Here is a 57671-nt window from a genome sequence, read left to right as displayed (position 1 = left end):
GTTTTTCCGCGGATGTCGCCTCGCTATCGGGCCGTCTCGCGGCAGCCGAGGCACAAGGAGAACTCGGCTCGCTGCATATCTCCGAGGCATTGCTGGCCAAACGCGACGAACTCGTGCAAGTGGAGCGCGAACGTCCGGAGCAGTTGCGCAAGTTCTTCGCCGAAGCGATCGGCCGATTTGCCGGTCGCGACGTCTACATGGGCGCAGTCTGGACGATCCTGTACGACACCGCAGCCGAAGGTCTCGCCCGAGGTGCCCGTCAGGTATTCGCCAATGGCAGCGTCCTGCACACGGGCGGCGGCAAGAAAGGCAAGAACATGCCTGATAACTGGCGCGAGCAACTGGTCGAGTTTCTCGGCTTCGATAATTTCTACGAGTTTTACGGCTGCAGCGAACAGATGGGTTTTTGCATGCGCTGCGAGGTAGGCCACTATCACGTACCGCCCACCACCATCGCGTTCCTGCTCGATCCGGCGACCGGCAAACCGCTACCTCGCAAAGACGGCTTGACGGGGCGCTTCGCTTCACTCGATCTGCTGCCGGGCACGTACTGGGCGGGCCTCGTAACCGGCGACGAAATCACGCTGCATGGTTACGAGAAACCCTGCAAGTGCGGCCGTGGCGGCCCTTATCTGCTGGCCGCGATTCGCCGCTATAGCGAGAAGGAAGGTGGTGACGACAAGGTGATCTGCGCCGGCGCACCAGCGGCGCACGATGAAGCACTGAACTTCCTGACTGAACTTTCGGAGTAAGTCGCTCATGAGCACTTCCTACAACGTGCCGCTGATCATTCGCGGCAAGCTCATCGAAGGCGCCGCATTGACATTTGGCGGCCGTCGCGGCGGCGTTTCTTTTACAGCACCGGACCTGAGCCGCCACATCGACGAGCTGACTCTGCGTGCGCCGTCGCAGATGGCCGACCTGTACACGCTGAGTCTCGAGCAGATCGTCGACTATCTGGTCGAACTTGGCCAACACCTCAATTTTGCCGACAACCGTCATTTGCAGCAGGCCTTCGAACTGTCTTGCGCTACGTCCGGGCTCTCGGAAAGCATTCTGCGCTTTCACTACACACGCACGCCCCGTCTTTTTCAACGCGACGAGTTGTACAACATCGTCGCACGTTCAGTCGGTGCCGAGTATCTGGAAGGCTGGGTCGAGCAGCCGGGCAGTCTGCCGGGCGTCACAGCGCGCACCCGTGCATTCGGCGCGCGCTGTGTTCACGTGATTGCGGGCAATGCGCCGGTGGTCGCGGTGCTGACGCTGATTCGCAACGCGCTCACACGTTCCGACGCGATTATCAAGGCGCCGTCGAACGATCCGCTGACATCGATGGCGCTGGCTCGCACGATGATCGACATGGCACCCGATCATCCGTTGACGAAACATCTGAGCGTGGCTTACTGGAAAGGAGGCGATGAAGCAGTAGAGCGGCATATCTACGATCCACGCAAGGTCGAAAAGCTGATTGCATGGGGCGGCTTCGATTCGGTCAAGCATATCACGCGCTATCTGCAGCCTGGCCTCGACCTGATCACGCTCGATCCGAAACTGAGCGGCACCATCATCGGCCGCGAAGCTTTCGCCGACGAGACGACGCTGACTAGCGTGGCGACGCGCCTGGCGCTCGACGTCGGCGCGCAGAACCAGGAGGCCTGCGTAAGCGCGCGCGTGATCTACGTGCAGTCGGGCACTGATGACGCCGGTCTCGCGCGGTGCGCAAAGCTTGCCGAACTCACGTTTGCAGCACTGCAGAGCTTGCCCGAGAATCTTTCCACGCCCCATAAGGCGTTTGATCCGCTGCTGAAAGAAGAACTCGACGGCATTCGTATGATCGGGGACGACTACACGGTCTTCGGCGGCAGAAGCAATGAAGGCGCCTTGATTGTCTCGCGCGACGGCGCGCCGGTCAGCTTTTCGCGCATCCTTGGTTGCCGCGTGGGCAATCTGGTGCCGATCGACGAGATCGACACCGCCGTGCGTTCGGTCAACGCTTATACGCAGACCATCGGCATCTTTCCAGAAACGCTCAAACATACGTTGCGCGACCGGCTCGCATATCAGGGAGCGCAACGGCTGGTGTCGCTAGGGGCGGCCGCTACCTTGCAGCACAACCTCGACCGGCAGGATGCGATTGAACCGATTCGTCGCACCGTGAAATGGGTCACTGAAGAGACGGCCGATCCGAGGTTGGTGGAATCTCTAGCGGGCTAAGCGAGGTCGCGCCGCGACGGCGCGATCAAGTTCACACGAAGGAAGGAAATCCATGAATTCGATAGACGGCAAGATCATCATGATTACCGGGGCGAGCAGCGGCATCGGCGAAGCGACAGCCAGACGGCTGGCCCAGCAGGGTGCCAAACTTGTGTTGGCCGCTCGCCGCGCGGATCGCCTCAAGCATCTGGCGGAGCAACTTGGCGGCGAGGCCAACGTGCTGTGGGCCGCCACGGACGTCACGCAATCTGCCGACCTGCAACAACTCGCGGAGAGGGGGCGCGAGCGGTTTGGCCGCGTCGACGTGCTCGTCAACAATGCCGGGGTCATGCCCGTCTCGATGATCTCGCAAGGTTGCGTAGACGACTGGAACCGCATGATCGATGTGAATATCAAGGGCGTGCTGTATGGCATTCACGCGGTGCTTGGCGGCATGCTGGAGCGGGGCTCGGGGCACGTGATCAATATTTCGTCGGTGGCGGGATTGACGGTGGGGCCAGGTGGCGCTGTCTATTCGGCGACCAAATTCGCGGTTCGAGCGATCAGCGAGGGTTTGCGTCAGGAATGTGCGGGCAAAGTACGCGTGACCTCGATCTGCCCAGGCCTCGTTGCGAGCGAACTCACCGACAGCATCACGGTGCCGGCGTTTCGGGAGCGCGCGCAAAAACTGTTCGAGGGCGCGATGTCGCCTGACGTGATCGCCGACGCCATTGTCTATGCGATAGAGCAACCGGAACATGTTGCGGTCAATGAGATCGTCGTGCGGCCGCTGTCGCAAAGTTTTTGACGCGGTGAATGACTGGCGGCATGAGAACAAGGTACCTATGGCAGTCGATCAGCACTACAATGCATTAGCCGGACACCGCTGTGGATTGCGTCGATAAGGACGCGTTCAATCGAATCAGCAGTGCTTCGTTTTTCCGCATTATGTGCCGCTTAACCATGCCTTCGACACTTACCGATACTGCCGCGCCTTCCACGTGCGCGGCATCTTCCTCGCCCTCGCGCAAACGGGCCACGCTCGGCCGTCTGCTGAGAGAGGCACGTCGCGCATTTTCGGAAAAGGGTCTCGCGGGTGCTCGTGTGGACGATATCGCCCGGGCGGCGGGGGTGACCAAGCAGCTCGTTTATCACTATTTCAGCAGCAAGGAACAGTTGTTCGCCAGCGTGCTCGACGAATCCGCGCAAGACGTGCTCGCCGATCTGCTGGCGCTCGAACTCGATCACCTGCCGCCGGTAGAGGCATTGCGGGTTTTTCTGCAGCACGCGATCGATCAATACCGGCTCGATCCGACGCTCGGCGCATTGGCGCAGGAAAGCCTGCGCTTTCACGAACACAACACGCATTCCGTCGAACGCAACCGTTTCGTCGATCTGGCGCCCGCGCTGGTCGCGCAGATGGAGCGCATCCTTCAGCGTGGCGCGGCGAGCGGCGAATTCCGTGAAGGCGTGGATGCGCCCATGTTCTACGCCGCGTGCGCGCTGCTGACTACCGGCGGCTTTACCAATCACTACACCGTGTCCGCGGTCGCGGGCTTTGATACGACGTCTTCCGTGGGCGCAACGGCATGGCGTGAATTTTCGGTGGACTTCGTGCTTTCCACGTTGCTTGTGAGCGGCCGGCCACTGCTGAAGCGGCCGGCTTTGACGGCTTTAGCAGACCCCCCACGCGGCAAGAACCGCCATCACGAAGCCTGATTGGGTCGTGCCGCGCCGCTCGGCTTTGCCGAGGTAGCGTTGCACGCGTCGCGCGGCAATGCGGCCTGGCATGCCGTTCACGCCGCCGCCCGGATGAATGCCGGCGCCCCCGAAGTACAAACCGCGTACCGGCAGCGTCGCACCACCCAGCCCATATGCAGGCCGGAATTTATTCGAACGCATCGTGCTGGTGTCGATATGCACCACGCAGCCGTTGATGGTGTTCAGCCGCTGCGAGAAGTCTGGCGCAGCCTCCATGCGGCGGCCAATCTCAAACTCTTTCAGGCCGTCTACGTACTCGCTTGCCTGATCGATCACCTGCTGCGTCACGCGTTCGCGAATCGCCTCCCAGCCTTCGCGTGGCTGGGCCGGCATGGCAGGCGGGTAGAGATACACCGTGTCCTGTCCGGCAGGCGCCTGTGACGGGTCGACCGCGCTCGGCGCGGCGATTGTCAGGTAGGGCAAGGTGGGGACTTCTCCACGCGCCGAAGCACGGAAGTTTTCCAGCACGGCTTCCGTGGTGCCGATCAGCAAGCAGGTCTTGCGCAAATCGAGACCGTCGCCGCGTTTAACCTCGAAGCGCTTGAGCGATATCTGCCCGCGCAAAGCCATGTCGACCTTCAGCGGCGACGCGCCGTGCGCATTGGCCGGTGCATGGGCCATACGTGTCAACAGGCGCTTTTCGACCCGGCCGGGCGTCACGAGGTCGAGCGCGACTTTCGGATGGCAGCTTGCGATGACGGCGTGTGCATGGAACGTGCGGCCGTCAGCGAGGCGTACGCCTCGCGCCGCGTATTCGTCGGTGATGATCTCCGCGACGCTTGCCGAGGTCATCACCTCACCGCCGAGTTCCCGCAGGCGCGCGGCCATTGCGTTGGACAAAGTCTGCATGCCGCCCACCACGCGGCCCACGCCGAAGCGGTGCAAAAAGCCGAGCAACGCGTAATAGATGCCACTGCCGTCAGCCGTAATGGACCCGGCGAGGCCGGTCAGGCAACACATCGCGGAGATCGTCACCGGGTGTTCGAAATGTTCCTGTGCGGCCTGATAGGCCGAGCCGGTGAGCAGCGCCATCAGTTCGGGTTTGAGCTTGCGATTGCGAAGTGCCGCCTTGAAGGCCTCGAATTTCGCGCCGAGATTTTTATCCGCCGGATCGACGCGCATCATCGGAATTGCCATGTCGATGAAGGCGAACACGACTTTGATGAAGGAGAGAAATGCGTCGGCGTCTTTCGGGCTATAGCGGCGAATTTCGGCCGCGGTCTTCTCCGGATCCCGCCAGAACACCAGCGAGGTGCCGTCCGGATGCAAATAGACGTAACCCGGCGTCAGTTCGATCTGACGGAAGCCGTGCCGTTCGAGCTGTAACTCGGCGGGCACGCGTGGATGCACTCGCATCGACATCATGTCGAGTGCACACGGATGAACCATATGCTGTGGCGCACCTTCCAGCAGATAGCCCGATGAAGCCATGCCGCCCACCTTGTCGAGCGCTTCCAGCACCAGCACTTTCTTTCCGGCCGCGGCGAGATAACAGCCTGCGGATAGCCCGTTGTGGCCGCCGCCGACGATCAATGCGTCATAAGCCTCTTCTGTTGCCATGTGTCTCCATCCTTTTTGTTGTCAGGGTGCATGGGCGTTTGCGTCGATCGCAGTGCGCGCCTTTTGTCTTGCCTCTTCGCCTTAAGTGGATCACAATCTGCAAATCTGTTCAATATAATGCGCTGACCATGGGTCAAACGGTTATCAGGCTGATCCCTAAGTCCGCGTACCGAATATCAATGATGGAGACAGGCATGAGCACACCCGCCGCAGCAACTTCGCTCGAGAGCGCCTTCGCCGGCGTCGCGGACAACTACAAAGGCAGCGACGTCGATCTGCACGCAATTTATCGTGACATGCGCCGCAATTCGCCTGTCATCGCCGAAGACTTCATGGCGCGCCTCGGTGTCCCGAACATTGCCGGCCTCGACGCAAACCGGCCCACGTTTACGCTGTTCAAGTATAAGGATGTGATGTCGGTGTTGCGCAACGCCACTCAGTTTACGAGCGGCTTTATCGCTGAAGGACTCGGCGCGTTTTTCGACGGCCTGATCCTGACCGGCATGGACGGCGAAGCGCATCGCCGCGCGCGTTCGTTGTTGCAGCCGGTCTTCATGCCCGACGTGGTGAACCGTTGGCGCGACACGAAGATGGCGCCGATTGTGCGCAGCGAATATATCGAGCCAATGGTGCCGAAGCGCCGCGCTGATCTGATGGATTTCGGCCTACATTTTCCGATCCGTTTGATCTATTCGCTGATCGGTTTCCCGGATAACCGCCCTGAGCAGATCGAACAGTACGCGGCATGGGCGCTGGCGATTCTGGCCGGCCCGCAAGTCGATGCGGAAAAGGCTGCTCAGGCGCGCAAAGCTGCGATGGAGGCTGCCCAGGCGCTCTATGACGCGGTCAAGCTCGAAGTAGCCGAAGTGCGCAGGAACGGAGCGCAAGGCGACGACCTGATTTGCCGCCTGATTCGTGCGGAGTACGAAGGGCGCTCTCTGGATGACCACGAAGTGGCGACTTTCGTGCGCTCATTACTGCCGGCGGCTGGTGAGACCACCACGCGCACGTTCGGCTCGCTGATGGTGGCGCTGCTTGAGCGGCCCGAACTCCTCGAGCGGGTGCGTGCTGATCGCAGCCTCGTGCCGAAGGCGATCGACGAGGCAGTGCGCTTCGAGCCGGTCGCGACCTTCAAGGTGCGCCAGGCGGCGCAGGACACAGAGATCGGCGGCTTCAGCATTCCGAAGGGTGCGATGGTGCAATGTATCGTGTCGTCGGCGAATCGCGATGAGGACGTGTTCGAGAACAGCGAGAGCTTCGATATCGATCGCAAGCTCAAACCGTCGTTCGGGTTCGGTTTTGGTCCGCATATGTGCATCGGGCAGTTCATCGCCAAGGTCGAACTCGCGGTGGCGGTGAATACGATCCTCGACTTGCTGCCGAACCTGCGGCTTGACCCGGATATGCCGAAACCGCAAATCGTCGGTGCCCAATTGCGCGGGCCGCACGCGTTGCATGTGATCTGGGATTGAGAAACGGAGCCGGCGGTGGTTTGAAAAAAGGCGACCCGCAGTGTCGCCTTTTTAACCGCTGAAGCGATCCTCGCTCAGATCTGCGAGGCGGGAAGATGCACGACGAGACCGTCGAGTTCCTGAGTCATGGTCAGCATGCATGACAACCGGCTATTTGCCCGGCGCGGCTCGGCGGTGCTGTCGAGCATCGCGTCTTCCATATCGTCGATGGGTGGCAATCTGTCTTGCCACGCTTCTTCGACAAACACGTGGCAGGTGCAGCATTGGCATGCACCGCCACAGTCCCCGCTGATTCCCGCAATGTTGCGTTCGAGCGCGCTTTGCATCACCGTCGCACCAATGGCCGCGTCGACGTCGGTACGCGTGCCGTCGTGCATGATATATGAGAGTTTGGGCATGGCCGTTTCCTGTATGGCGCGATTGACGCGCCGGTTTTCGATTCGCGTGGGGTCTGCATGCAAGGGGAATGCAGACCTATAGCGACCGGCTGATGATTTCCTTCATGATTTCCGACGTGCCACCGTAAATTCGCGCCACCCGCGCATCCACCCATGCCTTGCCGATGCGGTACTCGCTCATATAGCCGTATCCGCCGTGCAATTGCAGCATTTCGTCGAGCAGCTTGCCTTGCAATTCGGAGCCGACCAGTTTGCACATTGCGCCGACTTCGGCGGTCAGTTCGCCGCGCATTGCGCGGCCGAGGCAGTCGTCGACGAATGCGCGCAGCATGGTGGCTTGCGCCTTGACTTCGGCCAGCTTGAAGCGTGTGTTCTGAAAGTCGAACACGGGTTTGCCGAATACGCGCCGGTCGCGGGTGTACTGGATGGTTTCCTCGAGCAACGCCTCGATCGAGGCCGCCGCGCGAATCCCGATAATGGTGCGTTCCCATGCGAGCTGATGGGTCAGATAGCCGAAACCTTTGTCTTCTTCACCGAGCCGGTTGCCGGCCGGCACGCGCACGTTGTCGAAAAAGAGTTCGGACGTATCCTGTCCTTTGAGGCCGATTTTCTCCAACAACTTGCCTTTGGAAAAACCCTCTGTATCTTCTTCGACGCAGATCAGCGTGAGATCGCGCGATTGCGGGTCGAGCTTGGTAGCCGTGACGATCAGGCCGGCGTTACCGCCGTTAGTGATAAACGTCTTCTGCCCGTTGATGACGTAATGATCGCTTTCACGCCGCGCGCCGGTACGCATCGAGCGCAGATCGCTGCCGATGCCAGGCTCGCTCATCGCGATCACGCCGATCAGTTCGCCGCTCGCCATGCGCGGCAGCCAGCGCTGTTTCTGTTCTTCGCTGCCATACGCGACGAGGTAGGGCGCGACGATCTCCGAGTGTGTCGTAAAGCCGATGGCTGTGGCATTGACACGTGCCAGTTCCTCGATCATCACCGCGGAATGGCCGAAGTCGCCGCCGCTGCCGCCATACTCTTCGGGCACGGTTGAACACAGCAGGCCAATCTCGCCGGCTTTGCGCCACAGCGATTTCGGCACGATGCCAGCCCGTTCCCACGCGTGCAGATTCGGCACGATCTCGGTTTCGATAAAGCGCCGGGCCTGCTCGCGAAATAGTTCGTGGTCTTCCCTGAAAACGGTCCGCATAGTCATGTCCTGCGATTGTCGCTCTGCATTTGGGTGGGGTGGATGGGTCTATATGCGTGGCTGATTCGCGCGGTCATCTGTCCATGTAGCGCGGCGGCCGTTTGTCAAGAAATGCGTTGACCGCTTCCAGATGATCTTCAGTGTGATGTGCGAGCGCCTGATAGGCGGCGGACAACTCCAGCAAGGAATCGAGCCGCATATGCTGGCCCTCGCGCAAGAGCCGTTTGGTCAGACGCAGTGCATGCGATGGGTTGGCTGCGATGCGCTGTGCCACGGCTTGGGAATGCGCGACCAGCGTTTCGGCGGCGACAACCTCGGCCACGAGGCCCCATTCGAGCGCTTTGACCGCATCGATCGTGTCGCCGGTGAACGACATCACGCTTGCACGCTGCATTCCGATCACGCGCGGCAGCAGCCATGCGCCGCCATCGCCCGGGACGATGCCGACTTTCACGAAGCTCTCGGCGAAGAGCGCCTTGTCCGAGGCGATGCGAATGTCGCACATGCAGGCAAGATCGAGCCCCGCACCGATCGCCGGACCATTGATTGCCGCGATCACCGGCACGTCGAGCTCGTACAGCGCGAGCGGGATGCGCTGGATCGTATTGCGGTAGCTGTCGCGCACTTCGTGCGGCGAACCAGCGAAGATGCCGCCGCGATCGCGCATGTCTTTCACGTTGCCGCCGGCGCAAAACGCACTGCCGGCGCCCGTCAATACGAGCGCTTTGATGGTGTGATCACGGCGTACCTGCTGGCATAGATCGACCAGCTCATCCATTTGCGCGGGGTCGGACAGAGCGTTGCGCGTTTCAGGACGGTTCAGCCACACGGTCAGTACGGCGCCGTCTCGTTCGACATCGAGAAAAGATTCGTTCATGCCGCGACTCCTCGCAGCGGTGCCGCCGCAATGGGCCGATCGAGCGGTGCGAGGCGCCCAGCGGTCAGCGCCGGCCACAATTCTGCGGAGCCGGCGGCACACACGGCGGCGCCCAGCCGTTGCGCCCACACGGTCGCGTTGCCAAATTCACTGCGCCATGACCACAGCCGCCGGGTCGAGTGATGCAGTGCATGTTCATGAGTGAAGCCGATTGCGCCATGGACGGTATGCGCCGCTGACGCCGCGAAGCTTGCCGCCTCGGCGCTGCACACTTTGGCTGCGGCGATTGGCAGCGTGGCGAAGCCGCACGCGCCGTCGAGCGATGCGCTGAATGCGCACTCCGCGGCCACCGCTGCCGCCGCGGCATGTTGGGAGAGGACGGCGATCTGTTGCTGCAGCGCCTGGAATGCGCCGATCGGTTTGCCGAACTGCACACGTTCGGTGGCGTAGAGAATCGTCAGGTCGAGCACCGCTTGTAAGGCGCCTGCAATCTGGGCGCTGCGCAACATCGCCGCGCCCAGCTGCAGCGCGTCGGCTTGCAGATCGGCAGGCAAGGGCACGCAGCTTACGCAGGCGGTGCGCTCGAAATGCAGATCGTCGCGTGGCTCGCCCGCGGTGTTCAGGCGCAATGTTGTTCGCGCATCAGCCGTGTCGAGCAGCACCAGGGTCGGTTCCTTGCCCGCGGTGATCGCAACAACGTGACTGGTGTGACGGCCCCAGGGCACGTCTGGTAACGTGCCGCTCACGCGCCCCTGTTGCAGTGTCACCGAGCCGCCCCCCGCGATGCCGAGCGGCGCGTTGATTGCTTCAAGCCCGCATTCGCCAAGCAGCGCATTGGCCAACAGCGTTTCGGCGAGCGGCAAGGGCAGGTTGTGACGACCTGCCGCGCGCACTACGACGAACAGGTCGGCCCAGCTCGCGCCGGCGCCCCCCTGAGCTTCTGCAGCGGCCGCTACGGCAAAACCAGATTCTTCAATGGCGCTCCATAAGGGGCCCGGCCAGGCGCCTGCTTCACTGTCGCGCAGCACCTCGGGAGTGACGGTGTCGCCGAGCAGACGCTCGATAGTGGATTCGAAAATTTCTCTCATGACGATTACCGCAGTCCAAGTCCGCGCGCGATGATGCCGCGCAGGATTTCACGCGTGCCGCCGCGCAGGGAAAAGGAGGGTGCCATCTGCATCAGATAGGCGAGTACTTGTGCATGGTCGCTGCCGCCGCCGGTGCTGGGCAGCGTATCGAGCAGCAATTGCGCGACTTCGGGAATCTCCTGCTCGAAGGTCGTGCCGAGATCCTTGACGCACGATGCGGCCCACGCGGGGTTTTGCCCGGCCGCAAGTTCCGCCGTGACCGACAGCGACATGTGCCGCAACGTGAAGAGCCGCGCTGTCAGCCTGCCGATCTCGCGTGCCTGCAAGGCATCGGGGCGGCGGCCGATCGCATCGATCAGCGTATGCAGCAACGCGATGCTGCTGAGAAAACGCTCGGGACCGCTGCGCTCGAAGGCGAGTTCAGCGGTGACCTGGTCCCACCCCTGGCCTTCGGTGCCAACCAGTGCATCGGCGTCGAGTTGGACGTCGTCGAAGAACACTTCATTGAAATGCTCGCCGCCGGCCAGGTCGCGGATCGGGCGGATCGTGACGCCTGGCGCTTTCAGGTCGATGATGAACTGCGACATACCTTCATGCCGTGCGCTGGATTTTTCACCGGTGCGCACAAGCGCGATCATGTAGTGCGAGTAATGCGCGTTGGTGGTCCACAGTTTGTGGCCGTTGAGCAGCCAGCCGTTGCCCTTGCGTTCGGCACGCGTGCGGATCGACGCGAGGTCCGAACCGGAATTCGGCTCGCTCATGCCGATGCAAAAATAGCTTTCGCCGCGGCAGATCGCCGGCAGATAGCGTTCGCGCTGTGCTTCGGTGCCGTAGCGCAGAAGCAGCGGGCCGCTCTGGCGATCGGCGATCCAGTGCGCCGAGACGGGCGCGCCCGCCGCGAGCAGTTCTTCGATCACGACATAGCGCGCAAACGGGCCGGCCTCGCTGCCGCCATAGCGTTTGGGCAACGCCATACCGAGCCAGCCACGTCGGCCGAGTTCGCGGCTGAACGCGGGATCGGCGCCCATCCACGATTCGGCACGCTTAAGCGGCGAGCGCGTTTGCAAGGTATCTGCGAGGAACGCGCGCACCTGCTCGCGCAGCGGCTCGGCGTCGGAGGGAAGGCTGTGATAGCGAAAAGCGGTAGCGGACATAGTTCGGGTGGGACCCAGGGAGCGGGCATTGGGTCGCGCCGTTCATGGCCGTGGATGTCGAGCGCGTTACGCAGGCCACATCGGCCTGCATAGCTCGCCTGAACCACGAGGCCGATATGTGCGGCGCGGTCCAGCCTGTGTTGCAGACGCCGCGGCGACGTGCTGCCGCGGCGTGAGTGGGCCGCTTTACAGCGCGGCCTGTGCGTCGGCGGCTGCGAACATCCGGTTGATGTCACCGGAGGTCACGGGCTTGTTCGGATCGCGCACCGGCGCGGCGCCGCCCATGCCGAGCGCGGGCTCGATGCTCACGTGCTTCGCTTGGGCACGCAGCGCACCGACCGTGCAGTTCTCACGGCCGAGGATCGGGAACGGGTCGTAGGAGAACTCGCGCATCGCATTCAGGTGAGTGATCTTGTTGATCACTTCGTCGGACACGCCTTGCGCCTGCGCCTGTTGCCAGAACACGTCGGCGGAATTCGGCCATGTGCAGTCGGAGTGCGGGTAGTCGCATTCCCAGGTGACCTTGTCGAGGTTGATCGAATCGAGGTTCTTCAGGCCGAACTGATCTTCGATGAAGCAGGTGATGATGTGCTGGTTGAAGATATCGCTCGGCATCTTGCCGCCGAAGTTCGACATGGTCCACGCGTGATGGTGACGGTGCGTGAAGTCTGCACGTTCCAGCAGATACGGAATCCAGCCGATGCCGCCTTCCGAGAGCGCCATGCGCAGCGTCGGGTATTTCTTCCACATCGGCCCCCAGATCCAGTCGGCCGCTGAATTGGCGATCGAGATCGGCATGGAGGTGATCCATGCGTCGATCGGCGATTCGTCGGAGGCGTGGTCGGCTTTCGCGCCGGTGCCGATATGGCAGCAGATCACCACGTTGTTGTCCGCACAGGCTTTGTAGACCGGATCCCAATGGTCGTTATGGATCGACGGGTAGCCGTGAAGCGAGGGGTTGTCCGAGAGCGAAAGGGCGTGCACGCCTTGTTTGGCCATCCGTTCGATTTCGGCCGCGGCGGCTTGCGGATCCCACCATGGCGCGATCATCAACGGCATGAAGCGGCCCGGTGCGGCATTGCACCAGTCGTGCAGATGCCAGTCGTTGTAGGCCTGGATGGCTGCGAGCGAGACGCCGCGATCTTCATAGGCCTGAAAGCGCTGACCCGCAAAGCCGGGGAAAGTCGGAAAGCACAGCGAGCCGAGCACGCCGTTGGCATTCATATCGTCGACGCGGGCTTTGATGTCCCAGGTGCCGCGGCGCATGTGTTCGTAGCCGAGCGGTTCCATGCCGTACTCTTCTTTCGGGCGGCCCACGACGGAATTGAGGCCCATGTAGCCGGTGGCCTTTTCTTCGAATTCCCAAACATCGCGGCCACTGCGTTGCACGACCTTAGGTTCGCGGCCCTTGTATTTGGCGGGCATGTGGCGTGTGAAAGCGTTAGGCGGCTCGATCGCGTGATCGTCTACGCTGACGAGAATGAGGTCTTCCAGTTTCATCGGGGGTCCCCGTAGTGAAGGGCTCACCTGCGATTCGGCGAGCTGGGTTTGGAGCGAGTTGGTACTGAGATAGTAGATAACAAGTTGAACACAATCAACGATAATGTTCATTTACATCCCCTCAATGAGGTGTTTTTAGGGTTTACAGGGAGAAGGGAGAGGGGATTTTTGCGCGCGGCCCACGCTCTCCACTCGCTACGCGGCGTAGCGCCTGGTTGAGTTTCCGTGCGGAGCGTGCCGTCCGGGACGAAGGCGGTCCAGGGGCGACGCGAACCCCTTCATTTCGTGCAAATGTGGATTGATATTTCGAAGGGGAATGCCGACGCGTCAAGCGAGTGCCGGCGACGCAGAGGCGGGCCGGCGTGCCGAACCAAATGCTGTGAGAAAACGCTAATGCTTCGGGCGTACAGAAAATGCGCCCGAATGAGCAGAAAAAATCAGAACAGGACTGACTCCAACCGATGAGCAAGGTCGCGGACAGCCTCGCCGAGCGCATCTACTTGCGCCTCTCCTCGATCACCCCGAATCATGACCGTAGAGACGGTAAACGCGATGTTATCGCTCTTGTCGCAGACAGCCGCGGCAATCGCCATCACGCCCGTCGCAAAGTATCCGTCATCGCTGGCCCAGCCACGTCGGCGCGCGCGATTCACCTCGCGCACATAGGTCTCGAGCGAGATGGGTCGCGCCCAGCGTAACTGTTCGAATTCATCCCGCAACTGCTCATCGGTAAGTCCGAGGCGCGCCGCAAACAGGCGTCCGCTGGCGCCCATCAGAATGGGCAATCGCTGGCCGGCCGGCATATCGATGTGCAAATCGGTCGGACTCGATTCGGAACTCACCAACACGATCCGGTCCGCGCCGAGCCGGCGCCACAAGGTCACGGTGACGCCGAACTCCGCTGCAAGATCCTGCATCAGCGGCGCAGCCAACTGCAGCCGCTGCCCCTGGGTCACTAGCTGCTCCACGAGCCGTGCCAGCCCGAGGCCTGCCGAATACGTCTTCGACAGGGCATTGAAATCGACCACGTCCTCCGCAACGAGCGTGCGCAGGATGTTAAAGCAGGTACTCGGATTGATCGACAGATGCCGCGCGATGTCCGCAGCTCGTTCCGGCGCACCTGTCTGCGTGAGGTAACGCAGGATACGGATTGCGTTCGCAACGGGCTTCACTGTTACCGCGCTCGTTGCGCCACGGCTTTTCGGCGCCTGATCAGCAGAGCGGCGCGCCACGTTCGCTCGGGTTCCTACGGACTCGCTTATAGCAGTGTTCTTCTTTGTCGTCATGGGTGGCGGTCTCTTGGTTGCCGTCCGGGCACGGGCAACGTGCCGTTCATTTTCTATCCTCGCCCGTAAGAAACGCGGTGCCAAAGCGTGTTCACGGTGTTCCAGAATCGTTCTACAGACAGAGATTGTATTCTGTAGTGAGAATAGTCCCGGTGCAAAGCCTTTGTTCATAGTGGCTTACCCGATCAAACCGGCGCGACCGCCGATTCGCTCATCTACGATCAAAAACCTTCGCAAGCACTTGCAGCCAGGGTCAACCCGAACCATAAAATAAACACATTTAAAAAATCTGTGCATATAATTTCTCGAAACGGCCTTGACTGGCCACGCGTCCAAAGGAGGAGACATGAGTTCGGAAATCAAGGCATCAGTGATGCTGCGGGTAAGCGCCGATCGGAGCCGCTGCTGCGGTTATGGCCTATGCGCGCAACTGTGTCCGCAGGTCTATAAGCTCGACGAGAACGGCCTCGTCTATCTCGAGGCGGAGACGATTCCCATCGAACTCGAGGCTGACGCGCGCGAAGGCGCGGCCGCCTGTCCCGCTGAGGCACTCAGCGTCGAAGCGATTGCCGGCTGAGCCAACGGGGGAACGCTTCATATGGGAAGGCTCGAAGGAAAGGTGGCGCTGATCAGCGGTACTGGCGGCGGCCAGGGCAGGGCAGCCGCACTGCGCTTCGCACGTGAAGGTGCCAGGGTATTCGGCTGTGATCTGAACGCGGCGGCACAGCAGGAAACCATCGCACTGCTGCGCGACGAGGGTCTCGATATGGCGGGCGCGGGTAGCGTCGATCTGGGCGATCCGCAAGGGGCCCAGGCGTGGATCGAAGACGCGGTCGCCACCTATGGCCGCATCGACATTCTGTACAACAACGCATCGGCGGCACGCTTTGGTCCGATCAGCGAGATGTCGGTGGACGACTGGCGTTACACGCTGCGCAATGAACTGGACATTGTGTTCTATCCGACGCGCTTTGCCTGGCGTCATCTCGCGGTGCACGGCGGCGTGATCGTCAATATCTCGTCGGTGGCGGCTTGGGGCGCTTCGGCGGCCACCGGCATTGGTGCGCATTCGGCTGCCAAGGCTGGCGTGATCGCTCTGACGCGGCAACTCGCGGTGGAAGGCGTCAAGCATCGGATTCGCGCCGTGAGCATCAGCCCGGGTGTGGTCGTCACACCCGGCACCAAACCGTTCCTCGATAACCCGGCCACGCGTTCCATGCTGCTCGCCGGCATCCCGATGGAACGCGCGGGCGAAGCGGAAGAAATCGTCGCCACAGCGTTGTTTGTGGCATCGGACGAGGCTTCGTACATCACCGGCACCGACATCGTCGTGGACGGCGGTATGCTCGCGCTCTAATGGCGCCGCGCATACCTGAAAGAGCACATTATCAGGAGACGTCGTGGATATTATCGGCATCGGCTACCTCGGCTTCGAGACGGCCAACATGGATGAGTGGCGCACCTACGGGCCTGAAGTATTGGGTTTGCAAATCGGCACATCACCAGAAGCGGATCGCGATTCGCTGTATTTCCGGATGGACGACCGGCGCCACCGCTTTGCGTTTCATCCCGGCAAGGTCGACCGGCTTGCATATATCGGTTGGGAAGCGCGCGGCAAGCTCGAATTTCAGGCGGCTGTCGCGCGGCTGCGCGAAGCAGGTGTCGAAGTGACTCAGGGCGACGCGGAACTGCGTGGCGTGCGCGACGTGGTGCGTTTTCGCGATCCGGTCGGCTATCAGCATGAACTGTTCTACTCGCAGAAATGGATGCCGCGCTCGTTCATTCCAGGCCGTCCGCACGGTGGCTTCAATGCCGGCGCGCGAGGTCTCGGTCACATCGTGGTGATCACGCCAGAGTTTCCGCCGGAACTCGAACACTTCCTGACCGTGGTGATGGGTTTTCACTACTACGGCGCGGGAGCGGGCAAGGGCAAGACCGCGTTCTATCGCTCGAAACTGAACACCAGTACGAGTCACGACATTGCATACGGGCTCGGGCCGAACAAGATGGGCATTCAGCACATCGGGCTCTTCGTGAACAATCTGCGCGACGTGGGCGAGACCTACGACATCGTCAAGCAGCGCAAGCTGCCGATGATGATGACGCTCGGCCAGCATACGCAAGACCCGCACGTGTCGTTCTATCACTTCTCGCCGGGCGGTTTCGCGTTCGAAATCATCACCGAACTCGAACCCTGGCACGGTGACGGCTTCGAGTTGAATCCGGAAAAACTGAGCACGTGGGGTCACGAGCTGGTCGGCCCGATGCTCGGGCCGAGCGTGCGCGCGCCCGAAGAAGTGATGGATGCCGAGGGTCTTGCGATTCTCGCCGCCAGACGTCGGTTGGCCTAGCCATGAAGCTAGCGAGAGTCCGCGACGCGGCGGGCGAGTGTTTCTGGGCTCAGGTCGATGAAAGCGCGCGCGAAGTGCAGCGCATTCGCGCGCCATTCGAAGTGTGGGCGCCGAGGGTCGCGAGCCAGGGCTGCGCGGCGCTCGAACTCGATGCGCGCCGCCTGCCGCTCGCCGAGTTGGAGCTGTGTCCACCGGTGAATCCCGGGGCGCGCGTGTTCGGCGTCGGTCTGAACTACCTGTCGCATCTGGTGCGGCTCGGCCGCAAGCAGGCGCCGCCGCATACGCTTGCTTATATCAAACCGGCGTCAGCGCTCGTTCCGCCTGGCGGTGAGATTCAGTATCCCGCCGTGACGAATCAGCTCGACTACGAAGTCGAACTGGTGGCGGTCGTCGCGCGTGCGTTCGGCGACGAACCGCAGGCAAGCGCCTGTCTGCTCGGCTATACGGTTGGCAACGACATCAGTGCGCGCGATGCGGGCAAGCAACTCGGTTCGCTTGATCTGTTCACGCAGAAGGCGCTGGATAACACCGCGCCAATCGGCCCCTGGATCACTACACTCGATGAGTTTGGCGGCCCGGGCCAGCCCTGCGTGACGTTGAGCTTGCGTATCAACGGCGAGGAGCGTCAGCACGATAACACCAGCCAGATGATTTTTCCGGTCGACGAATTGCTGAACTATGTCGATGCACGTATCGCGCTACGGCCGGGTGACCTGGTCTTTACCGGCTCGACATGCGGCGTAGGGCTCGAAGACGGCCGCTTCCTGCAGCCAGGGGACGTGATTGAAGCGCAGATCGAGCGTATCGGCGTGTTGCGTAACCGGATCGGGGCGAAGCGGGTGCTCTCGCCGATGCGTGCAATTGGCCGGTTGGGGCGCGGTGAATAGGCAAGCGCAGTTGCCAGGCGGATCAGCCAGGCGGATCACCACGAGCATGACCAGTACACGGCGACCAGGCGGTTACGCTTGGCCGTCGTTTTCATTTACCGCCGTTGTTGCGCAACGTGCAACGACGCCAGCGTTCTAGCGTAGGGCTTGATGCCCGAACCAATCAGCCACAATCCGAACAGTGCTGCGGGAGCCGCCGTGCACGCCACCGCATAGCGCAAAGCGCTGTCGCGATGAAATACGTGATCGGTGACGAGCGCGACGATGGTCGGCCCCAGTCCGATGCCCAGCAATCCGGCGAGCAGCAGATACACGGCGATGGCCTGGCCCCGCATGCGGTTGGGTACGGCCGCTTGAATCGCCGCAGGTGCCGCCGACTGCGCAATGCCGAGACCAAACACGCTGACGAACAGCAGCGCGAACGCCAGACGAGCGTCCGGCATTAGCGGCCACAGCATGCACGGCAGCGCGAACACCGCTGAGCCGAGCAGCGCGACGCGAAAGCGTGCCGCCGGCACGCCGCGCGCCGTCCACGCATCGCTGAGAAAGCCGCACACCAGAGTGCCTCCTGCGCCTGCAATGGCAATGATCAAGCCGAGCACCGGACCCGAACGCGTCGGCGGCATACCGAAGGTACGCTCGAATAATGCGGGTGCCCAGGCAAGCGCGCCATAGCCGATGATCGACAGCAATGCCGGGTAAGTCAGCACGCTGGCAAACGTGGCGGCGTGCAGGCGCAGATAACGCACGAAATCACCCACCGAGGCGTCCTCGGCCATATCGATTCCAGCGCTTGTCACCGCCACCTCCTGACGCGCCGGTTCGCGCACCGTCGCCAACAACAGCAGCGCCAAGGGCACGGCAGGCAGCGCAGCCGCGACAAATGCGAGGCGCCAGGCCGGCACGCGGCCGAAACCCGCAATCCCCAGACCGTGCGGCGGAATCGCCGCCAGCAACCAGCCGCCGAGCAGTAACGACGCGCCGGAACCGATCGCAATTGAAACGTAGTAGATCGCCATCGCACGGCCGCGTTGCGCCGGCGCAATGCAATCCGCGATCAACGAATAGGCAGCTGGCGCGAGCACCGCTTCGCCGATTCCAACCCCGACCCGCGCGAGCAGCAGGTGGGTATAACTCTGGCCGAACGCGAACAGCGCAGTGGCCGCACCCCAGAACAGCAGCGCTGCGAAAATCAGATTGCGGCGGTTGCCGCGATCCACGAGGCGGCCGAGCGGCAACCCGGCCAGTGTGTAAAAGATCGCGAACGCGTAGCCCTGCAATAGACTGAATGCCGTATCCGAGATGCCGAACTCTTTGCGCAAAGGATGTACCAGCAGTGCGGGCAATTGACGGTCGAGTTGAGACAGCAACGTGGCCGCGAATAGCACGGCGATGACGTACCAGGCGTAGCGGGCCGATGGATAGACGGGTGCTGTGCCGGCTGACGCGGCGGTCGCTGAGGTGGACGACGAGGTGGACACGCTTTGCTGCGTCCGGGGCGTGAAGGTGGTGGACAAAGCAGGACTCCCGAGGCAGATGGACGACCGCCCGCGCGAGGCGGGCGGTGTCGTTCGGCATGGCATACCGTGAGTTGTAAGAAGGGCGCTGCCGCAGCGCAATGGGTTTTGGCCCGCTTACCGCTCGAGCGCAGCCTCGCCGCGTGCCTTAACCGCTTCGTAGAAGTCGCGTTTGAGCGTCGGGTAGTAGGCAATCTGGCCGCCCATGCCGCCGGCGATATCGATCGATGCCGCGCTGATGAAACTCGCGTAGTCGCTGGACAGAAACAGCGCCATGCCCGCGACATCTTCTGGTTTGCCGAAACGGCCGATCGGCACGACCTTCAGCACCATGTTGTCGAACTCTTCACGCGTGCAGCCTGCCGGCATCTCGCGATAGTGGCGGTCCCATTGACCCGTGTCGATCCAGCCCATGTTCAGGGTGTTGACGAGGATGTTGTCTTTCGCGAGCGACATGCCAAGCGATTTCGACATTGCCACGCAGGCCGCGCGATTGACGACCGACGGAATGCCGTCGGGCGTCGGCACGACGCCCGCGAGCGCGTTGATCTCGATGATTCGGCCCCAGCGTTGCTTGCGCATATGCGGCACTACCGCTTGCACGAAGCGGAAATGCCCCATTTGCAGAATGTTGGCGTGCTCGAGGATCTGTTCGGGCGTCAGCGTTTCGAGGTTGCCGCCACGACCCTGGCCGGCATTGTTGATCAGCACGTCCACACCGCCCCAGCTTTGCACCACATGTCCCACGAACTGTTTGACGCCGTCGGTATCGGTCACGTCGACCGAGTGCGCGATCACGGCGGACGCGCCACGCACTTTCAGGTCTTCCGCAACGGCTTCAAGGTCGGCGCTGGTGCGCGCACAAATGGCGACGCGCGCACCTTCGGCTGCAAAGGCCCGCGCGATTGCGCGGCCGATGCCGCGTGATGCGCCGGTGACGATCACGCGCTTGCTGCTCAGGTCGATCTGCATATGTCTCCTCATGTCGGGGCCCAGCAATGGATCGCCCGCCGGGTGGTGTCTGGTTTTTATAATCTAAACAGAATTGTGATAAATGTACAGATAAACCGTGGCAAAGTTCTTCGCGTATGCGACTAGTCCATCGCCACATGTGCGTCGGCAGGCGCAACGCGCGAGTGACGGGCCGGGCGAATAATGGCCAGCAAAGGAATCACCAGCAGGGTGGCGATGAACATCAGCTTGAAGTCGTCGATATACGCGATCATCGAGGCCTGTTGGGTGAGCTGCATGTCCAGCAGCGCAATTGCGCTCGGCGAATGCAGATCGACTTGGTTCTGCACCACGGCGTCGTACACTGACACATGGGTGGCCAGCGATGCGTGCATCACCTGGGTGTTGCGCGTTATGAGGGTCTGGACCACCGAAATTCCGATGCTGCTGCCGATGTTGCGCATCAGGCTGTAGATCGCGGTGCCGTCGCTGCGCAGTTCGCCGGACAGCGTGGAGAAGGTGACTGAACTAAGCGGCACGAACACAAGGCCTAGGCCGAAACCCTGTACCACACCGGGCCAGACAATGTCCGACGGCGACAGCACCAGCGAATAGTGGGTCATCTGCCACAGCGCGAACGCCGAGATCAGAAAGCCCGTGACGAGTAGCACACGCACGTCGAACCGGCCGATCAGACGGCCCACGACCATCATGGCGATCATTGTGCCGACGCCGCTCGGCGCGCTGACGAGACCCGCGGTGGCGGCGTCGTAATTCATCAGCGATTGCAGCATTGGCGGCAGGAGTGCACGCGTAGCGTACATCACGGCGCCGACCACGAAGATGAAGAACACGCCCGTGACGAAATTGCGATCCTTCAACAACTGATAGCGGAAAAAAGAGCGCGGCCCCGCAGTCGCCGTATGGGCAATGAAGAAGGCGAAACTGATGACGGCTACCAGCGCTTCGGCGCGGATTTCCATCGAACTGAACCAGTCGAGCTGTTCGCCACGATCGAGTAGCGCCTGCAATGCGCCGACGGCCAGACTCAGGGTGGCGAAGCCGAAAAAATCGAACCGCTCGCCGAGCCTGTGGCGGTTTTCCGGCAAATAGGCGAGTGTGCCGAACAGCGCGAAGGCACCCACCGGCAGATTGATGAAGAACACCCAGCGCCAGTTATAGCTTTCGGTCAGCCAGCCGCCGAGCGTGGGCCCGAGAATCGGCCCGACCATCACGCCCATACCCCACACGGCCATCGCCTGGCCCTGCTTTTCGCGCGGATTGATATCGAGCAGGATGGATTGCGAGAGCGGCACCAGCGACGCGCCGAAGATCCCTTGCAACAGCCGCGCGATGATGATTTGCGGCAGCGAGTCCGCCAGACCGCAGAGGCCGGAAGCGATGGTAAAGCCCGTGATCGACGCCGCCAGCAGATGCTTGACGCCGAAGCGGGTGGCAAGCCATCCGGTGAGCGGCGTGGCGATGGCCGCAGACACGATATACGAGGTGAGAACCCACGTGATTTCGTCCTGCGACGCGGACAGCGCACCCTGCATATGCGGCAGTGCCACGTTGGCGATCGTGCTGTCGAGTGATTGCATCAGCGTGGCCAGCATGATCGACACGGTGATGAGCGGTCGGTTGAGCCCGGCGCCGGGATGCAGCGGCTGGGCGGGTGCCGTGGAATGTCCTGCCATAACGTAGGGGCCTCAGTTGCGTCACGCGCAAAATTAATAAGCGTGCTTATTGTAATTGAGACAGATATCGCAGTAATGTTCACATTTGGCTAAATTGACTCGTATAATCGCCGGCATGGAAAACGGCTACGACAATCGCCTGGGCTTTCTGATCACGGACGCGGGCCGGCTGTGCGGCCGTCTTTTCGATGAGCGCGCCAAGGCTCGCCTCGGTTTGACGCGTGCCCAGAGCCGAGTGCTGGCTTACCTGTCGTGGTATGGCGAGACGAATCAGGCGAGGCTTGCCGAGACGCTCGAGATTTCGCCGATTTCGTTGACGAGGCTGCTGGACAGAATGACCGAAGGCGGCTGGGTGATGCGGGTGGCGGATGCCAGCGATCGGCGGGCTTACTGCGTGAAAGCGACCCGGAAAGCACGCGCGGCGCTCGTTCAGGTGCTGGATGTCGGCGATCGGGTTGCGGACGAAGCTTTAGCCGGTTTCGATGCTCGCGAGCGTGAAGTGCTGATGGGGTTGTTGCATCGTATGAGGGCAAATCTGGCCTATGCGATCGCGAGTTGCGGCACGGCCGAGGTATGAGCGGGTGCTGTACCTGGCCAGCCTGCGCGCTATGCGCTATGTGCCTGAATCAGGAATTCCTGCAACTGCCGCGCCGCCGGCGCAATCTCTCCGCCAGGGCGCCATAGCAAGCCGACTTCCATCGGTGGGATCGGGTCGACGAGAGGCCGCGCATCGATCCGCGTTCCGTCGAGCGACCAGGCTCTAAACAGCATATCCGACAGAACGGTTACGCCGAAGCCGTTGGCTACCAGCCCTCGCACGGCTTCCATGGACCCGGTTCGAAACGCGATATTCGGCTCCAATCCGGCCGTGCGCCAATAGCGCATCATCGAAGCCTCGCCTTCGTCGACGGTGAGCACAATGCCCGGATGCGCAGCCACATCAGCCAGCGAAACACTCGGCAGCATGGCTAACGGATGCGAAGGCGCTGTCCACAACTGCCGCCGCGAACGAATCAGAATCTGGTGTCCCAACTCGCCGAGGCGTTCGACGTTCGACACGAGCGTGACGCCGAGATCGATGCCGCCTCGCAATACCGCTTCTTCAATAACGGGGCGGTCCATATCCCGCAGATCAAGTTCGATCGCAGGAAAACTTGCGCGAAATCGCGCCAGTAATTCCGGCAAAAAATAGCCCAGCACCGCATACGAGGCGGCAATTCGCACTGTGCCCGAACTGGCCCGGGCGCCCGACCGCGGCTTGTGCAGCGCGTCACGTACCGATTCCAGCACGTGCCGTGCGTGATTGTAGAAATCGTGACCGTCGGCGGTGAGTGTCACGCCGTGCGCGCCGCGGTCGAATAAGCGCGCACCGAGCGCCTGTTCCAGCGCGATTACGGCATTCGTGATCGCCGATTGCGACACATGCTCGCTCGCGGCAGCCATCGAAAACTGTCCCGCGCGGGCAGCGGCGACAAAGTAGCGGAGTTGTCTGAGGGTGATGTCTTTGGCCATGCGTTTTTCGGATGCGAGGCTTGCGTTTTTGTGGTTTTACCGCTGGAATCGGCCTGCCTATACTGACCCGAAACCAGTATCGGAGACAAGCCCATGAACGCGCCAGCATCGCCCGCTCAAGAAGCGGAGCTAGCCGCCGTCTCGCTCGACGACAAATACACCCTGAACCAAGGCCGTGTTTATATCAGCGGGACTCAGGCATTGGCGCGCTTGCCGATGTTACAGAAAGAACGCGACCGCCGCGCGGGTCTGAATACCGCCGGCTATATCTCGGGCTATCGCGGCTCGCCGCTCGGCGCGCTGGATATGGCGCTATGGAAGGCCAAAAGCCATCTGAAAGCGCATGACGTCGTGTTTCAGCCGGGCGTCAACGAAGACCTCGCGGCTACCGCCGTGTGGGGCTCGCAGCAGATCAATCTATGGCCCGGCGCGACCTGCGACGGCGTATTCGGCATGTGGTACGGCAAAGGGCCGGGCGTCGACCGCACCGGCGACGTGTTCCGTCACGCGAACTCCGCGGGCACCGACCGGCACGGCGGCGTGCTGGTGCTGGCAGGCGACGATCATGGCGCGAAGTCCTCCTCTGTGGCGCATGAATCGGAGCATGCGTTCATTGCAAGCGGGATTCCGGTGCTGTATCCGTCCAGCGTGCAGGAATATATCGACTACGGTTTGCACGGTTGGGCGATGAGCCGCTATTCGGGCCTGTGGGTCGCAATGAAATGCGTGACGGACGTGGTGGAGTCGACCGCATCGATCGAGATCGATCCCGAGCGCGTACAGATCACGCTGCCGGACGATTACCCGATGCCCGAGGGCGGCCTGAATATCCGCTGGCCGGATCCGCCGCTCGCGCAGGAAGCGCGGTTGCTCGACCACAAATGGTATGCGGCGCTTGCGTACGTGCGCGCCAACAAACTGAACCGCGTAGTGATCGATTCGCCCGCCCCGCGTTTTGGCATCATGACCGCGGGCAAGGCTTATCTCGACGTGCGTCAGGCGCTCCTCGACCTCGGCCTCGACGACGCTACATGCGCGCGAGTGGGCATCCGCGTGTTGAAAGTGGGTTGTGTCTGGCCGCTCGATGCGCAGGACGCGCGCCACTTCGCGACCGGCTTGCAGGAAATCCTGGTCGTCGAAGAAAAGCGCCAGATTCTCGAATACGCGCTGAAAGAAGAGCTGTACAACTGGCGCGACGACGTGCGTCCGAAAGTCTATGGCAAGTTCGACGAGCGCGACAACGAGGGCGGTGAGTGGTCGGTGCCGCGTGGCGACTGGCTGTTGCCGGCGCATCACGAACTGTCGCCGGCGTTGATCGCCAAGGCGATCGCGCGGCGTCTCGCGAAGGCCGATTTGCCCGCCGACGTTGCCGCAGGAATCGCCGGGCGCGTCGCCTTGATCGAAGCGAAGGAGCGCGAGGCGGCCAGGCCGCGCGTCACAGTGGAGCGCAAGCCGTGGTTCTGTTCGGGTTGCCCGCACAACACGTCGACGCGGGTTCCGGATGGTTCGCGAGCACTGGCGGGTATCGGTTGCCACTATATGGCGATGTGGATGGACCGCAATACCGACACCTTCAGCCAGATGGGCGGCGAGGGCGTGGCGTGGCTCGGCCAGATGCATTTCACGAGCGATAAGCACGTGTTCGTCAACCTTGGCGATGGCACCTATTTCCACTCCGGCCTGCTGGCGATCCGTGCGGCGATTGCTGCGAGCGCGAACGCCACCTACAAGATTCTCTATAACGACGCGGTTGCCATGACCGGTGGCCAGCCGGTCGACGGCGTGCTGACGGTCCCGCAGATCGCATTTCAGGTCGTCGCCGAAGGGGCGAAACGGGTAGTGATCGTCACCGACGAGCCAGAGAAATACTCGGCGGCCGTGCCATTGCCATCTGACGTTCAGGTCCATCATCGCGACCGGCTCGATGCGATCCAGCGCGAGTTACGCGACACGGCTGGTACCACCGTGCTGATTTACGACCAGACCTGCGCGACGGAGAAACGTCGGCGGCGCAAGCGCGGCACGTACCCGGATCCGGCCAGACGCGCCTTCATCAACGACGCGGTCTGCGAGGGCTGCGGCGATTGCTCGGTGCAGTCGAACTGTCTGTCGGTCGAACCGCTCGAGACGTCGCTCGGCACCAAACGTAAGATCAATCAGTCGTCGTGCAACAAGGATTTTTCGTGCGTGAAGGGCTTCTGTCCGAGCTTTGTCACAGCGGAAGGTGCGCAAGTGAAGAAGCCGGCCCGTGCCACACAAGGTAACAGTCGCATGCCGGATTTTGCGGCGCTGACACAGCCGCGGGCCGAACCGCTCGCGCAACGCTACGGCATTCTTGTGACCGGCGTCGGCGGTACAGGCGTCGTCACGATCGGCGGGCTGATCGGCATGGCCGCGCATCTGGAACGCAAGGGCGTCGTCGTGCTCGATATGGCTGGGCTAGCGCAGAAAGGTGGCGCGGTGCTGAGCCATATTCAGCTTGCGCCGACCCCCGACGCGCTGCACGCGACGCGCATCGGCACCGGCGAGGCGCGGCTCATCATCGGTTGCGATGCGATCGTGTCGGCGTTGCCGGAAGTGCTTTCGAAGATGCGTCTCGACGTCACGCGCGCGGCGATCAATAGCGGTGCAACACCCACGGCTGAGTTTGTGAAAAATCCGCATTGGGTATTTCCCGGCGCGCAGACGGAGCAGGATCTGCGCGCCAATATCGGCGAGCATTGCGCATTTGTCGATGCCAACCAGCTCGCGCTGACATTGCTGGGCGACACGATCTACGCGAACCCGTTGCTGCTGGGCTATGTGTGGCAGAAGGGCTGGCTGCCGCTTTCGCATGCAAGTCTGCTGCGCGCCATCGAACTGAATGGCGTGGCAGTCGAGAAGAACCGTCTCGCGTTCGACTGGGGGCGCTATATCGCCGAACACGGCGCGCAGGCAGCGGATCAGTGGGTGCCGCGGCCAACGCGTGACGTAGCGCAAACGCAGGCGGTCGTGCTGCCATTGCCGCAGTCGGTGGAGAAACTGATCGAACTGCGCGCGCAGGCGCTCGTCGGGTATCAGGACGAGCGCTATGCAGAGCGTTACCGACACGTGGTGGGACGACTACGTGCGAGGGAATCGCAAATCAGCGGCGATACGCAGATGCCCCTTACGCGCGCCATCGCGCAGAATCTCGCGAAGCTGATGAGCTACAAGGACGAATACGAAGTCGCGCGGCTCTATGCCGACCCGTCCTATCTCGACAAGCTGCGCGCCCAGTTCGAAGGCGAGCCGGGCAAAGACTACGCGCTCAGGTTCTATCTCGCCCCGCCTTTGCTCGCCAGGCGCGATGAGCATGGCCACCTGATCAAGCGCCGCTTTGGACCATGGGTGCTGCCCATGTTTCGCATGCTGGCTAAGTTCAAAGGTCTGCGCGGCGGCGCCTTCGATATCTTCGGCAAGACTGCGGAACGGCGCATGGAGCGGCAACTTATCGAGGACTACATCGCACTGGTGGAAACGTTTTGCGCTTCACTGAATGCGGACAATCTCGATGTGGCGATCCGGCTCGCGAAGTTGCCGGACGAGATTCGAGGATTTGGTCACGTCAAGGAACGCAATATCCACGCTGTGGAGAAAAAGCGCCAAGCGTTGATGACGGAGTATGCGCTGGCAGGGGGGCCGAACCAGCCGAAGCAGAAGGAGTCGCAAGACGAGCGGCTCGTAGTGTGACCTGATCAGACGGAAGGGCGCTTGCGTGAAGCAAGCGCCCCTCGTCATGCTCAGCACCGGCTCAACAGAATCTCCGCCAGCTTCACCGGCTCGCTGATCATCGCGTTGTGGCAGGTATCGAGTTCAATCACTTCGTCCACTCCGCCCAGGTTGCCGATGAACTCGCGTTGCGCCTTCGGCCGCAGCGCACGGTCGCGTTGAGTGAGCACCCAGCTCATCGGGACGCGCGGCAATGTCGAACGATCGACCGGTTCGGTCGTCACTCGGGTGCTTTCGGCGCACAGACCCGCCACGACGCGTTGCTTCTGTTCCCGCGTCATACCGTTGGCAAATACCCAACGCGCAATGAACGCGGGGAACGGTGCACTGACAGCGGTGCGCCGTGCGGCACGCGACGCGATCACGTTCATCGGCGCGTGCAGTGTGTCGAGCACGGTCTTACCGTCAGGCGGGATGCAGCAGGCGATGAAAACCATCCGTTGCACCAGCGCGGGTCCGAGCCGCGCGGCCACACCGGGCAGCGTGATCCCCGCCATCGAATGGCCGACCAGCATCACCCGTTCCGGCCGCGTCACAAGAATTTGCGCCGTCACGCTCTCGACGCATTGTTCGATGGTCAGCGTCGCCAGATTGCCTGGTTCATTGCCGTGGCCGGGCAGATCCACGGCGAGTACCCGCGCTGAAGGATCACGCGCGCGCAATGCGTCGACGGTGGGCTGCCAGCACGCACCGCTATGCTGGCCACCGTGCACCAGTACGATAGTGGACTTGCCGGCGGCCTTCGGTTTTGCAACTGAAACATCGAAGACCGGGCGCGCCTGAGACGATTGCTGCGCGCTCAATATGCTTCTCTGCCGCGCGCGGCGAACAACGCCCGCATCGGCGCTAGTGTCGGCGCATGGCTCGTGAAGCCGCCATCGACGGGGAGTGTCGCTCCGGTAATGAACGCAGCTTCGTCCGAAGCGAGAAAACACACGACATCCGCCACATGCTTCGGTTTGCCGAGATAGGGCGTCAGGTGGCCGTCGAGAATGACGGTCTTGATGTCGTCGGGCAGCGGATGCGCGCCACCGTTCTCCGCGACCACGAGACCGATCTGAATCGTGTTCGAGCGAATCCCTTGCTTGCCATACTGCGCGGCAATCGATTTGCTCAGAATCGTCAAGCCGGCTTTCGAAGCCGCATACGCGCTCAAAGTGAAATCGCCCTGCGCGCCGAAACCGGACGACGCATGAATGATCGAGCCGCCGCCCATCTTCAGCATTGCGGGAATCGCGTGCTTCGAACACAACATCGGGCCGCGCAGATTGACCGCCATCGCGCGATCCCATGCTTCGACTTCGACGTTGCACACATCGCGGTCACCGTTGCGTTGTGCGGCGTCGAGCACGGCCGCATTGTTGTGCAGGATGTCGATGCGTCCAAAGCGCTCCAGCACGGCTGCGATCATTGCCTTGACCTCGGTCTCGGACGAGACGTCGGTGCGCAGGCCCAACGCCCGTTCACCGATCGACGCGGCCACCGCCACCGCCGCATCGCCGTCGATGTCCACCACGGCTACGCGCGCGCCTTGCGCCGCGAGGCCGCGGGCGCAGGCCGCACCGAGTCCGCCACCCGCGCCGGTGACGATCGCAACCTTGCCTTCGAGCTTGCCGGCTGTCGCCTGCGTGGCGCCAGTATCGCCAGAACCGCCAATACCGCTAGTCATCTGCTCATTCTCCAGTGAAAACAGGGGTGCGCTTTTCCTTGAAGGCCAGCGCGGCTTCCTTCACATCGTCGCTCGGGGCGAGCAGCGCAAACAGATCGAGCTCGCGATCCAGGCCGCGGCGCAGATCGAGTTCGAGCGCGGCGCGCGCCGCCTGCTTGACGTAGATCGTGGCCGCAGGCGATTTCGCGGCGAGCCGGTCCGCCAGCGTTTGCACTTCGGCGATCAGACTGTCGGGCGTCGTCGAAATGCGCGTGACGAGGCCGATTTCCTTCGCTTGCTCTGCATTCATGCGATCGCCGGTCAGGAGCACGTCGAGCGCGCGGCCATGGCCGACCACTCGCGCGAGACGCTGCGTGCCGCCGCCGCCCGGAATCAGGCCGAGGCCGGTTTCCGGCAGCGCGAGCACGGTATCGGGCGAGGCGAAGCGGATATCGCAGGCGAGCGCGATCTCGAGGCCCCCGCCCATGCAGAAGCCGTGCAGCGCGGCGAGCACCGGCTTCTGAACCTGATCGAGCGCTTCGATCCAGCGCGAGCGTTCCATGCGCCGCCGCACTTGCAGCGACGATTCGGACCCGCGCTTTTCCTTGATATCCGCGCCTGCACAGAAGCCGCGCGGGCCTTCACCGCGCAGCACGATCACGTGAACGTCGGGATCGCTGTCGAGAAGATGCAGCGCTTGCGGCACGCCACGGCGAATTTCGTCGTTGATCGCGTTGATCTGCTCCGGCCGGTTCAGCACGATCCACGCAGTTTTGCCACTGCGCTCGATGCGCACGGTAGGGTTGATCGTCAGCCCATTCATGGTGGGAGTCCCCTCGTGGGTAGTCAGCATTTAACGGGGTGCCTGAAATTCTTCGAACTCGAACAACTGGCCGTCGAGTTCCGCGGGGTGGATGCGAATCAGCGAACGGCCGCCTACGGCTTCGGACGACTCGACCCAGTCGAAACCGATGCCGCGCGCCCTGAGTTCTTCGGCCTTGACTTGCAGGCCATTCACCGCGATCCGCACGAAATACGGACCCGGGCCCCAGCTGTTCAGGTAGCGGCCCGCCTCGCCGTCCCAGCGGGTCGCTTCGAGCACGTCGAGCGATGCGCTGTTGGGCAACGTGAAGCCCATTCGCGCGCGCCGATAGCCTTCGCTGACCAGTGTTTCCACCGCGCCGACCGGTTCCCAGTCGAGATTCGCCGAGCAGCGGCGCAGGGTGTCGTCGAGATCGCGCACGAGAAAGCCGCGTGCGGTGACACGCACCAGTTGGCCGGGCTGCAGATCGCGAGGTTGCGGTGCCGGCGTCGCGAAAGTTTCAGGCGGCAGTTGCAGCGGCTCCATCGGCATGATCTCGATGCACAGGCCACCGTCCACGGAAGGTTCGTACTCGGGACGCTCAGGCGTCACACCAACCCACAAACGGTCAAAGGGCATTTCCGGGGTGCGCTGCGCCATCCGGAACGGCAGGCGGCGGCGCATCAGGCGCTCGACGGTCTGCTCGAACTTCGGACCATGCGCGGCCACCACGATCGAATGCGTGAGAATCGGCCGATGCTTGCCCTGAAACGCTTCGAGGCTCTGCAGGAAATGATGGAACGACGGGTCGCCGGGATTCGGGCGATCCAGATGCACTTGCGGCTCGACGCGCGTCGGCGCCACCGCGAGCGACTTGTGGACGCGCAGAAAATGGGCGATGTACGGATGGTTGTCGAACGCCTGGCGCCAGTTCGGATGTTTGTGAATTCCCAGCTTGTTGACCAGCAATTCGGTCATCCCGTCCGGGTCCGGAACCATCATGTCGGCGGTCATCAGCAGATCGAACATATCGGTGAATCTCCAAAGAGTGTTGGATGAACAGCTTGTCAGGACTCCTGGCGGGCCACTGGCGCGGCGGTGTGCAGGCGGGTGGCCGAGGCGGCGTTCGCGGTTGGCGTGGCCTCGGCAGGCCCGGCGCCGGAGCCGCCGCGCAGCTGCTCGGCTTTTGGCCGCAGCAGGAAATAGGAGAGCGCTGGAATCAGCACCAGGGCGCCGACCATGTTCCACAGGAACATGAAGGTGAGCAGGATGCCCATGTCGGCCTGGAATTTGATCGGCGACCAGACCCACGTGACGACGCCGCCCGCGAGCGTGAAGCCGACCAGCATCACGACCTTGCCGGTGAACATCAGCGCGTCGCGATAGGCTTCGCGCAGCGTGGCGCCAGCGCGTTGCCGCGCGAGTTGCACGGAGAGCAGATACAGTGCGTAGTCGACGCCGATCCCGACGCCGAGTGCGATCACCGGCAGCGTGGCGACCTTCACGCCGATGCCGAGCAGCACCATCAATGCTTCGCACAACACCGAGGTGAGCATCAGTGGAATCAGCGCGACAACCACCGCGCGCCACGTACGGAAGGTAATGAAGCAGAGGATCGCCACCGACGCGTAGACCAGTAACAGCATCTCGCGATTGGCCTGCTCGACAACGATATTGGTCGCAGCGTCGATGCCCGCTGAACCAGCGGCAAGCAGGAAATGCCGCTCGGGTGTGTCGTGAGCCGCGGCGAAATCGTTCACCACGTGAACCACGCGCGTCAGCGTCTCGGCCTTGTGGTCGCTCAGGAAGACAAGTAGCGGGGCAACCGTGCGGTCGGCGTTGGTCAGCTCGGGCATGGCCACCACTACGTTGGAAAATGCGTCGCCGGAGACGAACGGATCACGGTTCACGGTCAGCCACTTGGGCGAGCCTTCGAAGTTGCCGGCCGTGTACTGCCGGACCACGCTGGCTGCCGACACCGTGCCGCGCACGCCTTCAGTCTCGCGCAGCTTTGCTTCGAGGCGGTCCATCTCGGTCAACGTCGGGAAGCTTTCCACACCACCGGCCGGCGTCTTGACGATCACTGCGAAGACATCGCTCGACAGGTTGTAGTGCTGGTTGACGAACGCGTTATCGCGGTTGTAGCGCGAATTCGTTTTCAGTTCGGGCGCGCCTGAATCCAGGTCGCCCACCTGCAGATGCGTGCTGATCGCAAAACCGCCGATGAACAGCACCAGCGCGCCGGCCATTGCACCAGTGGCCCAGCGGCGGGTGGAAAAGCGGTCGAAGGCCTGATAGCTGCGCACCACGAAGCCGCGTTTCGCTTGCGGATCGGCGCCCAGGCGCGCGCGGCGCACCGCGGACCGGCTCACGCCCGTGTATGACAGCAGCACGGGTAGCAGCACGAGGTTCGTGAAGATCAGTACCCCCACGCCGATGCTGGCGGCGAGCGCGAGATTACGAATCACCGGTACGTCGATGATCATCAGCACCGCGAAGCCGACCACGTCGGCGAGGAGGGCGGTCAGGCCGGCGAGAAACAGGCGCCGGAACGTATGGCGGGCGGCGGCATAGCGATGTACGCCGCGTGCGACGTCACGGGTAATACCGTTCATTTTCTGCGCGCCGTGCGAGACGCCGATCGCGAAGACAAGGAACGGCACGAGAATCGAATAGGGGTCGATCGATAAACCGAGCCACTGCACGATGCCGAGCTGCCAGATAACCGCGGCGGCGGAACACAGCACGACCAGCCCCGTGCTGCGCAGACAGCGCGTGTACGCATAGAGCGCGAGCGCGGCGATCAGTGCGGAAATGCCGAAGTAGATCAACACGCCGTCGAGACCATCGATCAGATCGCCCGCGAGCTTCGCGAAGCCGACGATGTGAATCCTGACGTTGGGGGTTTCAAGCGAACGGATCTGCTTTTCCAGATCGTGCGAGAGCTCGCGGTAATTCAGGGGTGCGCCGGTGGCGGGGTCCTTGTCGAGCAGCGGCACGAACACCACGCTGGAACGCTCGTTGTTGGCGACGACCGAGCCGCCGATGCCGGCGCGTGCCACGTTGCGGCGCAGTTCGTCGAGGCTTGTCGTGGAGCCGTCGTAGGCTTCGGGCATCACGGGACCGCCGCGAAAGCCGTCTTCGGTGATTTCGGTCCAGCGCACCGACGGCGTCCACAGCGACTTCATGTAGGCGCGGTCCACGCCGCGCATCAGGAACACTTTGTCGTTGATCTTCTGCAGCGTGCGCAGATAGTCGGCATCGTAGATCGAACCGTTGGTGTTCTCCACGGAAATCCGCAGCGAATTGCCGAGCGCGCGCAATGACGCGGCGTTGTCGAGATAGTTGCGCACGAACGGGTGCGACTGCGGAATCATGTTCAGGAAGTTCGCGTTGACTTCCAGATGCCCGGCGCGGGCGCCGAACAGCGCCGTCAACAGCACGCAGACAATCACGATGAGCGCGCGATGATTGAAAATCAGCCGCTCGACTGGACCGCCGGAACGGCGGTCGAAGGGTTGCGCCGGTTGCGGTTGATCTTTCGCTGCGGACTGATCGGATGGGTTATCCATGTTGAATACCTGTAGTGATGCAATTCAATGGCGTTTGTGCGCCCGCTGCACGCTTACTGCACTTGCCGTGCTGCGTGCGCCTGTCCGGCTCAGCGCCGTGCACCAATCGCCTCGACGCTCATGCCGCTCGAACCGCCGAGCGCGACGCGATCCGTGCCGTCCGCGGCGATGCCTGCGAATAGCATCGGCGTATCGGCCGAGACGCGCTGGAAAGCGCCACTAACCGGATCGGCGACCAGCAGCGTCGCGCGGCTGCCGCAGATCACGATGCGGCCATCCCCGAGCACGGTGGCGCCGTTAAGCGTCGAATCCGTACCGGTGTCGGCTTTTTGCCAGCTCGTGCCCTGGTCGGAGCTCTGATAAACGGTGCCGCGCAGGCCGAAGGCAAAGAGCCGCTGGTCGTTACCGACAATGCCGAAGAAGCTGCCGCTATAGCCCGATTGCAGCCGCTTGAACTGGCCGCTCGCGCGATCGAGCCGGAATACGGTGCCGCGTTCTCCCGCGATGTACACCTCGCCGCCAATTCCGCGAATCGCGTTCAGATTCAGGAAGTCCGGGTTGTCGATGTGTTCGAGGCCGGGCTGCCAGGTTTTGCCGCCATCGGTTGTCGTGGCGAACGAACCGAACGAGCCGACCGCATAGCCCTGCATGGCGTTGTCGAACCAGACATCGAGATAGGGTAGTGACGGCCCCGCTTTGGCGTTGTTTTCTTCCTGCTTCTGATATGCGGAGGCATTCGCGTCGCCGCGTGCCACGGCTTCCCGGTAATAGGCGACGAAGCGCTCGTTGGAGATGCGTCCGTCGAGCTGTTTGCTCCAACTCGTGCCGCCGTTCGAGGTATGTAGAATCACGCCGTCGTGGCCGACCGCCCAGCCTCGCGACGGTGTGGGGAAGGTCACCGCAGTCAGATCGCTTTGCACCGGACTGGGGACCTGGCGCCAGTTATGCCCGTGGTCGTCGGATACGACGATCACGCCCCGCTGGCCGACACCGATGAGGCGCTGACCCGCGCTCGCCACGGCGGTCATCGGCCGGGTGGCGGGTGACACGACGGTGTCGGCGGGCGCGTCGAGCGGATCGACAAAGTGCGCCGCGTGGGCCGCCGGCGGCTCCGCGCTGGCCGTCGCGGCGAGCGAGGCAGCACTCGCGAGCGCCGCGACAATGGTCGTCAGACATTGCACTGACCGGAAAGTCATGGGTAAGTCTCCGCACACAGGTTGCCAATGCATCAGCAACGTATTGACCATTCTTCGACCGTGCAGGCAGCGCGCTCGCCGGATCGGTGCCCGGTTCCGGCGAGCGCGCGCCGTGCCGTTTAGCGCACGCCCGCGCTTTGCAGCGCTTGCGGCGTGTAGTACGCCTGGTTCGGCAATTCGTCGTACGGGATCATGTGGGTGACCGGATCGCCCTGGTCCGCGATCACCGCATAGTTGCCCTTGGTCAGGTCGTAGACGACCTGAATCGGCTGGCCGACGCGCGGCTTGTCGTAGGGAATGATGTCCAGCGTATAGGCCGTGCGGTAGAGCGCGTTGCTCTGGTCGTACGCGTCGTACGCCACGATCAGCCACGTGTCTTCGTCGATGTAATACGTGCGATGGCTGTAGACATCACGCTGACCCGGCTTGAGAGTCGCCTCGACGACCCACACCCGGTGCTTCTCCCAGCGCACGACGTCCGGATTGGCGAACTTGTCGCCCACCAGATTCGGCGACTGATACGCGCGATAGTTGTTGTAGGGCACGATGATTTCCTTCTCGCCCGCCAGCTTCAAATCGAAGCGGTCCATCCGGCCCTGGAAGCCGCCGATTTCGTCGAACAGCAGAGTGCCGCCGATACCGGCCATCGGCGTGTCGTACTTGAGTTCGGGTGCCACGCGCACACGCCGCTGACCCGGCATATAAATCCAGGTGGTATCGTCCTGGTCGCCGTTATTGACGCTGTATTTCGCCAGATACAACTGGCCGACTTGCGAGGAGGGGCCGAAGAAATTCGTGTAGGTCAGGCGGAAAAATACGTCGTTCAACTTGGTCGCGTTGCGGTCGTAGAACGGATAGATGAACTTCGATTCCTGATCGCCCATCAGCGTCTTGTGGCCGGCTTCGTCCACGAAGATCGTGCGGAAGCGGAAATCGGTGCGCACGCCCTGATAGCGCATGTTCTGATTCCACATCACTTCATAGCCGTCTTTCGGGATCGGGAACGGGATGCAGCCGAATGCGCCTTCCACGCCGTCACCCTTGATCTTGCCGACGAGCTTCGCCGTGGTCGCGCAGTTCACCGTGTTCTTCAGCACCCAGTCCGGATAGGCCATCGTGCGCCGGGTCTTGTAGACGTCGACGCGAAAACCCGGAAAACGGTCGAGCAGCGCCTTGGTGCCAGGCGTCAATACATCGGCGAATTTGGCCTGATTGGCCTTGGTGATCGATTCGATCGGCTTGTCGTCCTTGAACGGATCGGGATAGCGGCCGCTGCCGGGTTTGAAGTCGGCGGGGATGGTCAGATCCTTCACGCCGCCAGTGTAGGCAGGAATCGAACCGTCCGCGTTGGCGGCTTTCTGTGCGCCGAATTCGGTGAGCTTGCCGCCCAGCTCTTTGGCTTCGTCGGCGCTGACCGCCGCGAGCACAGGCCCACTGGCGGCAACTGCCGTCGCCACCGTTGCCAGTACCATTGCGAGTTTCATGCTTGTCTCCAGAATGTGTGTCAGAAAAACCAGCTGGTGCGAGACGGCTTTTTATCCGGCGCCCGTGAGGGCGTCCGCGACAGAAAGCGGGCGCGACCGTCGCCCGTCAGAATGAAGAAGAAAACGTGAGTGAAACCCAATTCTTGTCGTTGTAGAAAACCGGACCGTTGCCTGTTGCGTAATACGAAGGCCCGCCACTCGGCAAACCGTTGGCGAGACCGAAGTTGGTCTGGCCGCCTGCGTGCGAGTGATAGCCGTTGTATTGCAGCGTGACGTTGTATTTGTTCTGGATCAATGCGTGCAGACCGAAGGTGTAGATCATCGAACCCTGATTGGTGCCACCCAGACTCGGCGTGTTGCCCCACAGGCCATATTGGATGAACATCGGCGCGTCGATGTCGACGCCCGGGAATACCTGCAGCCATTGCGGATCGAATTGCACGGCCAGCGCCACCGAATTGTTGGTCGAGCAGCCGGCCCATTTGCTGCCGCTCGGACATTCGGCCGAATTGCCCACGCCGTTGTAGAGCGCGCCGTTGCTGGTAGTCTTGACCTTCTGCGTGAAAGCGATTTCAGCTAGCGCGCTACCGGTGTTCCAGAACGGCGTGCGCGACAAGCCCGCCAACACGTTACCGATGACGTTGACGACGTCGCCGCGTGCGCCTTGCTGGCCGCTCAGGTCGCTCGCCAGCGGGCCGGTGCCGCTGTTCAACGCGGTGTTATGCCGGTATGACACTTCGAAGCCTGTGCTGAAGTCGCCAATCTGCCGGTCGAGACTGAAGCCGTACAGCTTCACGTCGGAGCCATAGGCCAGGTGATAGTTGGTCGCGCCGGTTGCCGGGTTCACGCCCAGCAGTACCCACGGCTGCGTTTCCGTCAGATTGCGGTAATAGAAGCCGAACGTGCCGCCTAGCCATTGCGGCGCCCATGTGACCTTGGCGCCGTAGTCGTTATGAAAACCGTTATTCGGCATCACGTCGGCACCGCGCGGCACAGCGCCCTCGAGCAGATTCGGCCCCTGGAAACCGAAGCCAACCGTGCCGAGATACGTGCCGCCTTCCGGCAGGCGGGTCGGCATGTATTCCGCGAAATACTGCGCGGCGAGTCCGACCGTCGGCGTGAGCTGGGTTTCGAAAAGGATCTGGGCACGTGGAATCGCCAGTTCCTTGGCCTGCGTGCCGGGTGAGGCTGCGCCCTTGATGTTGTCCGAGGCGTTCTGGCCGTAGTTGATGCCTTCGGTACCGAAGATCAGCGCATTGCCCCAATACTGGGTCAGACGGCCGACTTTAATGGCGCTTGGCTGGCCGTTGATCTCGAACTTGTAGAACACAAACGCATCCAGCAGATCCGCGCCTTGCTGGTAATAGCGCTCGGTATAGCTGCTGTAGTGGTTGCCGCTATACGAGTTCAGGCTCGAATAAGGCACGCCCGGGTAGGCCATGCCCGGGTTGTTGTTCACGCCGCCGCCGTACGCAAAGTCTTTCCAGAGTGAGGCGCTCACGCGGAAACCGAATTTATCCTGATAGATCGCATCCAGTTCGCTCAGGTCGGACACGCGATTGGTCACGATGTCACCTGCGTGCCTGAACTTGTAATCCGATTCGCTGTAGAGCGGGTTGTTGCCGATCGAGTCGTTGATGCCCTGCGCGCGCATGCCCAGGTTATAGCTGATCGTGTTGTCCCAATTGATGTTCAGATCGGGGTTCGAACTGAGTTGCACGGCGTTGGCCGATACGGCCCAGCATCCCAGAGCCATCGCGATACCGAGGCTCATCCGGTTTTTATTGAATCTGGCGCAGCTGCTCATTCCCTTCATCTCCTTGTCTCCGTAGCTCCCCGGCGGGGCTGGGTTTTTGTTTGACGCTGGTGACGGCACGGTGCTGCTGGCCTCGTGGGTTCCACGCTGCCGCCCAGGGAATTACACACAGTGTTCAACTCTGTGCAGTCTGCTCGTCGGGACTCGTTAGATTCGCCTGGATTCGGAATTGAATTCTATAGATAGAATTTCGACTCTGACTCTCTCGTTTTCCCTTATTCGATACAAATTCAACAAAGGTGTTCATATCCACTTGGGTAATGGGGATAATAACGCGGCGTGGCGTAGCGTCAGACGACGGAGAATCAAGTCATTTCCGCAGGTGAAAGGAGCGCCATCAGGCAAGGTCAAGGGTTTGGGACTTTTGATCGGATCCTTTTCTGACAAGGCATTCAGGGCAACGGTGAGCATCGGATACAAGCGCGCAGAGACCACATAGAGCGCAACTCGGCGCAAGGCATCGACAGGTCGACGCACGGAATAGGCAGCAGGACGGGTGATGAGGCGTGGGGATCGCATGCTCGACAGTGGGGAGGTAACGCTGGCCAGTCGGACTGTTCACTGGCGTTCTCTTAAGTTGATCACCAGAATCGAACCTGTTCAACTTGTCCGCCATCAGGAGTTACCCGGCCTCGCCGGGGCTCCGTGAGTCCAACCTTCAGAGGTACCCGGACGATTCCACAAAGTTCGATACACATTGGAGATATGTGTTCACAATGATTCTGAAATTGTCCGTGTGAGCGTGAAACGGCACGCCTGCCGGCAACAGACGAAACCGTGAACCTGTTACAGGAACCGTCGATGGTTTCCGTGAGCATTACGACTATGTCATTGCTGGAACACGGTCGGCGCCCCGTGTGCTGGCCGACCGTTTGTCGGCAGAGTCGGGTGTGTCCGTGCTGCTGTCCGAAAGCGGGCCGTCGGTCGTCGCGTGCTGATCCACATGTCGCGCGGCATCGGCAAAATCCTGATCCCGGGCGGTCCGTTGAAAGTGTCGATGCATCCGCCTGGCGATCCGCTTTGTGATGCAGTGATCGAAGCAGCGGGCTCCACGTAACCGGTCAATTTTCGACGCCCTGGCAGCGAGCGCATGATTCACCGATGCTACCTGTCCACGTGGACACGCAGCATCAGGGAGTCACGATCTGCATAGTCGGCTGCAATACCCTGTCAGGGGTCGACGTACTTCAATTCAGTTGAGTCTCCGAGGAGTAGCGACCGATTCGCATCCGCTGCTGCGCGCAGGTAGTCCCATAGCACGGTGATCCGTCGCAGCTTGCGGAGGTCTTCCCGACTGCTGAGCCAGAACTGTCGCGTGACCACCACTTCGTCGAGCAATATCGGAACAAGCGCAGGATTAGGGGCAGCCATGAAGCACGGCAGAATGGCCAGCGCGTTGCCTTGCAGCGTGGCGTAATACTGCGCGATGACACTGGTGCTGCACAAGCGCGCGGTCACATCTGGAATCGTCCTGTTCAGATAGAGCAGTTCGTGGCTGACGGCGAGATCCCCGACATAATCGATGAATGCATGGTGGCGCAGATCGGCGATGCAATGCACGGGTTCGTGGCGCAGGACGTAATCGCGTGTGCATATAGTCTGAGGTGGTAGTCGCAGAGTCGCGTGAAAACGTATTTGCCGCGATCGGGACGTTCGAGCGTAATGGCCATATCAGCTTCACGCTTGGAGAGGCTGACAAAGTGGGGCACCGGGAGGACGTCAATGGAGATGTCGCGATGCCTGGCAGTAAAGCGGGCAATTTGCGGGGATAGAAAAAACATCCGAATCCTTCGGTCGAACCAATCCGCACATGCCTGGGCCAGCATGGCTGGCACCACGATTGAGTGGTATGACTTTTTTCTGTACGGCACCGCTGCCGCGCTCGTTTTCAACAAGGTCTTCTTCCCCGCGCTGGAACCGATACTTGGCACGCGCGCAGCTTTTGCGACTTACGGCGTGGGCTTCGTGGGTCGGCCGATGGGCGGTATTGTGTTCGGCCACTTCGGCGACCGAATCGGCCGCAAGTCGATGTTGCTTACCACGCTGTTGCTAATGGGCATTCCGAGCATGGTGATTGGCCTGATACCTTCGTACCAGAGCATCGGGTACTGGGCGACGGTACTGCTCGTGGCGATGCGTTTCCTACAGGGTATGGCCGTGGGCGGGGAGTGGGGCGGCGCCGTATTGATGGCAGTTGAGCACTTGCCGCCGGGGCGCAAGGACTTCTTCGGTTCGCTGCCGCAAACGGGCGTTGGCTTCGGGTTAATTCTTTCTTCGATCGCGATGACAGCTGTCACTGCGCTGCCTGAGGTGGACCTACTCTCGTGGGGCTGGCGGATGCCTTTTCTCGCTAGTATTGCCCTGGTGCTGATCGGCTGGGTGATCCGCGTACGCGTGCCCGAGTCACCCGACTTCGAGCGCGTGAAGCGCCAGGGCCAACCCGTGAAAGCGCCAGTGCTCGAAGTGTTCCGTCGACAGCCGCGCGAACTGCTGACCATCATCGGTGCGCGCACTGCGGAAAATACCTGGTTTTACCTGGTAGTGGCATTCGCGCTGGCCTATGCGGCGAACCAGCTCAAGATTCCCAAGGTACAGATCCTGCACGCGATCACGGCAGGCGCAGTGCTTTCGCTCGTGACGATGCCTTTCTCGGGCTGGCTGTGAGCGACCGTATCGGGCAGAAGCGCCTGTTCCTTGCGGGTCTCGTCATCTTGGCGCTATTTGCTGCACCGTTCTTTTCGATGCTCGAAACGCTGCATCCCGCGACAGTCTGGTGGGTGATGGTTTTAGGTGTGGGCGTCGTGTTCCCGATTCTCTATGCACCCGAACCGCAGTTGTTCGCTGCGCAATTTCCCGCTGAGATCCGCTATAGCGGGATTTCCGTGTCGGTGCAGGTGGCAGGCGTACTTGGCAGTGGCGTAGCGATCGATGATCGCGACCATGTTGCTCGCATACGGTGGCGGCAAGCCGCATTACGCGGTGGTCTATATGGTCGCGCTGGCCGTGATCGCGTTTGTGTGCACGCTCATGATGCGTTCGCGCCACGACTGACGCGTGGTAATCAACCTTCCTGACGCATTCCTGTTTTTGTTTATCCGGCCGCCCGGCAGCCACCCTCAATACCTGTCAGAGAGAGTTCATGATGAACGCAGTCACCCAGGCATCGAATGCCCATGGCGCAACCGTCAAGTTGCTGATTGACGGTGAGTTTGTCGAATCGACGACCGCCGAATGGCGCGATGTCGTCAATCCGGCCACGCAGGAGGTGCTCGCGCGAGTGCCGTTCGCGACGGTTGCCGAAGTCGACGCGGTAATCAAGAGCGCGCATGCTGCGTTCGCGACGTGGAAGAACACGCCGATCGGCACGCGCCTGCGCATCATGCTCAGATTTCAGGCGTTGATCCGCGAACATATGCCACGTGTAGCAAAGACTCTGACTGCCGAGCAAGGCAAGACGCTGCCCGACGCCGAGGGTGACATCTTCCGCGGGCTGGAAGTGGTCGAGCATGCGTGCTCGATCGGTACGCTGCAACAGGGCGACTTCGCCGAGAACGTCGCCGGTGGCGTTGATACCTATACGCTGCGACAGCCGATCGGTGTTTGCACGGGCATTACGCCGTTCAACTTCCCCGCGATGATTCCGTTGTGGATGTTCCCGATGGCGATTGTCTGCGGCAATACGTTTGTGCTGAAGCCTTCGGAGCAGGACCCGCTGTCGACGACGCAGCTCGTCGAGCTCGCACTCGAAGCCGGTATTCCGAAGGGTGTGCTCAACGTAGTGCATGGTGGCAAGGAGGTGGTCGATGCGATCTGCACGCATCCGCTTGTGAAGGCAATTTCGTTCGTCGGCTCGACGGCGGTGGGCACACACGTCTATCGTCTCGGCAGCGAGCACGGCAAGCGGGTGCAGTCGATGATGGGCGCGAAAAACCGCGCGGTCGTGTTGCCCGATGCAAACCGCGAACGGACGATCAACGCGCTTGTTGGTGCCGCCTTCTGTGCTGCGGGGCAGCGGTGCATGGCGACTTCGGTTGCCATCGTGGTCGGCGCATCAAAGGGCTGGTTGCCTGATCTTGTCGAGAGGGCTAGGACGTTGAAGGTTAATGCGGGTCACGAGCCGAAGACCGACGTTGGGCCAGTCGTTTCGCGTACGGCGAAGGCGCGCGTTCTGGGCCTCATTGAGTCAGGAGTGAAGCAGGGCGCGACGCTGGCGCTCGATGGCCGCGACGTGAAGGTGCCCGGCTACGAGGACGGGAATTTCGTTGGTCCGACAATCTTTACCGACGTGACGCCTGACATGGACATCTATACGAATGAGATTTTTGGTCCGGTGCTCATAGTGTTGACTGCGCCGACCCTTGACGATGCGATTGCCATTGTTAACGCGAATCCGTTCGGCAATGGTGTCGGACTCTTTACGCAGAGCGGGGCAGCCGCGCGGAAGGTTCAGAGCGAGATCGATATTGGCCAGGTGGGGATCAACATCCCTATTCCGGTCCCGGTTCCGTACTTTAGCTTTACAGGCTCGCGCGGTTCGACGCTTGGTGATCTTGGTCCGTACGGCAAGCAGGTCGTGCAGTTCTACACACAGACGAAGACTGTGACGGCACGCTGGTTCGACGATGCCACCGTGAGCGACGGTGTGAACACGACGATCAGCCTGCGCTAGCCCGCTAACCAATGCGTACCCGCAGGTGAGGAAAACATATGAAAATTGGATTTATTGGCCTAGGCAACGTGGGTGCCATGGCGCTCAATCTGCTGAAGGCTGGCCATGCGCTGACGGTTTTTGACCTGAATGCCCGGGCGGTGCAACTGCTTGTCGACGCTGGCGCAAAAGGGGCCGCTTCCCCCAGGGCGTTGGCGAGCGACGTCGAGCTGGTGATCACCATGCTGCCCGCGGCGATGCATGTCCGGGGCGTGCTGACCGGAAGTGAAGTCGTATTTTCGGGTATCGGTGCATGAGTCACGATCGTGGACTCGAGCACGATTGATCCGGCGAGCGTCAGGGAATTTGCGGCGCTGGCCAAAGAGCACGAATGCATATTGGTAGACGCGCCCGTGTCCGGTGGTACCGGTGGGGCATCGGCGGGCGCACTGACCTTCATGGTTGGCGGCAGCGAGGCGGCTTACGTACAGGTGAAACCGGTACTTTCAACAATGGGCAGGAATATTGTCCATTGTGATGATACCGGAACGGGGCAGGTTGCCAAGATCTGCAATAACCTCGTATTGGGTATCACGATGGCAGGTGTTGCAGAAGCGATGGTACTGGGCGAGGCGCTCGGTATCGATGCGAATGTGCTTGGCGAAATCATGAATACGTCGACCGGACGTTCGTGGAGTTCAGACGCATATAACCCTTTCCCCGGCGTGATCGACACAGCGCCATCGTCGCGTGGCTATACAGGAGGATTCGGTACCGATCTAATGCTGAAAGATCTTGGTTTGGCCACAGAGGCAGCAAAAAAAGTGCAAGGCAGCCAGCGTTCATGGGAGCACTCGCGCAGCAACTCTATCAGGCAATGAGCAGCCGCGGGGACGGCAAACAGGACTTCTCTGCCGTAATCCGGCTGTACCGGCAGAAGTGAGACCGCTCAACACCGTTGACCCTCGCGATACTGCTTAAGGCACTCGTCTGACTGGCCAGTCGTTGTCAGTCGCGAGGCATGCCCAGATGCCGGTCGAGGAAATTCATTGCGCCCTTCAGTGATGCGCTGCGCAATGCACTGGACCTGTTTGTCGAGTATCCGTAGTCGCGAAATCGGGTCTCGAGGACTGTCGGTCGACACGACTGGCAACTGTTCGGCGAGTGCTGCAAACGACGCCCTGGCTGCATCGATTGCTGTGCGCCGACCTTCAAATGCAAAGCCAATGGTGCAACTCACGCTCCTGTTCGGCAAGCCGGATCGGCACGGCTTCTCGAAGGAACTCGACGAATGTTCTGATCTTCGCGTCGAGATATTGTCTTGACGCATAAAGGGCGTAGATGTTGTTGGGTTGTAATCGGTACCCATCCAACAAGCGCACGAGGCTTCCGTCACGAAAACCCTGCAGTGCGAGAGACAAGGGCAGCGGGCCAATGCCCATACCTTCTCGAATCGCTTCCGCTAGCGCTTCGGCGACATTTACTGTAAGCGGTGTCAATCGCGTATGACGGAACACCTGTGCGCCTGGACCATCAAAAACCCACTGTCCCGAAGGTACATCCGGGAGGACGAGTTGCAGGCATGTATGCGTACTCAGATCTTCCAGTGAGACAGGCGTACCTCGCCGCGATAGGTATTGAGGCGAAGCGCAGAGAACGGTGCACGTCGTGCCAATGCGTTGCGAAACCAGTGCCGAATCCGGCAGATCTCTTGCTACGACCACCGATACGTCAAACCCTTCCTCGATCATGTCCGGCACTCGTTGTGCGAGGACCAGATCAATGAGGACATCCGGGAATCGCTGGTTATAGCGCGCGATCAGCGGTGCCAGATAATGTTGCCCGAAACTGGTGGTGCCGTGAATCCGAAGTCTTCCGGACGGCAGCGCCGCCGCGCCAGCGGCTTCCGCTTCGGCCAGACCGACGTATTCGAGAATCTGTTCGCAACGTTGCAGGTAGCGTTCGCCCGCTTCAGTCAGCGACATGTGCCGCGTCGTCCGGTTAAGCAGACGAGTACGCAATCGCGACTCCAGTTCTGTTATCGCACGGGATACCTGAGGCGTTGTCACAGACAAAAGAGATGCGGCTTTCGTGAAACTGCCTGCTTCCACGACTCGAACGAACATCCGCATGTTCTCCAATGTGTCCATCGATACTCCGTAGTAAAGGAAGTGTCAAATAGTGAGTTTTTCTGCTTCTGGCGAGCGATTTGACTGGCACCTCGATTTGTAGCTGTTTTTCACGCTGTGCCGGAAGCGTTGCAGAAGGGAACACGGGCAGCGGCAAGAGCACTGTTGACGCGGTACCCGCAGCGTAAATTTGAAAGACCTGCACATGGTGAATGTTTCCTGAGGGTGTTTAGTGCGCGCCTGCGGCGGCATCGGCACCACCGCCGCCTTTCATCGGGCGCGTGATCCAGATCAGCGGGATGATGAGGATGAAGATGAAGGTGGAAATGTAGAAGAAGTCGTCCAACCCCATGATCGCCGCCTGACTGTTCACGGTGGCATCGAACAGCGCGTGGGCCGACTGCGTGTCAAGTTGCAGTAGCGATCGGGTCGAATCAATCTGCTGATTGAATAGCGGATTGTTGACGCTGGCCTGTTCCGTCAGACGCACGTGATGCAGGGCAGTCCGATTATTCCAGACCGTACTTGCGATGGACGTCCCCGCCGCCCCGCAGAATATCCGCACGAAATTGGACAGGCCGGCCGCAGCCGGAATGCGCTCCGGCGGCAATCCCGACAGGATGATCGCGGTCAGGGGTACGAACCACAGGACAGTCGGAATGCCCTGAAGCAGCGTGGGCAGTACGAGATGCCAGGTATCGATATACGTGACGTAGTTCGTGCGCATGTAGAACACGCCCGCAAATCCGATGAACGCGCACGTTGCTATCTTTCGCGCGTCTGTATAGGGCAGCATGCGGCCTATTATCGGGGAGAGGATGACCGCAAAGACGCCGACCGGTGCGGTCACGAGCCCTGCATCGAATGCGCGATAGCCAAGGTATTCCTGCATCCACTGTGGTAGCAGCACGAGATTGCCGAAGTACAGGGCGTAGGAGACCGAAACGGCGATTGTGCCGCCAAGGAAGTTGCGCTGCGTAAAAAGCCTCAGGTCGACAATCGGGTGCTCCTCGGTCAGTTCCCACACGAGAAAGAAGGCGAAGCTGATCAGTGCTGCAATGCCCAGTCCGACGATGACCGGTGACGAGAACCAGTCGAGATCCTTGCCTTTGTCCAGCATGATCTGCAACGAACCGACCCAGGCAATGAGCAGAGCCAGTCCGACGACGTCAATCGGCAGTTTCCTCGTTTGTGTTTCGCGATTACGGTAGATCATCCAGATGACGCTGGCGGCAATCAGGCCGACGGGGATGTTGACGTAGAATATCCACGACCAGCTGTAGTTGTCGGTGATCCAGCCACCGAGCAGCGGACCCGCAATTGGGCCGACGGTGGCAGTCGTCGCCCATAGCGCCAACGCCGTACCGGATTTTTCTTTCGGATAGGAGCCGAGCAGGACAGCCTGCGACAGCGGAATCAGCGGGCCCGCCACCACGCCTTGCAGAATTCGAGCGGCAAGCAGGAACGGCAGGGTGGGGGCGATCCCGCACAGCCACGATGCGAGCACGAACATCAGGATCGCGCCGACGAACAGTTTGATCTGGCCGATGCGTTGAGTCAGCCAGCCGGTCAGTGGAATCGACACTGCGTTGGCGGCGGCGAACATCGTGATGACCCAGGTGCCTTCGTCGACGGATACGCCCAGATTGCCTGAGAGGTTCGGAATAGCGACGTTGGCAATCGACGTGTCGAGCACTGTCATGAAGGTTGCCAGCGCAACGACAATGGTGGCGACAACCAGTTGGCCACCCTTGAGCGGTGGCTGATGGATGGGCGCTTCGGGGGCGGGTGCCGGAGGGGGCGGTGACTGAGCCATGAGAAGCCTTTTAGTCGTCTTGACGCTGCTTACTGTGGTGTTCGGCCGGATTCTGCTTCGTGTCCGGTTTTCTGCGAACCGCCGTTCGGACCTGCGTTTTCCGAAATGATGCGGGCGATTTCAGCGTCGGCCTGGTCGCCGTACTTGTCGAACACGTTGGTCTGATAGACCGTGTTCGGCGCCTGGCCGAGCTGGCCACCGTTGTCGTCCTTGATGCTCACGTCGGCTTGCATCGACAGGCCGATACGCAGCGGATGCTTTTCAAGTTCCTGCGGGTCGAGCGCGATCCGTACCGGCAGGCGTTGCACCACCTTGATCCAGTTGCCGGTTGCGTTCTGCGCGGGCAGCAGCGAGAACGCCGAACCCGTGCCCGCCGAGAAGCCGACCACCTTGCCGTGGTACACCACCGACGAACCGTACACGTCGGCCGTCAATTCGACCGGCTGACCGATGCGCATGTGCTTCAGTTGCACTTCCTTGAAGTTCGCATCGACCCACACACCGCCCAGCGGCACGATGGCCATCAGCGGGGTGCCCGGCGAGACGCGCTGGCCCACCTGCACCGAGCGCTTCGCGACGTAGCCCGTGACCGGCGCCGGCAGGTTGTTACGCGCGTTGTTCAGGTACGCGTCGCGCACCTTCGCGGCGGCAGCCTGCACGTTCGGGTGATTGGCGATCGTGGTGTTGGCGGTCAGTGCGCGGTTCGACGCCAGTTGCTGCTGGGCAGCGTCGACAGAGGCCTGCGCGCTCTTCACGGCGTCGCGAGCGTGCGAGATTTCTTCCGCTGACACGGCGCCGGTTTGCGCAACCGTCAGGCGGCGCTTCAGGTCGTCCTGGGCACGCGACAGATCGGACTGGCGCTGGGCAACTTGCGCCTGGTACTGATTGTCGTCGGCGAACAGACCGCGCACCTGGCGCACCGTCTGCGCGAGATTTGCTTCGGCCTGTTCGAGCGCGACGCGCGCGTCGGCCGGATCGAGCACGACGAGCGGGTCGCCGGCCTTCACGGTTTGCGTGTCGTCCGCGTTCACGGCGATCACCGTGCCGGTGACTTGCGGCGTGATCTGTACGACGTTGCCGTTCACGTACGCGTCGTCGGTGTCCTCGTGGAAGCGTGCGTCGAGGAAGTAGTAAAGGCCGTAGGCGACCGCGGCGATCAGGATCACGATGACGAGCAGCGTCATCATGCGCTTGCGTTTGCCGTTGTTCGCCGGCGGTTGGGCCGGTGGCGTCGGCTGCGGGGCCGATTGAGCCGGTTGTGTAGTAGCCGCGGGCTGTTGGGTGGTGCTCATTGATGTGCTCCGGGTTCTCTCAAGCGTCGTCGTTTATTCGGATGTTCGTGCGAGTGTGGCGCGCGTCGGTGTGGCTTCAGTTTGCAGCGGCGGTCGCAGTGGTGGCTGATGCCGCGGCGGCCGATGCCGGGGCATCGGTCGGCACCACAAGACCCGTTTGCGTTGCGTCGAAACCGCCGCCGAGCGCCTTGATGAGGCCGATCTGCATGTCGCGGCGGCGCATCTTCAGACCCGTTACCGTCTGTTCGGCGGCAAGGCGGTTCTGGTCGGCGGTCAGCACCTGCAATTGCGGCGACAAACCGGCCTTGTAGCGGATCACTGCCAGCTGATAGGCCTTGGTCGACGCGTCGAGCGCGCGTTGTGCGTCGCCCGATTGCTGGTCGATCGAACGGATCGACGACACTTGCGTCGCGACGTCCGACAGGGCGCTGATCAGCGTCTGGTTGTAGTTCGCCACATCGAGGTCGAAGTCTGCGTAGCGGCCCTTCAACTGCGAGCGCAGCGCGCCGGCGTCGAAGATCGGCAGGTGAATCGCCGGGCCGAACTGGATCTGGCGGCTTGCCGAGGTGAGGAAACGGCCCCAGCCGAACGCATCGAAACCGAAACCGGCGGCGAGGTTGATGTCCGGGAAGAACTCGGCCTTGGCTTCCTTCACGTCGTGCAGCGCGGCTTCGACCTGCCAGCGTGCGGCGACGATATCCGCGCGGCGCGCCACGAGGTCAGCCGGCAGATTGTTCGGCAGCACGACCGTGTCGCCGGTGGTCAGGGCCGGCTTGGCGATCTGCAGGCCACGATCCGGACCCTTGCCGAGCAGCGCGCCCAACTGATAACGCACCACAGTGATCTGGCCGTCGAGATCGGTCAGGTTCGCCTGGCTGGTCGCGATGTTGCCGTTAGCGGTTTGCCGTTCGACGTTGGTATCGAGGCCGGCGGTGACGCGGCCGTTGGTGATGCGGCCGATGTCCTGCCGGTTGGCGATTTCGCGCGCGGCGATGTCGCGATAAGCGTACAGCTGGGCAAGCTGGTTGTACGTGCTCGCCACGGAGGCGGCGAGCGTCACGCGCGCCTGTTGCATGTCGGCTTCCGCGGCCTTTTCCTGTGACACGGCCTGGCCCAGACGCTCGCGGTTCTTGCCCCACAGGTCCAGATCCCACGACGCGCTTGCCAGCACGTTGTTCTCGCTATACCAGGTGCCGCCGTACGGAGGCGGGTAGAGCGCATTTGCCGAGAACAGCTCGCGATTCCACGAGTAGCTGCCGTTGACCTTTGGATACAGCGCCGAGCGCGAGCTTTCAATGTACGAGGAAGCCTTGGCGAGGCGTGCCTGCGCCTGTGCGATCGACGGGCTGCCTTCCAGCGCTTCTGCGATCAGCTTCGGCAGTTGGGGGTCGCCGAACTGGTTGGCCCAGTCGAGCGACGGCCATTGACCGCCCTGGCCGGACAGGCTCTGGGTGGACTCGTACTGAGCCGGCGACGAGATCTGCTTGTCGCTCTTCATACCGAAGTAGTTCGCGCACCCCGTGAGGGCGAGCGCTGTCACCGCGGCGGCGACAGCGGCCCGGCTCGAAAGCGCGGGTCTGGACAGTGATTGAAGGTTCATTGCAGGTTGCTTGGCGGGAAAGTGGGTACAGTGGCCCTGAAACGGCAAAGGCGTCTTTTTGATATCATGGCTTGGGCAGTCGGATCTAGGACGCTTGCTGGTCCTGACTTTCAGTTGGTTCCGGCAGGACCTCCGCGCTCTGGAATATCTGCAATACGCGTAGTGTGGTTTCAAGTTCGGTCCGGGTGACCCCTTTCAGAACCCGTGCGCGCAGATTCACCAGTTCCTCCTCCATCTGGGCGGTAATGGCTCGCCCTGCGTCAGTCAGCGTGACGGTTTTGGCGCGCCGGTCATCCGGATCTTCGTGACGCTGCATCAGCCCAGCGTCGCACAACTGGTCGAGCAACCGCACAAGCGATGGTCCTTCGATGCCGACGTGTTCAGCCAGCGCCCCCTGCCGGACGCCTTCGCCCAGGCGTCCGGCGATCAACAGCGGAGTGGCGCACGCCTCGGAGACGCTGAACGCTGCCAGCACTTCATGACTGGTACGTCGCCATTTTCGTGAGGCTCCCACGAGCGTGCTACTGACCGCGAGACGCAGCATGTCGAGCCTTGACATATGCAGCATGGCATCTGCCTCCTTTAAATGTAGGTAGCCAACTATCTATTTGCGTGTGACTGCTGATCCGGGAGATGTGTCGCGCGGCGCCATCGTGATCTCACGCGAAGGTCAATGTTCCGGTGCGGCGAGAGCCGGGTTTCGCGCCCCAGGGGTCCTTAACAGCAACAGGAATGGCATAACGGCAAGCGCCAGCATGAACAGAAGTCTGAAATCATCGACGTAGGCAATCATCGATGCCTGCCGGGTGACTTCGGCATTCAATGAGGCGAGTCCAGCGGAAGAGTGGATGTCCCACATGGAGGGCAGGGCATCTGGTTGCGCGAGCGGGTTATAGGCGTTGATGTGTTCGACGAGCGACGAATGCGCGACCTGTGTGTTGCGCGTGAGCTCCGTCTGCACAAAGGAAATGCCAATACTGCTGCCAATATTGCGGCTCAGGCTGTAGATGGATGTGCCGTCACCGCGCAGGCGGGTGGTGAGGGTGGAGAAGGTGGCGGTCGTAAGCGGAACCGAAATGAAACCGAGCCCAAGACCCTGGAGGAAACCTGACCAGATGATCGTACTTTCCGCCATGTCGAGGTTGTAGTGCGACATCTGCCAAAGCGAAAATGCGGCGATCGAGAAGCCGACGGCAATCAGGTTACGCGGCTTGAGAGGACCGACGAGCCGGCCAGCCAGCATCATGGCAATCATCGAGCCGGCACCACTGGGCGCGGTAGCGAGGCCCGTTTTGACCACGGAGTACTGCATGAGATTCTGCAGAAGCGGTGGCAACAGGGCGCGCGTCGCATAAAGCACGGCACCCATCACAAAATAGAATCCACAACCGGTCACAAAGTTGCGATCGTGCGCCAGTTCGCGATTGAAGAACGACGTGGTTTCAATCGTTAGCGTATGCACCAGAAAAAAGGCAAATGCGATCAGTGCGGTTAGCGACTCGATCCAGATTTCGATCGAGTCAAACCAGTCCTTCACCTCACCGCGATCCAGAAACAGTTGCAGGGCACCGATGGCGATGCTCAGGGTAGCAAACCCGAACAGGTCGAGTTTGCGTGAGGCTACCTTCGTCTCCGACATGAACAGCAGTATGCCGAGAAAGGCGACGATTCCAACCGGCACATTGACATAGAACACCCACCGCCAGTTGTAGTTATCCGTCAGCCAGCCGCCGAGCGTGGGGCCCAGGATCGGTCCGACTGTGACGCCGGCACCCCAGAGGGCCATCGCTGGTCCATGCTTTTCAGGCGGATTGATGTCCAGCATGACTGCCTGCGAGAGCGGGACCAGCGACGCACCGAATATGCCCTGAAGCAGTCGTGCTGCGACCATGGCCGCCAGCGAGGTCGACATTCCGCAAGCGACGGAGGCAACAGTGAATCCGCCGACCGACCACAAAAAAAGGCGCTTGCGCCCAAAACTCGCTGCCAGCCAGCCGGTAAGCGGTGTTCCGATCGCTGCGGCAACGATATACGACGTCAGGACCCAGGTAATCTGATCCTGGGTGGCCGACAGACTGCCCTCCATATGGGGCAGCGCTACGTTTGCAATCGTGCTGTCCAGCACCTGCATGATGGTCGCGAGCATGACCGAGATGGTGATCAGTGCACGTTTGCGAGGATCCACGGCGGTATGAGATGTGTTCGGGGCTGGTGTGGATGGCGAGAGCTCGGGGACAGCGGGCACTGGCACATAAGTACCGAATAGCTGCTGTCACTTCTACGTGTAAAAGCCAGATTTTCCGTACTTCCCCATCGGGAGTTTGAAACTTTGCCGATGGCTCAGATAGCAAGACTGCGACTAGACATGTTAGCCGGCGCGCTATCAACGGTAGCTATTGTAGGGCCGGCTAATATTTGTTAGCAAGCTATTTAATAGTGAGGTATTGATTTTTCTGGATGCCCAGGGATCGAATACGATAGGGCCGAAGCTGATTACCCTTCTTATCTGTTCACCTGGAAAACCGGTGCACGAAGTCGCCGTCCGCTGGTGTAAATCGGCAAGAGTAGTAGATGGCCAAACTCTTTCTTGCCTTGTCACACTCAGCAATCGAAACATTGGTGGAAGCTGTGACCTGCTATACGACCAACAGTTGCCTACCCGGACGTGCGTGATCGGTAACGATCGGGTCCGAAGCTCCGGAGACAACGCACTCTTCAGAAGACGGCTCACCGTGGCGACACGAGGAATCGACACTGGCAGTAGCCGCGTGGTGTGGAGGCAAGACAAGTTCCACAGGCGTAACGTAAATGAATTGTCGTACGACCCTCGTAAGAAGTGATGGGCCAAAGCTGCTGTAAGGCCCAAACCAAAAAATGAGTAGCCGATTGACGCTCATCGCTGCGAGCGCAGTCGCCGTTAAGCGGGAAGGCAGAGCATCGCGCCTGTCCTCGCTCGGCGGTGTTGCGTCGTCGGCTCGTGGATGGTCCAGCATCGAAATTTCGATCAGCGCCAGCAACACGCACGGTATGCCATTGACGTCTGCGCGGTTATTCGCGGAAGAGTTCGCTAATGGTCGCTCGGAACCAGCTCAACGATGGGTCGCGAGAATAGCGTTCGTGCCAATGTTGCATGACCCGGTAAGTGGGCACCGCAAAAGGCAATTCAATCAATTTGATCGGCGTGTTCTCGGCGACGATACGTGCAAATCGCTCGGGGACGATCGCGAGATATTCGGTGCTTGCGATATTCGAGACGACGCCCAGAAAATTCGGGATACGCAACCCGACCTTCCGTCGGATGTTGTTGCGCTCCAGCGTTTCCTCAACAATTACGTGCCCTGTTCCCTGCGTGGCAACAATCAGATGCGATTCACGCTCGAACTCTTCGAGCGTGACGCTGTTTTCGCGAAGGCGGGGGTGGTCGCGATTTACGATGCAGACGAATCTGTCGGTAAAGAGTTGCTGTTGATACATGCCTGCGTCTAGCTGCGACAAAAAGCCTATCGCAAGATCGATTTCACCTGCCTCCAGTTGGTGAGCTGTGTGTTCGGAGGTGTAACTGAGATCAATGCGAACACTGGGTGCAACTTCCCGAAGATGGGCAAGCAGGCGCGGCATCATCACCCGCTGACCTATGTCCGTCATACATAACCCGAACATACGATTCGACGTAAGCGGATCGAAGGTTGTGCGATGCAACAAAGTGAGCTTCAACGCTGACATGGCTTCGCGAATGGGACCCACTATGTCCTCGGCAAGACGCGTGGGCTGCATTCCTTCAGAAGTTCGGACAAACAGCGGGTCGTTGTAGTGCCTCCGGAATTTGGCAAGCGCCATGCTTACCGCCGATTGCCCCAGATCGAGGTTCTCCGCGGCCCGCGAAACGCTGGCCGTTCGATAGACCTCGTCAAACACCATCAAGCTCTTCAGGTCGAGATTCTCCACCTCTGTCTCCTCTATCAATATGTTTGACGATGTCTATCAATTGTTACATATAGATTGATGGTGCGCGAGTCCCTAGAATCGACCACGTTATGAAGGCCCACCGAACTGCGGGGGCGTTCAGACGCATTCATGTACTTGCAATAAGTCGGAGGAGACATGGCATCAGGACAGCAGCATTCGCTGCCCATCCTTATTTCGGGTGGTGGCATTGGTGGATTCGCGGCGGCACTTGCCCTGAGCAAGGCCGGTTTCAAAGTTCGGCTTTTCGAGCGCGCCCAGGAGATCAAAGAGATCGGGGCGGGCATTCAGATCGGGCCAAATGCCTTCCACGTTTTCGAACGACTTGGCGTCACGGATGCGGTCCGTGCCAAGGCGGCGATGCCTCAACGGCTGGTGATGATGGATGGGATATCGGGTGAGCAGGTTGTGTCGATTCCTCTCGACGACCAGTTCCTCAACCGGTTCACCTACCCCTATGCACTAATTCACCGTGCCGATCTTCATCGGATTCTTCTGGACGCCTGCCTGCGCTCGGATCTGATCGAAGTGTCGACGAACGTGAAAGTGAACGGTTTCACTGACCACGGCGACAGCGTTGTATTGCAGACGACGGACGGCGACGTCCGGGGGCGTGCGCTGATCGGCGCTGATGGACTCTGGTCGACCGTACGGAGCCAGATCGTCGGAGACGGTGGTCCACGAGTGTCCGGGCATATCGCATATCGCGCGGTTCTTCCAATCAGCGAAGTGCCGGAGGATTTGCGCTCAAACACGATGACGCTCTGGGCCGGGGCGAAGACTCACCTGGTTCACTATCCGCTGCGCGGCGGAGAGTTGTTTAATCTTGTCGCCGTATTCCATAGCGACCGGTACGTGGAAGGTTGGGACGCTGTGGGCGATGCAGAAGAGCTACATCTTCGCTTTCGTGACGCAGTGCCCACCGTGAAGACCCTGCTCGAAAAAATCCAGACGTGGCGCATGTGGGTGCTGTGCGATCGTGATCCGGTGAAGAACTGGTCGAAGGGCAACGTGACGCTTCTGGGCGACGCCGCACACCCGATGTTGCAATACATGGCGCAGGGCGCCTGCATGGCCATGGAAGACGCCGTCGTGCTTGCGGACGAGATTGCCCATGCCAACGACGATCTCGCGACCGCATTCGTGCGTTATCAGGAACGGCGCTATCTGCGCACGGGCAAGGTCCAGATGAGCGCACGATTGTATGGCGAGTTCTATCACGCGAATGGCGTGAATCGCGAGTTGCGGAATCAGTTCCTGCAGTCACGGTCCCTCGATCAGACGCTGGATGGTATGGCATGGCTCTATGACGCCAGTGCTATCCGCCCGGCTTCACAGCTCCGGGGCGAGAGCCTGGTGACCACAAACTGAGGTCGGACTGCCTGACCAGATCGCCACGCGTCACGTGTGCCACTAGAAATACTGCTGGGATAAAAACATGAAGATCTGCCGCTTTAATGAAAACCGCCTTGGTCTTGTAGAAGGCGATGTAGTCAGGGACGTAACGGAAGCTCTCCGGGTCCTTCCTTCGGCTCAATATCCGTTTCCTGAACATGATGTACTGATCGCGGATCTGGAGCAGGTTCGACACGCAGCATTGGAGATAGCGCCGCGAGCGCGGTCGATTCCGCTCTCTGAGGTTGCGCTGTTGAGTCCGGTCGCAAACCCTGGAAAGATTGTCGCAGCCCCGGTGAACTACCAGAAGCACCTGAAAGAAGTGCTCGGCGATGCGAATCTGCATCACGACAACCAGATTAACCATATCCAGCGCGCGGGCCTGTTTCTGAAAGCGACGAGCTCGCTCGTCGGTGCATCCCAAGGCGTTGCGCTGCGCAAGCTCGATCGTCGCAACGATCACGAAGTCGAGCTCGCCGTCGTCATCGGTAAAACAGCCGCCAACGTGTCGAAGGAAGATGCACTCAAGTACGTTGCCGGCTATTGCATCGGTCTGGACATCACGATTCGGGGCCCGGAAGAGCGCAGCTTCCGCAAATCTCCGGACTCGTACACGGTATTGGGTCCGTGGCTCGTCACGAGCGACGAGCTTCCGGACCCGGGCAATCTCGGATTCTCCATTGCGGTCAACGGAGAGATTCGTCAGCAATCCAACACCAGTGAGCTGATTCTCGGTGTGCCGGAACTGATCGAATTTGCTTCCTCTTTCTATACCCTGCACCCCGGCGACGTGATCATTACCGGTACGCCCGAAGGTGTTGCATCGATTCGGCCGGGTGACAGCATGTTCGCCGAGTTCGATGCCATTGGCTCGATGCGCGTAGATGTTCGAAGCAGCGGGATCGGGGCTTGACCATGCAGACACCCGACATTCAACTGGCCAGGGACACGGACGATCCGAAACGCCTCGCGCTATACGGGCGACTCAACGAACAGCATTCGGCGCCCTTGTGGGCTGTGATGGCCCAGCTCGTGACGCCCGAGCCGAGGCCGCGCAGCGTTGCGCATAAGTGGGACTACCCGGTTATGCGCAAGCTGCTCCTTGAGGCAGGAGAGCTGATTACCGCGAAGGAGGCGGAGCGCCGGGTTCTGGTGCTCGAGAACCCGGGCATCCGTGGGATGTCACAGATCACCCAGAGCTTGTATGCCGGCCTTCAGCTGATCCTGCCGGGCGAAGTGGCGCCCAGCCATCGACACGCTGCGGCCGCCCTGCGTCTGATTATCGAAGGTCAGGGCGGATATACAGCAGTTAGTGGCGAACGCATCCCGATGTCCGCGGGCGACTTTATCGTGACGCCCTCCTGGACCTTCCATGACCACGGCAATCTCGGCGAGGACCCCGTCATCTGGCTTGATGGCCTTGACGTCCCAATCGTCAACCTCTTTGACGCGAGTTTCGCCGAAGCCTATCCCTCCGGCGAGACACAGCAGGTCGAACGGTCCGCGGGAGACGCACTTGCCCGCTACGGTTCGAACATGCTGCCGATCGGGTACGTCCCGGAGGGTAGCTCCTCCCCGGTTTTTCATTACCCGTACTCGAGGGTGAAGGAAGCGTTCCGGCAACTGGCACGCGGTGGTGTGGATGACTGTCACGGTATCAAGCTCCAGTACACCAATCCCACGACGGGGGGGTATCCGATGCCGACGATGGGCGCGTTTATTCAGCAGTTGCCAGCCCGATTCAATGGCCGACCGTACCGGTGTACCGATGCCACGGTTTATTGCGTGCGAGAAGGGCAGGGTGTGAGCACGATAAGCGGTGAGCGTATCGAATGGAATGTGGGTGACGTATTCGTTGCGCCGTCGTGGAGCGTGACTTCACACCGGACGACCGAACACGCAGTCCTTTTCAGCTTCTCTGACCGGCCCGCGCAAAAGGCACTTGGACTTTGGCGCGAGCAACGGTTGGACGACTGAGTGTCACCGCGCGCCGGGGCCGTGCTGAACCTCGGCGCGGAAATTCGGACATCGCGAATGTCACGGTAGTTGCCCTCGATGATGTACCGGTGGCATGCGCGGAGTTCAACTCTGGAGTACCGAATAAATCAGGATTGACCCCACGATGTGCTGGCGTGCCGTAAGCGCCGTGCAGAGCATTTCGAATGTTCGCCATAAGAGCGACAGCAAGTGAGGAGGCGAAGTATGTTTGCAATGAATGCGTGGTACGTGGCTGGGTGGGATCATGAGATTGGCCGTCAGCTCACGCCGAAGAAGGTATGCGGTATTTCTATTGTCGTCTACAGAAAACTGGATGGCTCCGCAGCGGCGCTCGAGGATGCCTGTTGGCATCGCTTGCTGCCCCTGTCACTTGGAACACTGAATGGTGACGCTGTCACGTGCGGCTACCACGGACTGGTGTTTGCAGCTGACGGCCGCTGCATCCAGATGCCATCACAGGAAACCCTGAACCCATCGGCCTGCGTGCGGTCTTTTCCCGTCGTCGAGCGACATCGGTTTGTCTGGGTCTGGATGGGGGACCCACAGCTGGCGGACGAAGCGCTCGTTCCTAACCTGTTCCAGAATGACAGCCCCGATTGGGCCGGTGACGGTGGGACGACACATCTTCAATGCGACTATCGTCTGCTGATCGACAATCTCATGGATCTTACCCACGAGACCTTCGTCCATCACAGCAGTATCGGTAATCGCGCCGTCGCTGAAGCGCCCTTTACCGTTTCCCGTACACAACACACTGTCGAGGTGACGCGCTGGATGGTCAACATCGAGCCGCCCCCCTTCTTCAAAAAGCATCTTGGAAAGGCGGGGCCGGTAGACCGGTGGCAACACATCACATTTCATGCTCCGGGCACCGTCACGATTGACGTTGGTGTCGCGCCGACGGGCACCGGCGCGCCCGAGGGCGATCGCAGTCAGGGCATTACGGGCTTCGTGATTCACGTGAGCACGCCGGAGACAGAGACCTCTTGCGTCTACTACTGGGCAATCGTACGGAACTACAAGCTCAGCAGCCAGCGCCTCACTACCGAGTGGCGCGAGGCGGTACGCTCGATTTTTGCTGAAGATAAGGCGATTCTCGAAGCACAGCAGGGTGCGGTGTCGCGCTATCCCGATCGCGAATTCTATCCGCTTAACGT

43 protein-coding genes and 3 pseudogenes (2 of these 46 cut by a window edge) are annotated in these 57671 nt (G+C 61.1%); 18 read left to right on the top strand and 28 right to left on the bottom strand.

Annotation, left to right across the window (positions count from 1 at the left end):
• The 4 genes from ACAX43_RS13705 to ACAX43_RS13690 form a co-directional block, all read left to right on the top strand.
• Window positions 1-752, top strand: the 3' portion of a protein-coding gene (locus tag ACAX43_RS13705; protein ID WP_370708936.1) for a hypothetical protein. It extends 667 nt beyond the left edge of the window; the window shows 752 of its 1419 coding nt (coding positions 668-1419); the start codon falls outside the window, past its left edge; the stop codon is at window positions 750-752.
• Between the two features lie 7 nt (window positions 753-759).
• Window positions 760-2214: an acyl-CoA reductase gene (locus ACAX43_RS13700; RefSeq protein ID WP_370708935.1), complete on the top strand. Its 1455-nt coding sequence runs from the start codon at window positions 760-762 to the stop codon at window positions 2212-2214.
• A 52-nt stretch (window positions 2215-2266) separates the two neighbouring features.
• Window positions 2267-3001, top strand: a complete 735-nt coding sequence (locus tag ACAX43_RS13695; RefSeq protein ID WP_370708934.1) for an SDR family oxidoreductase — start codon at window positions 2267-2269, stop codon at window positions 2999-3001.
• 155 nt (window positions 3002-3156) lie between these two features.
• Entirely contained in the window at window positions 3157-3912 is a 756-nt protein-coding gene (locus ACAX43_RS13690) for a TetR/AcrR family transcriptional regulator (RefSeq protein WP_370708933.1), read from the top strand.
• Here ACAX43_RS13690 and ACAX43_RS13685 read toward each other — a convergent pair.
• Window positions 3868-5514, bottom strand: a complete 1647-nt coding sequence (locus ACAX43_RS13685) for a phytoene desaturase family protein (protein ID WP_370708932.1) — start codon at window positions 5512-5514, stop codon at window positions 3868-3870. The two genes, ACAX43_RS13690 and ACAX43_RS13685, sit on opposite strands and share 45 nt — an antisense overlap.
• 194 nt (window positions 5515-5708) lie before the next feature.
• Between ACAX43_RS13685 and ACAX43_RS13680 the strand changes: the two genes are divergently transcribed.
• Window positions 5709-6986, top strand: a complete 1278-nt coding sequence (locus ACAX43_RS13680) for a cytochrome P450 (RefSeq protein ID WP_370708931.1) — start codon at window positions 5709-5711, stop codon at window positions 6984-6986.
• A gap of 74 nt (window positions 6987-7060) precedes the next feature.
• On the opposite strand, the gene ACAX43_RS13675 is transcribed toward ACAX43_RS13680, so the two are convergent.
• From ACAX43_RS13675 to ACAX43_RS13645, 7 genes are all read right to left on the bottom strand, one after another.
• Window positions 7061-7384: a 2Fe-2S iron-sulfur cluster-binding protein gene (locus tag ACAX43_RS13675; RefSeq protein WP_370708930.1), complete on the bottom strand. Its 324-nt coding sequence runs from the start codon at window positions 7382-7384 to the stop codon at window positions 7061-7063.
• A gap of 76 nt (window positions 7385-7460) precedes the next feature.
• A complete protein-coding gene (locus tag ACAX43_RS13670; protein ID WP_370708929.1) occupies window positions 7461-8585 on the bottom strand; it encodes an acyl-CoA dehydrogenase family protein in 1125 nt (374 codons plus the stop codon).
• 73 nt (window positions 8586-8658) lie between these two features.
• Complete coding sequence (locus ACAX43_RS13665; protein ID WP_370708928.1) at window positions 8659-9462, bottom strand: crotonase/enoyl-CoA hydratase family protein; 804 nt, start codon at window positions 9460-9462, stop codon at window positions 8659-8661.
• On the bottom strand, window positions 9459-10550 hold the full coding sequence (locus ACAX43_RS13660) for an acyl-CoA dehydrogenase family protein (RefSeq protein ID WP_370708927.1): 1092 nt from the start codon (window positions 10548-10550) through the stop codon (window positions 9459-9461). The genes ACAX43_RS13665 and ACAX43_RS13660 overlap by 4 nt, the downstream gene beginning before the upstream one ends.
• Window positions 10551-10555: 5 nt before the next feature.
• Window positions 10556-11704, bottom strand: coding sequence for an acyl-CoA dehydrogenase family protein (locus tag ACAX43_RS13655; RefSeq protein ID WP_370708926.1), 1149 nt, complete (start codon window positions 11702-11704; stop codon window positions 10556-10558).
• 186 nt (window positions 11705-11890) lie between these two features.
• A complete protein-coding gene (locus ACAX43_RS13650) occupies window positions 11891-13204 on the bottom strand; it encodes an amidohydrolase family protein (RefSeq protein WP_370708925.1) in 1314 nt (437 codons plus the stop codon).
• Window positions 13205-13641: 437 nt separating this feature from the next.
• Window positions 13642-14376: an IclR family transcriptional regulator gene (locus tag ACAX43_RS13645; RefSeq protein WP_254074361.1), complete on the bottom strand. Its 735-nt coding sequence runs from the start codon at window positions 14374-14376 to the stop codon at window positions 13642-13644.
• 460 nt (window positions 14377-14836) lie between these two features.
• Here ACAX43_RS13645 and ACAX43_RS13640 point away from each other — a divergent pair, with 460 nt between their 5' ends.
• From ACAX43_RS13640 to ACAX43_RS13625, 4 genes are read left to right on the top strand one after another with little or no spacing between them, the layout of a single operon-like run.
• Complete coding sequence (locus tag ACAX43_RS13640) at window positions 14837-15067, top strand: ferredoxin (RefSeq protein WP_370708924.1); 231 nt, start codon at window positions 14837-14839, stop codon at window positions 15065-15067.
• 21 nt (window positions 15068-15088) lie between these two features.
• Window positions 15089-15847, top strand: coding sequence for an SDR family NAD(P)-dependent oxidoreductase (locus tag ACAX43_RS13635; RefSeq protein WP_370708923.1), 759 nt, complete (start codon window positions 15089-15091; stop codon window positions 15845-15847).
• A 43-nt stretch (window positions 15848-15890) separates the two neighbouring features.
• Window positions 15891-16841 (top strand): VOC family protein, encoded by a 951-nt coding sequence (locus tag ACAX43_RS13630; protein WP_370708922.1) that lies wholly within the window; start codon window positions 15891-15893, stop codon window positions 16839-16841.
• Window positions 16842-16843: 2 nt separating this feature from the next.
• A complete protein-coding gene (locus ACAX43_RS13625) occupies window positions 16844-17728 on the top strand; it encodes a fumarylacetoacetate hydrolase family protein (protein WP_370708921.1) in 885 nt (294 codons plus the stop codon).
• A gap of 95 nt (window positions 17729-17823) precedes the next feature.
• Here the strand turns inward: ACAX43_RS13625 and ACAX43_RS13620 are convergent, their stop codons facing one another.
• The 3 genes from ACAX43_RS13620 to ACAX43_RS13610 form a co-directional block, all read right to left on the bottom strand.
• On the bottom strand, window positions 17824-19245 hold the full coding sequence (locus ACAX43_RS13620; RefSeq protein WP_370708920.1) for an MFS transporter: 1422 nt from the start codon (window positions 19243-19245) through the stop codon (window positions 17824-17826).
• A gap of 117 nt (window positions 19246-19362) precedes the next feature.
• Entirely contained in the window at window positions 19363-20217 is an 855-nt protein-coding gene (locus ACAX43_RS13615) for an SDR family oxidoreductase (RefSeq protein WP_370708919.1), read from the bottom strand.
• Window positions 20218-20339: 122 nt separating this feature from the next.
• Window positions 20340-21893, bottom strand: a complete 1554-nt coding sequence (locus ACAX43_RS13610; RefSeq protein WP_370708918.1) for a DHA2 family efflux MFS transporter permease subunit — start codon at window positions 21891-21893, stop codon at window positions 20340-20342.
• Between the two features lie 115 nt (window positions 21894-22008).
• On the opposite strand from ACAX43_RS13610, the gene ACAX43_RS13605 reads away from it, so the two are divergent.
• Window positions 22009-22470 carry a MarR family winged helix-turn-helix transcriptional regulator gene (locus ACAX43_RS13605; RefSeq protein WP_370709328.1) on the top strand — a complete coding sequence of 154 codons (462 nt, stop codon included), beginning with the start codon at window positions 22009-22011 and terminating at the stop codon, window positions 22468-22470.
• A gap of 29 nt (window positions 22471-22499) precedes the next feature.
• On the opposite strand, the gene ACAX43_RS13600 is transcribed toward ACAX43_RS13605, so the two are convergent.
• A complete protein-coding gene (locus ACAX43_RS13600; protein WP_370708917.1) occupies window positions 22500-23405 on the bottom strand; it encodes a LysR family transcriptional regulator in 906 nt (301 codons plus the stop codon).
• Between the two features lie 93 nt (window positions 23406-23498).
• Between ACAX43_RS13600 and ACAX43_RS13595 the strand changes: the two genes are divergently transcribed.
• Window positions 23499-27116 (top strand): indolepyruvate ferredoxin oxidoreductase family protein, encoded by a 3618-nt coding sequence (locus ACAX43_RS13595; RefSeq protein ID WP_370708916.1) that lies wholly within the window; start codon window positions 23499-23501, stop codon window positions 27114-27116.
• A 50-nt stretch (window positions 27117-27166) separates the two neighbouring features.
• Here the strand turns inward: ACAX43_RS13595 and ACAX43_RS13590 are convergent, their stop codons facing one another.
• From ACAX43_RS13590 to ACAX43_RS13550, 9 genes and pseudogenes are all read right to left on the bottom strand, one after another.
• Complete coding sequence (locus ACAX43_RS13590) at window positions 27167-27958, bottom strand: alpha/beta fold hydrolase (protein WP_370708915.1); 792 nt, start codon at window positions 27956-27958, stop codon at window positions 27167-27169.
• Window positions 27955-28824 (bottom strand): SDR family NAD(P)-dependent oxidoreductase, encoded by an 870-nt coding sequence (locus ACAX43_RS13585; protein ID WP_370708914.1) that lies wholly within the window; start codon window positions 28822-28824, stop codon window positions 27955-27957. Before ACAX43_RS13585 ends, ACAX43_RS13590 begins: the two co-directional genes overlap by 4 nt.
• Before the next feature lie 4 nt (window positions 28825-28828).
• Window positions 28829-29656, bottom strand: coding sequence for an enoyl-CoA hydratase/isomerase family protein (locus ACAX43_RS13580; protein WP_370708913.1), 828 nt, complete (start codon window positions 29654-29656; stop codon window positions 28829-28831).
• Entirely contained in the window at window positions 29657-30634 is a 978-nt protein-coding gene (locus ACAX43_RS13575; protein ID WP_370708912.1) for a lactoylglutathione lyase, read from the bottom strand. It abuts the gene before it with no gap.
• Window positions 30635-30672: 38 nt separating this feature from the next.
• Window positions 30673-33177 carry an RND family transporter gene (locus ACAX43_RS13570; RefSeq protein ID WP_370708911.1) on the bottom strand — a complete coding sequence of 835 codons (2505 nt, stop codon included), beginning with the start codon at window positions 33175-33177 and terminating at the stop codon, window positions 30673-30675.
• Between the two features lie 89 nt (window positions 33178-33266).
• Window positions 33267-34373 (bottom strand): WD40/YVTN/BNR-like repeat-containing protein, encoded by a 1107-nt coding sequence (locus ACAX43_RS13565; RefSeq protein WP_370708910.1) that lies wholly within the window; start codon window positions 34371-34373, stop codon window positions 33267-33269.
• Window positions 34374-34492: 119 nt separating this feature from the next.
• Entirely contained in the window at window positions 34493-35857 is a 1365-nt protein-coding gene (locus ACAX43_RS13560) for a DUF1329 domain-containing protein (protein WP_370708909.1), read from the bottom strand.
• 106 nt (window positions 35858-35963) lie between these two features.
• Window positions 35964-37664 (bottom strand): DUF1302 domain-containing protein, encoded by a 1701-nt coding sequence (locus ACAX43_RS13555; RefSeq protein WP_370708908.1) that lies wholly within the window; start codon window positions 37662-37664, stop codon window positions 35964-35966.
• 1179 nt (window positions 37665-38843) lie between these two features.
• Window positions 38844-39454 (bottom strand): annotated as a pseudogene (locus ACAX43_RS13550) (substrate-binding domain-containing protein).
• A 43-nt stretch (window positions 39455-39497) separates the two neighbouring features.
• Here ACAX43_RS13550 and ACAX43_RS13545 point away from each other — a divergent pair.
• The 3 genes and pseudogenes from ACAX43_RS13545 to mmsB all read left to right on the top strand — a co-directional run bounded on the left by ACAX43_RS13545 (window position 39498) and on the right by mmsB (window position 43264).
• Window positions 39498-40724: pseudogene (locus tag ACAX43_RS13545) on the top strand (MFS transporter).
• Window positions 40725-40815: 91 nt separating this feature from the next.
• Window positions 40816-42342 (top strand): CoA-acylating methylmalonate-semialdehyde dehydrogenase, encoded by a 1527-nt coding sequence (locus tag ACAX43_RS13540; protein WP_370709327.1) that lies wholly within the window; start codon window positions 40816-40818, stop codon window positions 42340-42342.
• A gap of 38 nt (window positions 42343-42380) precedes the next feature.
• Window positions 42381-43264, top strand: a pseudogene (gene mmsB, locus ACAX43_RS13535) (3-hydroxyisobutyrate dehydrogenase).
• A 268-nt stretch (window positions 43265-43532) separates the two neighbouring features.
• On the opposite strand, the gene ACAX43_RS13530 reads toward mmsB, so the two are convergent.
• From ACAX43_RS13530 to ACAX43_RS13500, 7 genes are all read right to left on the bottom strand, one after another.
• Complete coding sequence (locus ACAX43_RS13530) at window positions 43533-44471, bottom strand: LysR family transcriptional regulator (RefSeq protein WP_370708907.1); 939 nt, start codon at window positions 44469-44471, stop codon at window positions 43533-43535.
• Between the two features lie 208 nt (window positions 44472-44679).
• Window positions 44680-46266: a DHA2 family efflux MFS transporter permease subunit gene (locus tag ACAX43_RS13525; protein WP_370708906.1), complete on the bottom strand. Its 1587-nt coding sequence runs from the start codon at window positions 46264-46266 to the stop codon at window positions 44680-44682.
• Between the two features lie 29 nt (window positions 46267-46295).
• The gene (locus ACAX43_RS13520; RefSeq protein WP_370708905.1) at window positions 46296-47558 is read right to left on the bottom strand and encodes an EmrA/EmrK family multidrug efflux transporter periplasmic adaptor subunit; all 1263 of its coding nucleotides are present in this window, start codon (window positions 47556-47558) and stop codon (window positions 46296-46298) included.
• Window positions 47559-47634: 76 nt separating this feature from the next.
• Window positions 47635-49158 carry an efflux transporter outer membrane subunit gene (locus ACAX43_RS13515; protein WP_370708904.1) on the bottom strand — a complete coding sequence of 508 codons (1524 nt, stop codon included), beginning with the start codon at window positions 49156-49158 and terminating at the stop codon, window positions 47635-47637.
• Between the two features lie 85 nt (window positions 49159-49243).
• Window positions 49244-49717, bottom strand: a complete 474-nt coding sequence (locus ACAX43_RS13510; protein ID WP_370709326.1) for a MarR family winged helix-turn-helix transcriptional regulator — start codon at window positions 49715-49717, stop codon at window positions 49244-49246.
• Window positions 49718-49828: 111 nt separating this feature from the next.
• Window positions 49829-51403, bottom strand: a complete 1575-nt coding sequence (locus tag ACAX43_RS13505; RefSeq protein ID WP_370709325.1) for a DHA2 family efflux MFS transporter permease subunit — start codon at window positions 51401-51403, stop codon at window positions 49829-49831.
• An 803-nt stretch (window positions 51404-52206) separates the two neighbouring features.
• Complete coding sequence (locus tag ACAX43_RS13500; protein WP_370708903.1) at window positions 52207-53103, bottom strand: LysR family transcriptional regulator; 897 nt, start codon at window positions 53101-53103, stop codon at window positions 52207-52209.
• Window positions 53104-53259: 156 nt separating this feature from the next.
• Here ACAX43_RS13500 and ACAX43_RS13495 point away from each other — a divergent pair, with 156 nt between their 5' ends.
• The 4 genes from ACAX43_RS13495 to ACAX43_RS13480 all read left to right on the top strand — a co-directional run.
• On the top strand, window positions 53260-54492 hold the full coding sequence (locus ACAX43_RS13495) for a 3-hydroxybenzoate 6-monooxygenase (RefSeq protein ID WP_370708902.1): 1233 nt from the start codon (window positions 53260-53262) through the stop codon (window positions 54490-54492).
• Window positions 54493-54559: 67 nt separating this feature from the next.
• The gene (locus tag ACAX43_RS13490) at window positions 54560-55429 is read left to right on the top strand and encodes a fumarylacetoacetate hydrolase family protein (protein WP_370708901.1); all 870 of its coding nucleotides are present in this window, start codon (window positions 54560-54562) and stop codon (window positions 55427-55429) included.
• 2 nt (window positions 55430-55431) lie between these two features.
• A complete protein-coding gene (gene gtdA, locus ACAX43_RS13485) occupies window positions 55432-56493 on the top strand; it encodes a gentisate 1,2-dioxygenase (protein ID WP_370708900.1) in 1062 nt (353 codons plus the stop codon).
• A gap of 225 nt (window positions 56494-56718) precedes the next feature.
• A protein-coding gene (locus tag ACAX43_RS13480; protein ID WP_370708899.1) for a Rieske 2Fe-2S domain-containing protein crosses the window boundary here: on the top strand, window positions 56719-57671 show its 5' portion. The gene runs 124 nt beyond the window's last position; only the first 953 of its 1077 coding nucleotides appear in the window; the start codon lies at window positions 56719-56721; the stop codon falls past the right edge of the window.

The organism is Paraburkholderia sp. IW21 (genome assembly GCF_041321145.1).
In the GTDB taxonomy this organism is placed as follows: Bacteria; Pseudomonadota; Gammaproteobacteria; order Burkholderiales; family Burkholderiaceae; genus Paraburkholderia.
Note: the sequence above shows the minus strand (reverse complement) of the source record. Positions and strands in the feature narration are given on the sequence as shown.

What these genes read in the sequence shown, in the direction of transcription:
- ACAX43_RS13675 (WP_370708930.1), bottom strand. Translation starts at nt 7,384, where the DNA reads ATGCCCAAACTCTCATATATCATGCACGACGGCACGCGTACCGACGTC.
- ACAX43_RS13665 (WP_370708928.1), bottom strand. Translation starts at nt 9,462, where the DNA reads ATGAACGAATCTTTTCTCGATGTCGAACGAGACGGCGCCGTACTGACC.
- ACAX43_RS13680 (WP_370708931.1), top strand. Translation starts at nt 5,709, where the DNA reads ATGAGCACACCCGCCGCAGCAACTTCGCTCGAGAGCGCCTTCGCCGGC.
- ACAX43_RS13515 (WP_370708904.1), bottom strand. Translation starts at nt 49,158, where the DNA reads ATGAACCTTCAATCACTGTCCAGACCCGCGCTTTCGAGCCGGGCCGCT.
- ACAX43_RS13595 (WP_370708916.1), top strand. Translation starts at nt 23,499, where the DNA reads ATGAACGCGCCAGCATCGCCCGCTCAAGAAGCGGAGCTAGCCGCCGTC.
- ACAX43_RS13555 (WP_370708908.1), bottom strand. Translation starts at nt 37,664, where the DNA reads ATGAGCAGCTGCGCCAGATTCAATAAAAACCGGATGAGCCTCGGTATC.
- ACAX43_RS13600 (WP_370708917.1), bottom strand. Translation starts at nt 23,405, where the DNA reads ATGGCCAAAGACATCACCCTCAGACAACTCCGCTACTTTGTCGCCGCT.
- ACAX43_RS13565 (WP_370708910.1), bottom strand. Translation starts at nt 34,373, where the DNA reads ATGACTTTCCGGTCAGTGCAATGTCTGACGACCATTGTCGCGGCGCTC.
- ACAX43_RS13610 (WP_370708918.1), bottom strand. Translation starts at nt 21,893, where the DNA reads ATGGCAGGACATTCCACGGCACCCGCCCAGCCGCTGCATCCCGGCGCC.
- ACAX43_RS13575 (WP_370708912.1), bottom strand. Translation starts at nt 30,634, where the DNA reads ATGTTCGATCTGCTGATGACCGCCGACATGATGGTTCCGGACCCGGAC.
- ACAX43_RS13520 (WP_370708905.1), bottom strand. Translation starts at nt 47,558, where the DNA reads ATGAGCACCACCCAACAGCCCGCGGCTACTACACAACCGGCTCAATCG.
- ACAX43_RS13660 (WP_370708927.1), bottom strand. Translation starts at nt 10,550, where the DNA reads ATGAGAGAAATTTTCGAATCCACTATCGAGCGTCTGCTCGGCGACACC.
- ACAX43_RS13695 (WP_370708934.1), top strand. Translation starts at nt 2,267, where the DNA reads ATGAATTCGATAGACGGCAAGATCATCATGATTACCGGGGCGAGCAGC.
- ACAX43_RS13670 (WP_370708929.1), bottom strand. Translation starts at nt 8,585, where the DNA reads ATGCGGACCGTTTTCAGGGAAGACCACGAACTATTTCGCGAGCAGGCC.
- ACAX43_RS13615 (WP_370708919.1), bottom strand. Translation starts at nt 20,217, where the DNA reads ATGCAGATCGACCTGAGCAGCAAGCGCGTGATCGTCACCGGCGCATCA.
- ACAX43_RS13525 (WP_370708906.1), bottom strand. Translation starts at nt 46,266, where the DNA reads ATGGCTCAGTCACCGCCCCCTCCGGCACCCGCCCCCGAAGCGCCCATC.
- ACAX43_RS13650 (WP_370708925.1), bottom strand. Translation starts at nt 13,204, where the DNA reads ATGAAACTGGAAGACCTCATTCTCGTCAGCGTAGACGATCACGCGATC.
- ACAX43_RS13580 (WP_370708913.1), bottom strand. Translation starts at nt 29,656, where the DNA reads ATGCTGACTACCCACGAGGGGACTCCCACCATGAATGGGCTGACGATC.
- ACAX43_RS13635 (WP_370708923.1), top strand. Translation starts at nt 15,089, where the DNA reads ATGGGAAGGCTCGAAGGAAAGGTGGCGCTGATCAGCGGTACTGGCGGC.
- ACAX43_RS13690 (WP_370708933.1), top strand. Translation starts at nt 3,157, where the DNA reads ATGCCTTCGACACTTACCGATACTGCCGCGCCTTCCACGTGCGCGGCA.
- ACAX43_RS13640 (WP_370708924.1), top strand. Translation starts at nt 14,837, where the DNA reads ATGAGTTCGGAAATCAAGGCATCAGTGATGCTGCGGGTAAGCGCCGAT.
- ACAX43_RS13625 (WP_370708921.1), top strand. Translation starts at nt 16,844, where the DNA reads ATGAAGCTAGCGAGAGTCCGCGACGCGGCGGGCGAGTGTTTCTGGGCT.
- ACAX43_RS13685 (WP_370708932.1), bottom strand. Translation starts at nt 5,514, where the DNA reads ATGGCAACAGAAGAGGCTTATGACGCATTGATCGTCGGCGGCGGCCAC.
- ACAX43_RS13585 (WP_370708914.1), bottom strand. Translation starts at nt 28,824, where the DNA reads ATGACTAGCGGTATTGGCGGTTCTGGCGATACTGGCGCCACGCAGGCG.
- ACAX43_RS13540 (WP_370709327.1), top strand. Translation starts at nt 40,816, where the DNA reads ATGAACGCAGTCACCCAGGCATCGAATGCCCATGGCGCAACCGTCAAG.
- ACAX43_RS13510 (WP_370709326.1), bottom strand. Translation starts at nt 49,717, where the DNA reads ATGTCAAGGCTCGACATGCTGCGTCTCGCGGTCAGTAGCACGCTCGTG.
- ACAX43_RS13605 (WP_370709328.1), top strand. Translation starts at nt 22,009, where the DNA reads ATGGAAAACGGCTACGACAATCGCCTGGGCTTTCTGATCACGGACGCG.
- ACAX43_RS13490 (WP_370708901.1), top strand. Translation starts at nt 54,560, where the DNA reads ATGAAGATCTGCCGCTTTAATGAAAACCGCCTTGGTCTTGTAGAAGGC.
- ACAX43_RS13560 (WP_370708909.1), bottom strand. Translation starts at nt 35,857, where the DNA reads ATGAAACTCGCAATGGTACTGGCAACGGTGGCGACGGCAGTTGCCGCC.
- ACAX43_RS13570 (WP_370708911.1), bottom strand. Translation starts at nt 33,177, where the DNA reads ATGGATAACCCATCCGATCAGTCCGCAGCGAAAGATCAACCGCAACCG.
- ACAX43_RS13700 (WP_370708935.1), top strand. Translation starts at nt 760, where the DNA reads ATGAGCACTTCCTACAACGTGCCGCTGATCATTCGCGGCAAGCTCATC.
- ACAX43_RS13530 (WP_370708907.1), bottom strand. Translation starts at nt 44,471, where the DNA reads ATGGACACATTGGAGAACATGCGGATGTTCGTTCGAGTCGTGGAAGCA.
- ACAX43_RS13655 (WP_370708926.1), bottom strand. Translation starts at nt 11,704, where the DNA reads ATGTCCGCTACCGCTTTTCGCTATCACAGCCTTCCCTCCGACGCCGAG.
- gtdA (WP_370708900.1), top strand. Translation starts at nt 55,432, where the DNA reads ATGCAGACACCCGACATTCAACTGGCCAGGGACACGGACGATCCGAAA.
- ACAX43_RS13495 (WP_370708902.1), top strand. Translation starts at nt 53,260, where the DNA reads ATGGCATCAGGACAGCAGCATTCGCTGCCCATCCTTATTTCGGGTGGT.